We start from the raw sequence: 54,700 nt of genomic DNA on the forward strand, positions 1-54,700 counted from the left end.
GTACTACGGCGGCTCGCACATCCTGCGCGACGTGAGCTTCGACGCGCAGCTGGGCAAGGTCACCGTGCTGCTGGGCCGCAACGGCGTGGGCAAGACCACGCTGCTGAAATCGCTGATGGGCCTGGTGCCGATCAAGACCGGCGCCATCGAGTTCGACGGCAAGCCGATCCAGGGCCGCACACCCTACGACCGTGCGCGGGCCGGCATGGGCTACGTTCCCCAGGGCCGCGAGATCTTCGCGCGCCTGACGGTGGAGGAGAACCTGCGCATGGGCCTGGCCTACAAGAGCGGCAGCACGCCGATCCCGGCCGAGCTGTTCGAGCTGTTCCCGGTCCTGAAGCAGATGATCAACCGCCGCGGCGGCGACCTGTCGGGCGGGCAGCAGCAGCAGCTGGCCATTGCGCGCGCACTGGCGCCCAAGCCCAAGCTGTTGATCCTGGACGAGCCGACCGAAGGCATCCAGCCCAGCATCATCAAGGACATCGGCCGCGTGATCCGCATGCTGGCCGACCGGGGCGACATGGCCATCCTGCTGGTGGAGCAGTACTACGACTTCGCCGAGGAGCTGGCCGATGAATACCTGGTGATGGAGCGCGGCGTGTTCATCGCGCGCGGGCCGGGGAGCGAGATGCAGGAGAAGGGGATACGCCAGCTGGTGGCGATCTGAGCGGGGCCGGGGCGGCGCCGGCCCGGCTGCGCAAAAACGGTGCCGCCGTGGAGGGCGGCACCTGGACGCGCTTTACAGCGCTGCGTCCTTGAGCTTCTTCAGCGAACGCACCTTCACGCGCACGGTGGCGGGCTTGGCGGCGAACTCGCGCTCGACCTTGGTGAAGGGGTCGATGCCGCGGCGCTTTTTCTTCGCGGGGATCGCGACGGACGTGACCTTGAGCAGGCCGGGCAGCGTGAACTCGCCCAGGCCCTTCTTGTTCAGCGAGGCCACCATCGTGGCTTCGAGTGCGGTCAGCACGGCCTTGACCGCCTTCGGCTCGGCGCCCGACAGTTCGGCCAGGTGCGCTTGCAGGCTGGTCTTGTTGAACGCGGTCTTGATGGGCTTGAGGGGCGCTGCCGCGGCCTTGGCGGGAGCAGCGGCCTTCTTGGCCGGCGCGGCGGCCTTCTTGGCGGGCGCAGCCTTCTTGGCGGGAGCGGCCGCCTTGGCGGTGGCGGTCTTCTTCACGGGAGCGGTTTTCTTAGCAGTTGCCATGTTCGGGATACGTCTTTGGAGTTGGAAATACGCAATGTCGCGCGGCGCGATTCTAGGAAAGTCGCCATGGCGTCCTGAAACCAGTGCCCACGAGGGGCTGCTGCGTTAGCATCGCCGCCGGCCGGCCTTTGCACGCAGCGGGGTTGGCCACGTCGCTCGGACGGTTCCGGGCGCTTACGTGAAAGTCTTTCTATGTCCGCATCTTCTGCAGGCAAGCGCCGTTTCGCGCGCATCGACCGTCTGCCCCCCTACGTGTTCAACATCACGGCCGAGCGCAAGCTGGCAGCACGCCGCGCCGGTGTGGACGTGATCGACATGAGCATGGGCAACCCCGACGGGGCCACGCCGCCGCACATCGTGGCCAAGCTGGTGGAGGCCGCGCAGCGGCCCGACACGCACGGCTACTCGGCCAGCAAGGGCATCCCGCGGCTGCGCCGTGCGATCTGCCACTGGTACCAGGACCGCTACGGCGTGGCGTTCGACGCCGACACCGAGGCCATCGTGACCATCGGCTCCAAGGAGGGCCTGGCGCACCTGATGCTGGCCACGCTGGACCGCGGCGACACCGTGCTGGTGCCCGACCCGAGCTACCCCATCCACATCTACGGCGCGGTGATCGCGGGCGCCGACATCCGCTCGGTGCCGATGGCGCCCGACATCGACTTCTTCGGCGAGCTGGAGAAGGCGATCCGCGGCAGCTACCCCAAGCCCAAGATGATCGTGCTGGGGTTCCCGTCGAACCCCACGGCGCAGTGCGTGGAGCTGGACTTCTTCGAGCGCGTGGTGGCGCTGGCCAAGAAGCACGACATCTTCGTCGTGCACGACCTCGCCTATGCCGACATCGTGTTCGACGGGTGGAAGGCGCCTTCCATCATGCAGGTCAAGGGTGCGCGCGACATCGCGGTGGAGTTCTTCACGCTGTCCAAGAGCTACAACATGGCGGGCTGGCGCATCGGCTTCATGGTGGGCAATGCCGACCTGGTGGCGGCGCTCGCGCGCATCAAGAGCTACCACGACTACGGCACCTTCACGCCGCTGCAGGTGGCCGCCATCGCCGCGCTGGAAGGCGAGCAGCAATGCGTGAAGGACATCGCGCTGCAGTACCAGCGCCGGCGCGACGTGCTCTACAAGGGCCTGACCGAGGCCGGCTGGGCAGTGGAATGCCCCAAGGCCTCGATGTACATCTGGGCGCGCATTCCCGAGGCCTACCGCGCGATGGGTTCGCTGGAGTTCAGCAAGCAGTTGCTGGACAAGGCCCGCGTCAGCGTGTCGCCCGGCATCGGCTTCGGCGACCATGGCGACGAGCACGTGCGCTTCGCGTTGATCGAGAACGAGGCGCGCATCCGCCAGGCCGTGCGCGGCATCAAGACCATGTTCAAGGCCGACGGGCTGATGTGACCGGCCGGTGCCGATAGTGATCATGCGTTATCATTAAAGCCTTGCGAGGGCACCCGCCCTCGCTTTGCTTTTCGAACACTCGCGCATTGCCATGGATCTGCTCGGCATCCTGATCGCCACCCTGGTCGCCGGCGTCGGCAGCGTCTGGCTCGCGGCGCTGCTGCTGCGGCTGGCCGCACGCCAGCGCCGGCTCATCGCCGACCGCCGCTACCTGCTGAGCTTCGCGGCTGGCGCCTTGCTGGCCACGGCCTTCGTGCACCTGCTGCCCGAGGCCTTCGAGAGCGGCATGAACCCGGCCCTGCTGTTCGGCGTGCTGCTGGCCGGGCTGGTGGTGTTCTTCCTGCTCGACAAGGTGGAGCTGTGGCACCACGGGCACGAGCACGCGGACCATGGCCACGGCCATGCGCATGGGCACGAAGGGCATGCGCACCACCATGGCCACCACCACGGCGGCAAGGGCGGCGGCTGGGCCGTGCTGGCCGGCGACAGCGTGCACTGCTTCGGCGATGGCATCGTGATCGCCTCGGCCTTCACGGTCAGTCCGGCTCTGGGCGCGGTGGCGGCGCTGGCGGTGCTGGCGCACGAGGTGCCGCACCACATCGGCGACCTGGTGGTGCTCGATGGCGGCGCCGGTGCGCCGCGTGCGGCGGTGTTCAAGCTCACGCTGGCCGGCATGGTCACGGCCCTGGGCGGCCTCGTCGGCTGGTGGCTGCTGGAGCGGCTGCAGCCCTGGCTGCCGTACTTTCTCGTGGTGGCCGGCAGCAGCTTCGTCTATGTGGCCCTGGCCGACCTGATCCCGCAACTGCAGACACGGCTGACCAAGCGCCAGACGGCGGCCCAGGTCAGCTGGCTGGTGGCCGGCATCCTGCTGGTCGGTGTGGTGGGGACCTTGGCCCACCGCGGGCACGACCATGGCCACGAACTCGGCCACGAACGCGGCCATGACGGTGTCACGCAGTCCCACGACCATGAGGGCGAGCACGCCCACGGGCATGCGCCTGCGGCGCCGGCCGCCTTCAAGTAGGGAACTTCCAGGCCGCTGCGGCGGTCCGCTTGGCTACAACACGACAAGGCAGCATGTCCATTTCCTCTCCCACCCTGATCTGCCGCCTGCTCGCGGCGGCCGGCCTGGCGCTGGCCCTCGGCGCGCCGGCCCTGGCACAACATGACCACAAGGCCCATGCGCACGGCCGCATCGAACTCGACGTGGCCGTGGACGCCCAGCGCATCAGCCTGCGCATGGAGTCGCCGCTGCACGACCTGCTGGGCTTCGAGCGCGCGCCGCGTTCGGTGGCCGAGCGGGGCCGCGTGACGGCGCTGGCCGAACGGCTGCGCGCGGCCGACAAGCTGTTCGTCGTCGATGCCGCGGGCGAATGCCAGCTGGCCGACGCCACGGTCGAGGCGCCCGTGCTCGGCCTGGGCGCGGCTGCGCCGGCCGCTTCCGCCGCGTCCACGCCCGCTGCGGCACCCGAGGCCGAGGCGCATGCCGATCTCGTGCTGACGGCCAACTTCGACTGCCGCAAGGCCGCGGCCGCGCAGCACATCGATGTGCGCCTGTTCGACGCCTTCCCGGGTGTGCGCACCGTGGCCGCGCAGGTGGCCGGCCCCAAGGGCCAAAGCCTGACGCTGCTGCGCAAGGCCGCGGCGCGCCTGCCGCTCGCGGGCAAGTGACCACCCCCGTGCTGCAGGTCGACGGCCTGCGCTTCGCCTGGCCCGGCAGCCAGGCCGACTGCCTGGACATCCCGGCGTTCACGGTCGCTGCCGGCGACACCGTCTTCGTGCATGGTCCCAGCGGCTGCGGCAAGAGCAGCCTGCTGGCGCTGGCGGCCGGCGTGCTGCTGCCCCAGCATGGCCGCGTGGCGCTGTGTGGGCGCGATTGGCAGGGCCAGGGCCGCGCCGCGCGCGACCGCTGGCGCGTGGACCACGTGGGCATCGTGTTCCAGCAGTTCAACCTGCTGCCCTACCTGAGCGTGCTCGACAACGTGCTGCTGCCGTGCCGCTTCTCGGCGCAGCGCCAGCGCGCGGCCGCGCAGCAGGGCGGCTCGGCGCGCGCGCAGGCCGGCCATTGGCTCGCGGCCATGGGCCTGGACGAGGCGCTGTGGACGCGCCAGCCCGGCCAGCTGTCGGTCGGGCAGCAGCAGCGCGTGGCGGCGGCGCGCGCGCTGGTCGGCATGCCGGCCCTGGTGATCGCCGACGAGCCGACCTCGGCGCTGGACGAAGACCGGCGCGATGCCTTCGTCGACCTGCTGCTGGCGGCCTGCGCGGGCGCCGGCAGCGCGCTGCTGTTCGTGAGCCACGACCGGCGGCTCGCGCCGCGCTTCGGCCGCCAGGTGGCCTTGCCCGAACTCAACCGCGCTGCGGACGGGAAGGTGGCGGCATGAAGCCCTTCCTGGCCGTGCTGGCGCTGCGCAGCGCCTGGAACCGCCGCTTCACGCTGGCGCTGACGATGGCGTCGATCGCGCTGTCCACCTTCATGCTGCTGGGCGTGGAACGCATCCGCAGCGATCTGCGCGACAGCTTCGCCTCGGCCGTGTCGGGCACCGACCTCATCGTCGGCCCGCGCACGGGCTCGGTGCAGCTGCTGCTGTATTCGGTGTTCCACGTCGGCGGCGCGCGCAACAACATCGGCTGGAACACGGTGCAGGCGCTCAAGGCGCAGCCGGCCGTGGCCTGGGTGGTGCCGCTGTCGCTGGGCGATGCGCACCGCGGCTTCCCTGTCGTGGGCGCCAGCGGCGAGATCTTCGAGCGCTTTCGCCATGGCGAGGGCCAGCCGCTGCGCCTGGCGCAGGGCCGGGCCTTCACGCAGCTGTTCGACGCCGTGATCGGCGCCGAGGTGGCCGAGCGCCTGGGCTACGGCCTGGGCCAGCGCATCACCTTGGCGCACGGCGGCGGCGAGCTGGAGCAGGACAGCCATGCCGACAAGCCCTTCGGCGTGGTCGGCGTGCTGGCGCGCACGGGCACCCCGATGGACCGCAGCGTGCTGGTGAGCCTGGAGGCGATGGAGGCACTGCACGCCGACTGGATCGGCGGCATGCGGCTGCCCGGCCGTGCGGGCGCGGCGCTGCCGGCCGACCTCACGCCCAAGTCCGTGACGGCCGCGCTGGTGGGCCTCAAGAGCCGGGCGCAGGTGTTCTCGGTGCAGCGCTGGGTCAACAACTATGGCGGCGAGCCCGTCATGGCGATCCTGCCGGGCGTGGCCATGGACGAGCTGTGGGACGTGATCGGCCCGGGCGAGCAGGCCCTGCTGGCCATGTCGGGCCTGGTCGCGCTGGTGAGCATGGCCGGCCTGGTGGCCGTGGTGCTGGCCGGCCTGAACGAGCGCCGGCGCGAGCTGGCCGTGCTGCGCGCCGTGGGGGCCGGCCCCGTGCAGGTGATGGGCCTGCTGGCGCTGGAAGGCCTGTGGGTCACGCTGGCCGGGCTGCTGCTGGGCCTGGTGGCGCAGTGGGCCGTGATCGCCGCGGCCGGGCCCTGGCTGCAGGCGCAGTTCGGCCTCGGCCTGCAGCTGGCGTTGCCCAGCGCAGCACAATGGACCCTGCTGGCCGCCTTGCTCGCGGCCGGATTGCTGGCCAGCCTGGTGCCGGGCTGGCGCGCCTACCGTTTGTCCCTGGCCGACGGCCTGACCCCGAGGATTTGAGATGTTCCAAGACCATGACCGCATGCCGACGCGCCGGTTTGCCCTGGCCGCCTGTGTTGCCACCGCACTGGCGCCGCTCGCCGCGCAGGCCGCCCAGTTCCGCGAGATCACCTGGACCGAGCTCGTGCCGGCCGGTTGGGATCCGGCCAAGGACCTGCAGGGCCTGAGCGGTGGCGCAGGCGGCCTGCAGGACACCGACCCGCGCGCCAAGGAGCTCATGGACAAGCTGCGCGAGATCTGGGACAACGCGCCCACGGTGCCCGCCATGAGCGGCATCGACGTCAAGCTGCCCGGCTACCTGGTGCCGCTGGAGGAGGGCAAGCAGGGCATCCGCGAATTCCTGCTGGTGCCGTACTTCGGCGCCTGCATCCACACGCCGCCGCCGCCGTCCAACCAGATCCTGCTGGGCCGCGCGGAAAAGCCGTTCACCGGCCTGCGCACCATGGATGCGATCTGGGTCTATGGCCGCCTGGAGATCGAGCGCGCGCCCTCGGCGATGGGCGTGGCCGGCTACACCATGCGCGTGGCCAAGGTCGAGAAGTACAGAGAGAAGTAGGCGTGGAGCGCACGTCACGCCAGCGCGACGCGATCCGCCAGGCCCTGGTGCAGGCCGGCCGTCCGCTGCTGCCCACCGAGATCCTGGCCGCGGCGCAGGCCGAGGTTCCTGCGCTGGGCATCGCCACCGTCTACCGCAACCTCAAGCAGCTGGCCGAGGCCGGGGAGGTGCAAAGCGTGGAGCTTCCGGGCGAAGCGCCGCGCTTCGAGCCGGGCGGCCACCACCATCACCACCACTTCAGCTGCACGGTCTGCCACCGGGTGTTCGACGTGCACGCCTGCCCCGGCGACATGCAGAAGCTGGCGCCGCCCGGCTTCTCTGTGGAGCGCCACGAACTCACGTTGTACGGCCGCTGCGACGAGTGCGCGGCGCCCAAGGCAGGCCGGCGCGGCACAGCCGCACGGCGTGGCTGAGAAAAGCGCCTGCCGACGGGCTTTTGTCCCACAATGGTCCGGCGGGCCGATGGCGAGAATGCGCTCGTTGGGCGCGCTGGCCCGACCACAGGAGGACGTATGGACAGCTTGCGAACGCGTGCGGTGTTTGCCGTCGGTCTGCTGGCGTGCGCCGGGGCTCTGGCGCAGGGCAGCGCCAACCCTGCACCTGCCGGCTCCCCTGGTTCCACCGGCTCCAGCTACGAATTGCGCCCGAGCGGCTGGCTGCCGGGTGGTGGCTACGCCGGGCTGAACCTGGGCCGTCCGAGTTACCGCCTCGACTGCGGCATCGGCGGCTGCGACCAGCCCAGCCTGTCGGGCAACGCCTATGTCGGTGCCATGTTCCACCCCAACTTCGGTGCCGAGGTGGGCGTGCTGGGCATGGGCGAGGTCGAGCGCGCAGGCGGTGATGCCCGGGCCGAGGGCGTGAACTTCAGCCTGGTCGGCCGTGCGAATGTCGGTGCCGGCTTCGGCGTGTTCGGCCGCATCGGCACGACCTGGGGCCGCACGCGCATCGATGCTGCGCCGGGCGCCGGCATTGCCACCGGCCGCGCCAGCGGCTGGGGGCCGGCCTATGGCGTGGGCGTGGACTGGGCCTTCAGCAACAACTGGTCTGCCGTACTGGATTGGCAGCGCCACCGGTTCGACTTCGCTGGCGACGACAATGCCTGGGTCCGGTCGACGAGCATCGGGCTCAAATACCGCTTCTAGAAACTGCCCCATGCCCCAGACCCGCATCCTGTACGTCGAAGACAACGAAGACCTGCGCGATTCCATCGCGATGGTGCTGGAAGAAGAGCCCGATTACGCCGTGACGGTCTGCACCACGGGCGAGCAGGGCCTGGCGCTGCTGGAGCAGGGCGACTGCGACATCCTGATCACCGATGTGGGCTTGCCCGGACTGTCGGGCGTGGAACTGGCGCAGCGCGTGCTTGCGCGCAAGCCGGCGCAGCAGGTGCTGCTGTGCTCGGGCTACGACATGGGCGGCGAACTCGCCGCGCTGGGCCCGCATGTGCATGCACTGACCAAGCCGTTCGAACTCGACGAGCTGGAGGCCTTGCTGAAGAAGATGGCGGCCTCGCTGCGCGGAGCAGCCTGAATCCATTGCCGAGTCACCTTTGGCGCCGCCGCAATGGCGCGCGCCGGGCACGCGGTGTCAATTCAGTCGCGGCGCTCCATCCATCCGACGGCCTGGTCGCGCAATTGCACGATGCGCGACCAGCTCATGCACATGCGCGCGTAGGCGCGCAGCACATCGGTGCTCACGGGCGCGTCCATGCCGTCCAGTGCAGCAGGTTCCAGGCGGCTGCGCGCCACGGTCTCGAACTCGCTGCTCGCCTGCATCCACTGGTCGGCCAGGTCGCCGTAACCGGAGTTGCGCAGCGTCAAGCGTGCGTCGTCCGGCCTGTGTTCCTCGATCAATGCCAAGGCCTGTGCCTGTTGCAATTCCATGTCGCGCTCCCCGTCTGCTGCGCTACTGCGCCGCTGCTTCCTTTGGTACGCGGCGATCTTCAGCGGCGGCTGCCGTGCCGTTTGTAGGCGGTTGGCGCATCCGCATGTGCGCCGTCTCCGTGCCGCACCCGAGGGGCCGGGGCACGGATGGCAGGCTGCCGATCGGCCCACGCGAGTTCTCAGGACCACGGATGGCGCGGCCGGGGAGAACGGCGCACGCGGTTCGGTGGCTCCGGCCTACAGCGCATGCAGCAAGGGTGGCTGAGCATCGCGCTGCACGATGGGCGTGCGCTCAGGATGGAGGATCCAATGAAGAAGTTTGTGTTTGCAATCGCTGCTGCCTTGACCGTTGCCACCGCCTCTGCGCAGATCGGCAAGGCCGCGTCCGAGGCCACCGATGCGGCCAAGCACAAGATCGACCAGAAGCGGGCCGAGAGCGAGGCCGAGAAGAGCGGCCCGGTCGGCAAGGCGGTCAACAACGTGAAGTCGGGCTACCACAAGAAGCAGTCCGAACGCTCCGCCGACAAGGCCAAGAAGGCGATCAAGAACGCCGGCTGAACGGCGCTGGCGCAGGCCTTCAGGCTTCGGCCCAGGCCAGCGCCTGCAGGTGCGCCATGTTGACCTGCCGGCTCGACAGGGCCAGCGCATTGGCGACGCGCGCGAACACCACGTCGTCGCCACTCTCGCAGGCTTCCGTCAATTCGAGGAAGGGTGCATACAGGCCGCGGCGGTGCAACAGCGCATCGACCACCGGCTCGGGCAGCGCCACCGATTCCAGCGCCTTGGCCATGGGCACACCCAGCATGTTGTCGAGCAGCGAGAACACACCGACGGTGAAGGCGTTGTCGCAGTCTTCCGGCGACAGCAGCTCGGCCGTCAACAGTTCCATGAGGCGGCCGCGCACCACGGCCGTCTGGCCCACCGCGGGCGGCGGCCCACCGCTGCGCGAGGTGCTCATCAGCAGCGCGGCCCAGCGGAACAGCTTGTGCAGCCCCAGGATCATGACCGCATGCCGGAACGAGGTGATCTCGCAGTTCAGGCCGAAGCCCGAGGCGTTGATGAAGCGCAGCAGGTTGAACGACAGCGTGGGGTCGCGCTTGAGCAGTTCCTCCAGCTCGGGCGCACCGGCCTGGCTGCGCACCAGGTTGATGAGCCGCAGGATGGTGGCCTGCGACGGGCGGATCGTCAGCGCCTTGACCATGGCCGGCTTGGCGAACCAGTAGCCCTGGAACAGCTTGACGCCGTAGCCCGCCAGTTGTTTGTGCTGCTCGCCCGTCTCCACCTTCTCGGCGATCAGCTGCGCACTGGTGTTGCTGCGCGCGAACTGCACGAAGGCTTCGATCTTGTCGCTGGACAGGGCCATCAGGTCCAGCTTGACGTAGGTCGCCAGCGGGCGCCATGGCGCATAGCCGCGCGTCAGCACAGTGTGGTTGAAGGCGAAGTGGAAGCCTTCCTTGTGCAGCTTCTGCATCACCTCGGCCATCTTCGCGATGACGGCGGGGTCGTGGCCCGGGATCGGCGGCACTTCCAGCACCACCTTGTCGGGATGGATCAGCTCCAGGTGGCCGCCGGCCAGGCTCTCGTGCGTGCAGTTGATGAACACGAGCTTGTTGCCGACCAGGGTCTCGGTGTCGGCGAACGACAGCGCGTTGAACAGCAGCGCGGCGTCGCTGTCGGCGGTGTGCTGGCTCGGCGAGGTCGAACGGTCGAACAGCTCGTAGCCCAGCACCGTGCGGGTGTCGTCCACGATGGCCTGCCGCGCGATCACGACCTGGTTGTCGGCGTCGCCCCCGGTGGGGGGCTTCATGGGTGTCAGCTCGTCGGAGATGGTGGACATGGTGCGGGCTCCGTGCGGCAGGGCGGGTGGCGTCGGGCGGCCAGGGTCAGTCGACCAGCGCGTCGGCCCAGGCCAGCGCATCGAGGTGCGCCAGGCTGATCTGGCGTTCGGTCAGGTGCAGCGCCGCGGTGGCTTGGCGGAACACCTCGGCGTCGCCGGTTTCGCAGGCCCGGGCTAGCGCCAGCAGGTCGGCATAGGGGCCGTTGCCATGCAGCAGCGCATCGACCAGCGGGGGCTGCAGCGTCAGCAGGCCGACGGCCTGCTCCAGGGGCATGCCCAGCATGGTGTCCAGCAGCGAGAACACGCCCACCACGAAGGCGGCGTCGCACTCCTCGGGCGACATGGACTCGGCCGCCAGCAACTCCATGAGCCTGCCGCGCACCACCGCGGTGCTGCCCACCACCGGAGGCGCCCCGCCGCCGGCGGCCGTGGTCAGCAGCAGCGCGGCCCAGCGGAACAGCTTCTTCAGGCCCAGCAGCATCACCGCCTGGCGGAACGAGGTGATCTCGCGCGTGAGCCCGAAGCCCGAGGAGTTGATCAGGCGCATCAGGTTGAAGCCCAGCATCGCGTCCTTCTTGAGCACCTGTTCGATTTCGTCGGTGCTGGCCTGGTTGCGCACCAGGTTGATGAGCTGGATCACGTTGGCCTGCGAGGGCGCCAGCAGACGCGTCTTGATCAGGTCGGGCTTGGCGAACCAGTAGCCCTGGAACAGGTCCACGCCGTAGCCGGCCAGCTGCTCGTACTGCGCGGCGGTCTCGGTCTTCTCGGCGATGAGCCGTGCGCCGGTGCGCGTCTGCGCCATCTGGATCAGCTTGGGCAGCTGCATGGGGTCGATGGCACCCAGGTCCAGCTTGATGAAATCGGCCAGTGCCTGCCAGCTGGCGTAGGCCGGATCGAGCACGCGCTGGCCGAACGCCAGCCGGAAGCCGCGCTTGCGCAGTCCCAGCAGCGCATGCGAGCGTCCCTCGATCTCGGCGGGGTCGTCGCTCTCGACGTTTTCGATCTCCAGCACCAGCCGTTCGGGCTGCACCAGGTCCAGGTGGCCGCCGGCCAGACTGTTGTGCGTGCTGTTGACGAAGATCGCGAACTGGCCGACCAGTGCCTCGCTGCCGGTGTGCGCCAGCGCGCTGAACACCAGCGCCACGTCGTGCGCCGGCGCGTGCGCATCCGTGGGGTTGGAGCGGTCGAACAGCTCGTAGCCGAACACCGCCCGGCGGCCGTCCACGATGGGCTGGCGGGCGATCAGCATGGACGCGGTGTCGGCAACGGTCATGGGGGGGTGGGCTTGGCAGTTCAACCAGAATGGAGTCTCGGCGAATTCTAGGGCGCCGGCTTCCATTCGCGCGCCATGTCACTCCAATAGACTCGCTCACTTGAACCGATCTTCGAACGTTGAAGCGGGCCTGCGCCCCGCTGCGCTGGCCGCCCTGTGCGAAAGCGTGCCCACGCGCAAGGCCACGCTGGCCCGCGCCCTGGCCGACACCCTGCCGCTGGACCCGCAGCAGCGCCTGCGGCCGCCGGCCGCGGTGCCGGGCCGGCCGGTGCAGCCCATGCTGGTGCCGCACCAGCAGCTCAAGCCGCGCCCGGTGCACACGCCGGCGGGCCGCGCCGTGCTGCTGCATGCGTTGGCGCACATCGAGTTCAATGCCATCGACCTGGCCTGCGACATCCTGTGGCGCTTCGACGGCCTGCCCGAGGCCTTCTACCGCGACTGGGCCCGTGTGGCGCGCGAGGAGGCCCTGCACTTCCAGCTGCTGGCCGCGCACCTGGCCGATGGGGGCCATGCCTATGGCGACTTCCCGGCCCACAACGGCCTGTGGGACATGGCCGAGAAGACCCGGGACGACCTGCTCGCGCGCCTGGCGCTGGTGCCGCGCACGCTGGAGGCGCGCGGCCTGGACGCCGCGCCGCCGATCCGCGCCAAGCTGGTGGCCGCGGGCGACCTGCGCGCCGGCGAGATCCTGGACGTGATCCTGGCCGACGAGGTGGGCCACGTGGCCATCGGCAACCGCTGGTACGGCTGGCTGTGCCGCGGCCGCGGGCTGGAGCCCGTGGCCACCTACGCGGAACTGGCCCGGCGCTACGGTGCCCCGCGGCTCAAGGGGCCGTTCAACCTGGACGCCCGGCGCGCGGCCGGCTTCAGCGAGGCCGAACTCGTGGCCCTGCAGCAGCCGGATGCCTCCCTACAATGACCGAAGACACCACCACGAGGACGCAACATGGCCCTGTACGCATTGGATGAACGCACGCCCCAGGTGGCCGAGACGGCCTGGGTGGCCGACAGCGCCCAGGTCATCGGCGGCGTGGCGCTGGCGCCGGACGCCAGCGTCTGGCCCGGCGTGGTGATCCGCGGCGACAGCGGGCCGATTTCCGTGGGGGAGGGCAGCAACATCCAGGACAACAGCGTGCTGCACGCCGACGAAGGCGTTCCGCTGACCATCGGCAAGCACGTCACGGTGGGCCACCAGGTCATGCTGCACGGCTGCACGGTGGGCGACGAGTCGCTGATCGGCATCGGCGCCATCGTGCTCAACCACGCGAAGATCGGCCGCAACTGCCTGGTCGGTGCGGGTGCGCTCGTGACCGAGGGCAAGGAGTTTCCGGACGGCTCGATGATCGTCGGCAGCCCCGCCAAGGTGGTGCGCCAGCTGACGCCCGAGCAGATCGAGGGCCTGCGCCGCAGCGCACGGCACTACGTGGACAACGCGCGGCGCTACCGCGCGGGCCTGAAGAAGATCGGCTGATGCGCGCCGCGCCGGGCCGCCCCAAGCAAGCTGGTTTCCCCTTGGGGAACAGGCCGCAGGCCGAAGGGGGCACCAATGAGTGAACTTCGCAAATTCCTGTTCGACGGCCTGCCCGTGCGCGGCGCCGTCGTGCGCCTCACCGACGCCTGGCAGGAGGTGCTGCGCCGGCGTGCCTCCAACACCACGGCCGGTGCCTATCCCGTGCCCGTGCAGTCGCTGCTGGGCGAGATGACGGCCGCGGCCGTGCTGATGCAGTCCGGCATCCAGTTCGATGGCGCGCTGGTGCTGCAGATCTTCGGCGATGGCCCGCTCAAGCTGGCGGTGGTCGAGGTGCAGTCCGACCTGCGCGTTCGCGCCACGGCCTCGCTGACCGGCCCCGTCGAGAGCGGTGCCCTGCTTGCCGAGCTCATCGACCAGAATGGCCAGGGCCGCTGCGCGATCACGCTGGATCCGGCGCGCAAGCAGCCCGGCCAGCAACCCTACCAGGGCGTGGTGGCACTGAGCGATGGCGAGGGCCAGAGCTTCGGCCGCATGGCCGAGGTGCTGCAGCACTACATGCGGCACAGCGAGCAGCTGGACACCGTGCTGGTGCTGGCGGCCGACGCGCAGGTGGCGGCCGGCCTGCTGATCCAGCGCCTGCCGGTCAAGGGCGAGGCCAACCTGGCAGGCCAGGGCAGCGAAGGCGAGGACACCGAGCAGGCCGACACCCAGGGCCATAACGAGGACTTCAACCGCATCGCGCACCTGGCCAGCACGCTCAAGCGCGAAGAGCTGCTGACCCTGGACATCGACACCGTGCTGCGCCGCCTGTTCTGGGAGGAGGGCGTGCTGACCTTCGCGCCGCTGACCGGCGAGAGCGGCCCGCGCTTCGCCTGCACCTGCAGCCGCGAGCGCGTGGCGCAGATGATCCGCGGCCTGGGCGTGGCCGAGGCCGAGTCCATCCTGTCCGAGCGCGAGAACATCGAGGTCGGCTGCGAGTTCTGCGGCCAGCAGTACCGCTTCGATGCGGTGGATGCGGCGCAGATCTTCGCGCCGCCGGGCTCGCTGCCGCCGGGCAGCCAGTCGGTCCAGTAGGGGCTTGTGCAAGCCGGGCCGCTCAGCGCGCGGCCAGGCGCTGGAACAGCCGGTGCTCGCAGGCGGCGTCGCTGTCGCAGGCGCAGGTCCAACGCACCGGGCCCGGCGGTTCCGCCAGCGGCGCCAAGCGTGCGGCGAGCGCCGGCAACTGGTGCAGCGCCCGTTCTGCGCGGGCCAGCCGTGCCGGGCCGTTGCCGTAGACCACCTGGTAGGGCAGGCCCGCACCCTGGAGCGCGGCGCGCACCAACGCGTCCACGGGCGCCTGCACGTGCGGGCCATCACGCTGCAGGCCGTCGGCCACCCAGGGCAGGTCCAGGCCCATCAGCAGGGTCAGCGCATAGCCGCCCTGGTGGGCGAGCGCGAAGGGGTAGAGCGAGCGGTCGCCGAACAGCAGGTCGCTGTAGACGGCGACCATCAGCGGCGTGGTGTCGGCGATGAGCAGGTCGGGCGCCCTGGCGCCGGCCGCGTCGATGGCGCTGGCGTGCGCGCGCGCGATGCCGTCCTGCTCGTCCTGGCGCGGCGTGCGGCCGGCGTCCATGCACCATTGGCGCAGCAGCTCGGGCACCAGTTCCACCGCCAGGCCGCGCCCGGCCAGCGACTGCGCCAACGCCTGCGACAACGCGGTCTTGCCGCTGCTCTCCGCGCCCAGCAGCGCAACGCGCGGCGCCGTCACGGCATCGCGGGCGCGCCCGCCACGAGCCGGCGCTTCCAGGCCTGCCAGCCCAGCCAGCTCAGGCCGATGAATGCGGTGTAGAGCAGTGTGGTGAGCCACAGGCCCTTGTAGGCGAACAGGCCGACGCTGACGGTGTTGACCACCAGCCAGACCAGCCAGTTCTCGATGTACTTGCGGCCCAGCAGGTACTGCCCGACCAGGCTCACGGCCGTGGGGAAGGCGTCCCACCAGGGCACGTCGGTGTCGGTGAAGCGGATGAGGAACAGCGCCACCAAAGGCCACAGCACGGCGCAGGCCGCGACCACCGCCCAGCAGCCCCGCGCCGACAGGCGCGCCACGCGCAGCGCCGAGCCGTCGGGCCGGTGGCCGCGCAGCCAGTTGAACCAGCCCCAGAAGGCCACGCCGGCGAAGAAGATCTGCAGCGCCGCGTCGCCATACAGCTTGCTGCGCGAGAACAGGCCGAAATACAGCAGGGAGCTCACGATGGCCAGCGGCCAGCCCCAGTGCCGTTCGCGGATGTTGAAGCCGACCATGGCGAGCGCCAGCAGCACGGCCACGATCTCCAGCCAGCTGCTGGCCACGCCCCACAGCGTGAAGGCGGGCTGCAGCAGCCACTGCCAGGCGGCAACCAGCGGATCGGGCATTCAGCGCGTGAGCTGCACGAACAATTCGTTGGGCTTGACCATGCCCAGCTCGCCGCGCGCCTTCTCCTCGACCATCTCCAGGCCTTCCTTGAGGTCGCTGACCTCGGCCGTCAGGCGGTCGTTGACGGCTTGCGCCTTGGCGTTGGCGGCCTGCTGGTCGAACAGCCGCTCCTGCAGCTCGGCCACGTTGGAGATGCTGCCGCGGCCGAACCACAGCTGCGCATGGACGACGGCCAGCAGCACCAGCAGCACGGCCGGAACGAAGCGCGAACCCATGGCGTGGACGGCTGCGGCAGCGGTTTAGAGCGGGACGCTCAACGCAGCACGTTGAACGCGCGGCGGCCGGGGTAACGCGCGACTTCGCCGAGGTCTTCCTCGATGCGCAGCAGCTGGTTGTACTTGGCCATGCGGTCCGAGCGCGACAGCGAACCGGTCTTGATCTGGCCGGCGTTGGTGCCCACTGCGATGTCGGCGATGGTGGAGTCTTCGGTTTCGCCCGAGCGGTGGCTGATCACCGAGGTGTAGCCCGAGGTCTTGGCCAGCTCGATGGCGGCGAAGGTCTCGGTCAGCGTGCCGATCTGGTTGATCTTGATCAGGATGGAGTTGGCCACGCCACGCTCGATGCCCTGCTGCAGGATCTTGGTGTTGGTCACGAAGAGGTCGTCGCCGACCAGCTGCACGCGCTTGCCCAGCACGTCGGTCTGGTGCTTCCAGCCATCCCAGTCGCCTTCGGCCATGCCGTCCTCGATGCTGATGATGGGGTACTTGTCGCACCAGCTGGCCAGCATGCCCGTCCACTCCTCGCTGGAGAGCGACAGGCCTTCGCCTTCGAGCACGTACTTGCCGTCCTTGTAGAACTCCGAGGCGGCGCAGTCCAGGCCCAGGGCGATCTGCTCGCCGGGCTTGTAGCCGGCCTGCTCGATAGCCTGCAGGATCATCTGGATGGCGGCCTCATGGCTGGCCACGCTGGGGGCGAAACCGCCCTCATCGCCGACGGCCGTGCTGATGCCCTGGTCGTTCAGGATCTTCTTGAGCGCATGGAAGGTCTCGGTGCCGTAGCGCAGCGCTTCGCGGAAGCTGGGTGCGCCGACCGGGATGATCATGAACTCCTGCAGGTCCAGCGAGTTGTTGGCGTGGGCGCCGCCGTTGATGACGTTCATCATTGGCACCGGCAGCGAGATGCCGCCCATGCCGCCGAAGTAGCGGTACAGCGGCAGGCCCGATTCCTCGGCCGCCGCGCGGGCCACGGCCATGGACACGGCCAGCATGGCGTTGGCGCCCAGGCGCGACTTGTTGTCGGTGCCGTCCAGGTCGATCAGGGTCTTGTCCAGGAAGGCCTGCTCGGAGGCGTCCAGGCCCAGCACGGCTTCGCTGATCTCGGTGTTGACATGCTCGACGGCCTTCAGCACGCCCTTGCCCAGGTAACGGCTCTTGTCGCCGTCGCGCAGCTCGATGGCCTCGCGCGAACCGGTGGAGGCGCCCGAGGGCACGGCCGCGCGGCCCATGGTGCCGGATTCCAGCAACACGTCGCACTCGACGGTGGGGTTGCCGCGGCTGTCCAGGATCTCGCGACCCACGATGTCTACGATGGCACTCATTGATGCTTCTTTCTAAGAGCTAGGGAATCAATCGAACGGGCGGGTGGCGGCTCAGACGCCTTCCACGACCACCATGCGCATGATGGCCGCGCCCTGGCGTGCTGCGCGGGCCTTGCCGTATTCGGGCGAAGCGTCGAAGGCCCGGGCGGCCTCGACGCTGGGGAACTTCAGCAGCACCAGCCGCGACGGGCTCCAGTCGCCTTCGAGCACCTCGACCTTGCCGCCGCGCACGCAGACCTCGGCGCCATGGGCCTGCATCGCGGCAGACGACCACTTCTTGTAGTCCTCGTACTGCTGCGGGTTGGTGACGGTCACGTCGGCAATGATGAAGGCGCTGGGCATGGTCTCGGGTTTCCTGGTGCGTGGGGCGTCAGGCCACTTCGGCGGCCTTGGCGGGCTGCGGCAGGCCTGCGCTCTGCTGGTCGAGCGCGGCCTTCACGAAGGCGTTGAACAGCGGGTGCCCGTCCCAGGGCGTGGACTTGAACTCGGGGTGGAACTGCACGCCCATGAACCAGGGGTGTTGGCTCTGCGGCAGCTCGACGATCTCGGTCAGTTGCTCGCGCTGGGTGAGCGCGGAGATCACCAGCCCGGACGCGCGCAGCTTGTCCAGGTACTTGACGTTGGCCTCGTAGCGGTGGCGGTGGCGCTCGGTCACCACGTCGCCATAGATCTGGTGCGCCAGCGTGCCCTTGGCGACGTCGGAACTCTGCGCGCCCAGGCGCATGGTGCCGCCCAGGTCGGAGTTCTCGTTGCGCGTCTTGATGCTGCCGTCGGCATCCTTCCACTCGGTGATCAGCGCGATCACCGGGTGCGGCGCGGTCGGTTCGAACTCGGTACTGTTGGCATGCGCGAGGCCGGCCACATGGCGTGCGAACTCGATGGTGGCGACCTGCATTCCGAGGCAGATGCCCAGGTAGGGCACGCGCTGCTCGCGGGCGTAGCGGGCCGCGCAGATCTTGCCCTCGATGCCGCGCTTGCCGAAGCCGCCGGGCACCAGGATGGCGTCGTACTGCGCCAGCTGCGCGACGTTGCCCGGCGTGATGGTTTCCGAGTCGAGGTAGCTGATCTTCACGCGCGCATGGTTGCGCATGCCGGCATGCCGCAGGGCCTCGTTGAGCGACTTGTAGCTGTCCGACAGGTCGACGTACTTGCCGACCATGGCGATGTTGACCTCGTGCTGCGGGTGCTCGGTCTCGTAGACCAGGTCGTCCCAGCGCTTGAGCTTGGCCGGCGGCGTGTTCAGGCGCAGCTTGTCGCAGATCAGGCCGTCCAGGCCCTGCTCGTGCAGCATGCGCGGCACCTTGTAGATGGTGTCCACGTCCCACATGGAGATCACGCCCCAGCGCGCCACGTTGGTGAACAGGGAGATCTTCTCGGCTTCCTCGTCGGGAATCCGGCGGTCGGCGCGGCACAGCAGCGCATCGGCCTGGATGCCGATCTCGCGCAGCTTCTGCACCGTGTGCTGCGTGGGCTTGGTCTTGAGCTCGCCGGCCGCGGCGATCCAGGGCACGTAGGTCAGGTGCACGAAGGCGGCCTGGTTCGGGCCCATGCGCAGGCTCATCTGGCGCACGGCTTCCAGGAAGGGCAGCGATTCGATGTCGCCCACCGTGCCGCCGATCTCGACGATGGCCACGTCCACCGCGTCCGGCGTGCCGACGCCGGCGCCGCGCTTGATGTACTCCTGGATCTCGTTGGTCACGTGCGGGATCACCTGGACCGTCTTGCCCAGGTAGTCGCCGCGGCGTTCCTTCTCCAGCACGGACTGGTAGATGCGGCCCGTGGTGAAGTTGTTGGTGCGACGCATGCGCGTCGTGATGAAGCGTTCGTAGTGGCCCAGGTCCAGGTCGGTCTCGGCGCCATCGTCGGTGACGAACACTTCGCCGTGCTGGAATGGCGACATCGTGCCGGGATCGACGTTGATGTACGGATCGAGCTTGATGAGGGTGACCTTCAGGCCACGCGATTCCAGGATCGCAGCAAGGGAGGCTGAGGCGATTCCCTTGCCGAGGGAGGACACCACACCGCCGGTGACGAAGACGAATTTGGTCATGTCAGGGTCGGGAAAACGTTCCCGGGGAGGTGGTAAAGCGAGATTATAGAAGGGCGCCCGGCCCCGTTCGGCCGCGGCCGTGGGCGCGCCTGCCTAGTCTGCTAAATTGCGCCCCCACGCTCAACCAGGGACACCCATGAACAACTCCGCCCAGCCTGGGCCGGGCGCGGCAGGCGACCTGGCCGGCCGCCACATCGTGCTGGGCCTGACCGGCGGCATCGCCTGCTTCAAGTCGGCCGAGCTGTGCCGGCTGCTCGTCAAGCAGGGGGCGACCGTGCAGGTGGTGATGACCGAGGCGGCCGAGCAGTTCATCACGGCCGTGACCATGCAGGCGCTGTCCAACCGGCCGGTCTATGGCTCGCAATGGGATGCGCGCGAGCCCAACAACATGCCGCACATCAACCTCTCGCGCGAGGCCGATGCGATCGTGCTGGCGCCGTGCAGCGCCGACTTCATCGCGCGCCTGGTGCAGGGCCGCTCCGACGAACTGCTGAGCCTGATGTGCCTGGCGCGCCCCCTGCAGCGCGTGCCGTTGCTGGTGGCGCCCGCGATGAACCGAGAGATGTGGCTGCACCCGGCGACCCAGCGCAACATGGCGCAACTGGCCTCCGATGGCGCCGTGCTGCTCGGCGTAGGCAACGGCCCGCAGGCCTGCGGCGAGACGGGCGACGGCCGAATGCTGGAGCCTGCCGAGATCGTCGAGGACCTGATCGCCCACCTGGCGCCCAAGCCGCTCGCGGGCCAGCATGTGCTGGTCACGGCCGGGCCGACCTTCGAGGCCATCGATCCGGTGCGCGGCATCACCAACCTGTCCAGCGGCAAGATGGGCTTTGCCATCGCGCGTGCCGCGCGCGAGGCTGGCGCCTGCGTCACGCTGGTGGCCGGGCCCGTGCACCTGGCCACGCCGCGCGGCGTGGCGCGCGTGGACGTGCGCTCGGCGCAGGACCTGCTGCTGGCCGTCGAACAGCATGTGGACGCCGCCTCGGTGTTCGTCGCCACGGCTGCGGTGGCCGACTGGAGGCCGGCGGTCGCGGCCGAGCAGAAGATCAAGAAGGACGGCTCGGGCCAGGTGCCGGCGCTGAGCTTCGTCGAGAACACCGACGTGCTGGCGCGTGTGGCGCAGTCTGCCCGCGCGCAAAGCGGCAAGCTGTATTGCGTGGGCTTTGCGGCCGAGAGCGAGGCCCTGCTGCAGAACGCCCAGGCCAAGCGCGTGCGCAAGGGCGTGCCGCTGCTGGTGGGCAACATCGGCCCGGCCACCTTCGGGCAGGACCACAACGCCCTGCTGCTGGTCGACGAAGCCGGTGTGCGCGAGCTGCCGCAGGCGCCCAAGCTGGCGCTGGCGCGCCAGCTCGTGGCCGAGATCGCCGCACGGCTGCGCTGATGGCCTCGCCCTACGACACACCGCCCGATGGCGACTTCGCGCGCTACATCGAGCAACTGAGCCGGTTGCCGCCGCCGCAGGCCGGTGCGCCGGCGCCTGCGCCGCGGCGGCCGCCGCGCAGGCCGTTGCCGCAGTCCGGCCCGGCGGCGGCCCGGGCGTTCGCGCCGCTGCGGCAGCTCGTGCAGGGTGCGTTGTTCCTGTATGTCGCGTGGCTGCTGCTGTCCGCGGCCGTGCCGCTACTGGCGCTCTGGGGCGGCCTGGTCGCGCTGGCCTACCTCGCTTTCGCCTTCCTGCGCCTGCGCCATCTGCCGTGGCGCGATCTGCTCAAGCCAAAACAATGAACATCGACGTCAAGATCCTCGACTCCCGCATGGCCGAGCAGTTGCCGGCCTATGCAACGCCGGGCAGTGCCGGCCTGGACCTGCGCGCCTGCCTGGACGCGCCGCTGCTGCTGGCGCCGGGCGCCTGGGAACTGGTGCCCACCGGCATCGCCATCCACCTGGCCGACCCCGGCCATTGCGCGTTGATCCTGCCGCGCTCGGGCCTGGGCCACAAGCACGGCATCGTGCTGGGCAACCTGGTCGGGTTGATCGACAGCGACTACCAGGGCCAGCTCATGGTCAGCGCCTGGAACCGCAGCAGCACGGCCTACACCGTGCAGCCCATGGAACGCATCGCGCAACTCGTGGTGGTGCCCGTGGTGCAGGCGAAGTTCAACATCGTGCAGGACTTCGAAGCGTCTGCCCGCGGCGCGGGCGGCTACGGCTCGACCGGGACGGCCTGAGCCGCTGTCCGGCGGCTCAGTGCAGGGTGTCGTTGCCGGCCACCGGCACCTGCACCTTGAAGAAGCCGGTGCCGGCGGTGCCGCGGCCGATCTCGTCCTCGGAGGCCTCGCGCACGGCGTTCACCGTGAGCGACAGGCGCAGCGCGATGCCGGCCAACGGGTGGTTGCCGTCGAGCACCACGTGCTCGGGATAGATCTCCGTCACGGTGTACATGCGGTTGCGCGGGATCTCTGCCGACAGCCCCTGGGGCAGGGCCGTGCCCTCGAAGCTCATGCCTTCCTCGAGCACATGGGGGAACAGCGCGCGCGGCTCGAGGAAGATCAGCTCTTCGTCGAAGTCGCCGAAGGCGTCCTCGGGCTCCAGGTGCAGGTGCAGCGTGTCGCCGGCCACATGGCCTTGCAGGGCTTCTTCGACCTTGGCCAGCAGGTCGTCGCCACCGACCAGGAACTCCACGGGGTCGCTGAGCACGTCCAGGTCTTCGCCCAGCGTGTCCTTGAGGGTCCAGGTCAGCGCCACGACGCATTGGGGGATGATTTCCATGGAAGAATTGTCGCAGCTTCGCCCCGCCGACTTCCGTGCGGGGCGATGGCGTTTTTGCACAGGACCCGATGGACACCACCCAACCCCTGCCGCTGCTGGGCGGACTCACGCCCGAGCGCTTCATGCAGAAGTACTGGCAGAAAAAGCCGCTGCTGGTGCGCGGCGCCATCCCCGGCTTCGGTCCGGTGCTCGAGCGCAACGCGCTGTTCGCGTTGGCCGAACAGGAAGGCGTGGAGTCGCGCCTGGTGCAGCAGGGCGCCAAGGGCTGGACGCTCAGGAACGGCCCGTTCGCGCGGCGCGCCCTGCCGCCCTTGAGCCGGCGGCAGTGGTCGTTGCTGGTGCAGGGCGTGGACCTGCACAGCGACGCCGCCCATGCGCTGCTGCAGGCCTTCCGCTTCGTGCCGGATGCGCGGCTGGACGACCTCATGGTCAGCTACGCCAGCGATGGCGGCGGCGTCGGCCCGCACTTCGACAGCTACGACGTGTTCCTGCTGCAGGCGCATGGCCAGCGCCGCTGGCGCATCGGCCGCCAGCGCGATTTCCAGCTGCAGGAAGGCGTTCCGCTCAAGATCCTGGCCGCGTTCGAGCCCGAGGAGGAGTACGTGCTGGAGCCCGGCGACATGCTCTACCTGCCGCCGCGCTACGCGCACGACGGCGTGGCCATCGGCGAGTGCATGACTTATTCCATCGGCTTTCGCGCGCCCGGCCGCGGCGGCATCGCGCGCGAACTGCTGCAGCGCCTGGCCGACACCGCCGAGGACGCACTGGGCCCGGCGCTGTACCGCGACCCCCGGCAGCCGGCCACGGCGCAGCCGGCCGCGGTGCCGGCCGACGTGCGGGCCTTCGCGGCCGAGGCCTTGCGCGCATTGCTGGACGACCCGGCCGCACTCGACTGCGCGCTCGGCGAGATCCTGAGCGAGCCCAAGGCCCAGGTCTGGTTCGGCGAAGGCCACGACCTGCCCGCCGGCCACGGCGTGGCGCTGGACCGGCGCAGCCGCATGCTCTATGACGCAGGCCATGTCTACCTGAACGGCGAGAGCTGGCGCGCCGGTGGCCGCGATGCCCGCCTGATGCAGCGCCTGGCGGACCTGCGCCGCCTGTCGGCGCGCGAGGTCGCCAGTGCCAGTGCCGGCGCGCGCGAACTGCTGGCGCAGTGGTGCGAGGACGGCTGGCTGCAGGCCGACCCGCATGGCTGACGGTGCGCCGGCACTGCCGCAAGGCCGCTTCGAGGGCCGCGAGCAGTTCCAGCAATGGCTGCTCGAAGGCCTTGGTGCTGCGGCGCGGCAGGGCTGGGTCGAACTGACGCTGGCCGACGCGGACTTCGCCGACTGGCCGCTGGGCGAGCGCGCCGTGGTTGCGGCGTTGCAGGCCTGGGCGCGGCCCGGCCGCCGCTTCGTGATGCTGGCGGCCGGCTACGACGAGGTGCGGCGAAGGCATGCCCGCTTCGTGCAGTGGCGCATGCAATGGGACCACTTGGTCACCTGCCGCGCCTGCAAGGGCGTGGACCGGCAGGACTTCCCGAGCGCGCTGTCGAGCCCGCACTGGAGCCTGCGCCGGCTCGACACCCTGCGTTGCAGCGGGTGGGCCGGTCCGGAGGCCGCACGCCGGGTGCAGACGCAGGAGCTGCTGGCCGAACCCCTTCGGCGCAGCACGCCGGCGTTCGCGGCGTCAGTGCTGGGCTTGTAACGCTCTAGGGTTTACACCTTATTTACAAAGGCCGCTGCCTATAATCGCGGGCTGGGCTGAAGGCGACCTTGCGCTTTCAACTCGGCTGCTGCAGGCCCTCATTCTTCTCGCGGGACTGCATCTCTTCAGGACTGTTTTCCAGAGAACACAAAGGATCCAAGCAATGAACAAGAAGCTCGTACTCGCCGCCTTGATGGTCGCTGCTGCCCTGGCTGCCTGTGGCAAGAAGGAAGAGCCGGCGCCCGCACCCGCTCCGGCCGTCGAAGCCCCGGCTCCCGCACCCGCCGCCGCGCCTGCCGAAGCTGCTGCTTCCGCCGCAGCCGACGCCGCCAGCGCCGCTGCTTCGGCCGCCGACTCCGCCGCCTCGGCCGTCGGTTCCGCCACCGAAGCCGCCAAGGACTCCGCCGCTGCTGCCGTGAGCAACGCCACCGAAGCCGCCAAGGACGCAGCCGCTGCTGCATCGGACGCCGCCAAGGCAGCCGCCGAAGCCGCCAAGGGCGCTGCCAAGCAATAAGCTGGCGCACACCCCTTGAAAGAGCCACCGCAAGGTGGCTCTTTGCGTTTCAGACGTCGATCCAGTCCGTGCCCGTGACTGGATCGGCCACGCCCAGCGCCAGGCCGCCGCAACCTTCTGCGCCGGACAGCGCGGCGAGCGCCAGCTCGGGCCGGTTGTTCTGCCGGCTCAGGTGGGCCGCCACGATCTGCTGCAGGCCTTGCGCGGCCAGCGCCGTGGCGATGCCGGCCGCCAATGGGTTGGCCAGGTGGCCGAGCGCACCGCCGACCCGCCGTTTCAGGAAGTAGGGATAGGGCGAGGCGGCCAGCAGATCCGGGTCGTGGTTGCACTCCAGCAGCATGGCGCGGCAACCGGCCAACTGCTGCAGCACATGCGGCGTGGCGTGCCCCAGGTCGGTCAGCACGCCCAGGCAGGCAGCGCCGTCGGACAGGCGCAGCTGCAGCGGTTCGCGTGCATCGTGCGGGACCGTGAAGGGCCTGAACTGCAGCGCGCCCAGGTCGACGGGCTGGCCGTCGCGCGCGATGTGGAGCAGGTCGCCCAGGTCGGGTGCGCCGATGGCCTGGTGCGTGCCATGGCTCATCCACAGCGGGATGCGGTGGCGCAGCGCGATCTTGCAGGCGCTGCCGATGTGGTCGCTGTGCTCGTGGGTGACGAAGATGGCGTCGATGTCGGCCATGTCCAGCCCGGCAAGGCCGAGCCGGGTGGCCAGGGTGCGCGGGCCCAGACCGCAGTCGATCAGCAGGCGGCTGGGCCGGCCGCCGTCACGCGCTTCCACCACCGTGGCATTGCCCGTGCTGCCGCTGCCCAGGTTCTTGAAGCGCAGCACCTGCGCCTGTCTCCCAGCGCCCTCAGCGCAGGTCGTCGGCGATGACCTTGACGATGTTCTGCGCGTCGGCCTGCTTGGCCGGGCCGCCGTCTGCACCCATCACCGCCACCGTGCTCGACTCGCCCTGGCTGCGCACCGTGATGCGGTACTTGAGCGGCGCCTCGGCCTTGGCGCCACCGCCGAACAGCTTGCCGAAGAAGCCGGGCTCGGCCTTGTTCGGGTTGGGTGCCACGTAGCGCACGAAGTAGGTGCCCTGGCTGCGGTCGCGGTCTTCCACGGTAAAGCCGGTGCGGTCCAGCGCCAGGCCGACACGGCGCCAGGCGCGGTCGAAGCCATCGTCCATCTGCACGACGGGCTGGTTGTCGACGGTGGCGATGCGCGTGGTCGCGCGCACCGTGGTCTCGGACGCGGCGGCGGCCTTGACCTGCTCGTCACGCGTGCCCAGCTTGACCATCAGGCGGCGCAGGAACTCGGCCTCCAGCTCGGGGTCGACGGCGCGCGGCTGCCAGACCGTGCGGTCGCGCGTCTGGTTGTCGGGGTAGACCTCGATCATGCCGCGGTGGCTGATGAAGATTTCCGAGCCGTTCGCGGTGCGCTCGATGCGGGTGCGGAAGCGGTCGCGCTCGCCGGTGGAGTAAAGCGAATCCAGCACCTTGCCCAGCGTGTTGCGGATGAAGTCCTGCGGCAACTTGGCGCGGTTCTCGGCCCAGTCGGTCTCCATGATGCCCAGGTTGCGCTGGTCGATCGTCAGCAGGAAGCCGTTCTCCTGCCAGAAGTCGCGCACCTGTTCCCACATCTTCTCGTCCGGCGCGCGGTTCAGCACCAGCCAGCGCGTGTTGCCGTCGCGCTCGATGCGCACGTCGCCGATCTGGCTGGCCGCCACGGGCACGCCGGCCTGCTGCTGCGGCATCGTGGTCTGGTAGGCGTTGGCCGAGACGCTGGTGCCCGGCACCACGTAGCGGCTGTCGCGGCTCAGTTGCGTGAGGTCGGGTGGGACCTCCAGCGTGGGCGCCTTGCCGGCGCTCTTGTAATCGATCTTGCTGCCTTCGAGCACCGAGCAGGCGCCGAGCGCCAGGGACAGCGCGAGCAGCGCCAGTCGAGCGGGAAATTTCACGGACGGGATTCCTGTAGAGAGACCGGGGCGCTGGCGGCTCAGAGCAGGCCGCTGGCGCGCAATGCCGCTTCGACGACGGCTTCGTTGTTCTGTGCCAGCGGCGTCATGGGCAGGCGCATGGTGCCGCCGCACAAGCCCATGCGGGCCATGGCCCACTTGAGCGGGATGGGATTGGCTTCGACGAAGAGATGCTTGTGCACGGGCAGCAGCTTGCGCTGGATCTCCATGGCGCCGCGGGCGTCGCCAGCGATGGCGGCCACGCACAGCGCGTGCATGAGGCGCGGCGCGATGTTGGCCGTGACGCTCACGTTGCCCTGGCCGCCGCACAGCATCAGCGCCACGGCGGTCGGGTCGTCGCCCGAGTACACGGCGAAGCCCTTGGGCACGTCGCGGATCAGCCATTGCGCGCGTTCGATGTTGCCGGTGGCTTCCTTGATGCCGACGATGCCGCTCACCTGGGCCAGGCGCAGCACGGTGTCGTGCGCCATGTCCGCCACGGTGCGGCCGGGCACGTTGTACAGCACGGTCGGCAGGTCGCCGACGGCTTCGGCGATGGCCTTGAAGTGCTGGTACTGGCCTTCCTGGGTGGGCTTGTTGTAGTAGGGCACCACTTGCAGCTGGCAGTCGGCGCCCACCTTCTTGGCGAAGCGCGCCAGTTCGATGGCCTCGGAGGTGGAATTGGCGCCGCAGCCGGCCATGATGGGCACCCGCCCCTTGGCCTGCTCGACCGACACGCGGATGATCTCGCAGTGTTCCTCGACGTTCACGGTGGGCGACTCGCCCGTCGTGCCGACCACGCCGATGCAGTCTGTGCCCTCGGCGATGTGCCAGTCGATCAGCTTGCGCAGCGCCGCATAGTCCACGCTGCCATCCTCGTGCATGGGGGTGACGAGGGCGACAATGCTTCCAGTGATGGTGCCGGTGGCGCTGGCGGTGTTGAGGGTCATGTCCGCGGTGTGGAACGCAAAAGCGCGCATTCTACCCAGCCGGTCGGGCTGGAAAGGGCTCAGAGCCGGTGCCGCGCCGGGAGTTCCGTGGCCACCGAGCGCACCGCCGCGATGCGCTGCACGAAGCGCTCGGGGTTTTCCAGGAAGCCGTCTTCATAGGCCACCACGCGCAGCCCGGCGGCGGCCTGCAGCAGCTCGCCGGGGCGCAGCAGGAACTCGGGCCGCGCCGGCCGGCCCACCGTCTCGTTGCCCTGGGCGAAGGTCTCGTACAGCAGCACGCCGCCGGGCGCCAGCGCGGCGACCGTGTCGGCCAGGCGTGGCCGCCAGAGGTAGTTGGTGACCACGACGGCATCGAACGCGCGACCGGCCAGTGGCCACGGCCCGTCTTCGAGTTCGGCCTGCAGCACCTCGGCGCCGGCGGCGGCCAGCGGCGCCAGGCTGGCCAGCGCCGCGGCCGAGCGGTCGACCGCCGTGACGGCATGGCCCCGCGCGTGCAGCCAGTAGGCGTGGCGCCCCGGCCCGCAGGCCAGGTCCAGCACGCGGCCGCCGGCACGGAACAGGTGCGCCCAGCGCTGCACCCAGGCCGAAGGCGGATGCAATGGGGCGGGTGGCTGCACGGCGCTCAAAAGCAGGCCCAGACCTGGTTGGCGAGCCCCACCACGAATTCGGGCTGCAGGTACAGCATGAACACGCCGCCCAGCACTGCCAGTGCGGCGGTCCAGCCCAGGAGCCGGAGCTTGCCCATGTTCATGTGGCTTTCAGTGCCGAGCCGCGCTGGATCGCGGCTTCCTTGACGGGCAGGTTCACGAGGCCCGCGAACACACCCAGCGCGATGGTGATCATCCAGACCACGTCGTAGCTGCCGGTGCGGTCGTACAGGTAGCCGCCCAGCCAGACGCCCAGGAACGAGCCGATCTGGTGCGAGAAGAACACGAAGCCGCCCAGCATCGACAAATGCTGGATGCCGAAGATCGAGGCCACGGCCGCCGTGGTCGGCGGCACCGTGGACAGCCACAGCAGGCCCATGGTGGCGGCGAACAGGTACACGCTCGTCGGCGTGAGCGGCGCCACCACGAAGGCCGTGATGACCACCGCGCGCGCGAAGTAGATGAACGACAGGATGTTCTTCTTGGGCATGCGCTGGCCCAGCGTGCCCGCGATGTAGGTGCCGAACACGTTGAACAGGCCGACCAGCGCCAGCGCGTAACTGGCCACCTGCGGCGACAGGCCGTGGTCCTTGAGGTAGCTGGGCAGGTGCACGCCGATGAAGACGACCTGGAAGCCGCAGACGAAATAGCCGGCCATCAGCAACTGGAAGCTCGGGTACTTGAAGGCTTCCGCCAATGCCTGGCCGATGCTCTGCTCGCGCTTGGCCGGCGCAGTGCCCGAGAAGCCCGGCTCGCGCAGCGCGAAGGCCAGCGGCACGATCAGCAGCGCGGCGGCGCCCAGGATCACCAATGCCTCCTGCCAGCCGAAGCGCGCGATCAGGAAGCCCTCGACCGGCACCATCAGGAACTGGCCGAACGAACCCGCGGCCGCGGCGATGCCCATGGCCCAGGAGCGGCGCTCGGCCGACACATTGCGCCCGATCACCCCGAAGATCACCGCGTAGGTGGTGCCGGCCTGGGCCATGCCCAGCAGCACGCCGGTGGACAGCGAGAACATCAGCGGCGTGGTGGCATGCGCCATGCCGAAGAGGCCCAGCGCATAGAGGGCCGCGCAGACCAGCAGCACGCGGAACGCGCCGAAGCGGTCGGCCGCCATGCCCGCGAAGATGCCGGCGATCCCCCAGGAGATGTTCTGCACCGCGATGGCCAGCGCGAACGCCTCGCGCGTCCAGCCGTTGGCCTGCGTGATCGGCTGCAGCCACAGGCCGAAGCCGTGGCGGATGCCCATCGACAGCGTCACGATCAGGCCGCCGCACATCAGGATGCGCGCCAACGGCAGGGTGGTCTTCGTTGTACTTGTCATGGGCGCGCACTGTAGTGAATTTGCGAGACCCTTGCCGTCGCCCAGGCGCTCGGTCTGTATTTGCATCCAGTGGCGGCGGTGGACGACCCTACAATCCCGCGCCATGGCAACCCAACCCTCCCCGAAGGCACAGCCGCAGTACGGCGAAGCCTCCATCCGAGTTCTGAAAGGCCTGGAGCCCGTCAAGCAGCGGCCCGGCATGTACACGCGTACCGACAACCCGCTGCACGTGGTCCAGGAAGTGCTGGACAACGCGGCCGACGAGGCACTGGCCGGCCACGGCAAGCGGATCCGCGTGACGCTGTTCGCCGACGGCTCCGTCGGCATCGACGACGACGGCCGCGGCATCCCGTTCGGCATGCACCCCGAAGAGAAAGCGCCCGTCATCGAGCTGGTGTTCACCCGGCTGCACGCCGGCGGCAAGTTCGACAAGGGCAAGGGCGGCGCCTACAGCTTCTCCGGCGGCCTGCACGGCGTGGGCGTGTCCGTCACCAACGCGCTGGCCAGGCGGCTGGAGGTCACGAGCCACCGCGAAGGCCAGGTGGCGCGGCTCGTGTTCGCCGATGGCGACGTGGCCGAGCCGCTCGTCGTGCGCAAGGCCGGCGAGGGCGACCGCCGCACCGGCACCTCGGTGCGCGTGTGGCCCGACGCCAAGTACTTCGACAGCGAAACCCTGCCCATGCAGGAGCTGGCCCACCTGCTGCGCAGCAAGGCGGTGCTGATGCCCGGCGTCACCGTCTCGCTGACCGTGGAGAAGACCCGCGACAGCCAGACCTGGCAGTACAAGGGCGGCCTCACCGACTACCTCTCGCAGACGCTCACGGCCGACCCCGTGATCCCGCTGTTCGAGGGCGAGGGCTATGCCGACAGCAACGAGACCTTCGCCGAGGGCGAGGGCGCGCAGTGGTCGGTGGCCTTCACCGAGGACGGCCACGTCGTGCGCGAGAGCTACGTCAACCTGATCCCCACCAGCGCCGGCGGCACGCACGAGGCCGGCCTGCGCGAAGGCCTGTTCACGGCCGTCAAGAGCTTCATCGAGCTGCACTCGCTGCTGCCCAAGGGCGTCAAGCTGCTGCCCGAGGACGTGTTCGCGCGCGCCAGCTACGTGCTGTCGGCCAAGGTGCTGGACCCGCAGTTCCAGGGCCAGATCAAGGAGCGGCTGAACTCGCGCGACGCCGTGCGCCTGGTGGCCAGCTTCGTGCGCCCGGCGCTCGAGCTGTGGCTCAACCAGCATGTGGACTACGGCAAGAAGCTGGCCGAACTGGCCATCCGCGCCGCGCAGACGCGCCAGCGCGCCGGCCAGAAGGTCGAGAAGCGCAAGGGCTCGGGCGTGGCCGTGCTGCCCGGCAAGCTGACCGACTGCGAGAGCCGCGACACCTCGCACAACGAGGTGTTCCTGGTCGAGGGCGACTCGGCCGGCGGCAGCGCCAAGATGGGCCGCGACAAGGAATGCCAGGCCGTGCTGCCGCTGCGCGGCAAGGTGCTCAACACCTGGGAGGTCGAGCGCGACCGGCTGTTCGCCAACACCGAGATCCACGACATCTCGGTCGCGGTGGGCGTCGATCCGCATGGCCCCAACGACAGCCCCGACCTGTCGGGCCTGCGCTACGGCAAGATCTGCATCCTGGCCGATGCCGACGTCGACGGCTCGCACATCCAGGTGCTGCTGCTCACGCTGTTCTTCCGCCACTTTCCCAAGCTCATCGAGACCGGCCACGTGTTCGTGGCGCGCCCGCCGCTGTTCCGCGTCGATGCGCCGGCGCGCGGCAAGAAGCCGGCCTCCAAGGCCTATGCGCTGGACGCTGGCGAACTGACGGCCACTCTCGATAAACTCCGCAAGGAAGGCGTTCGCGAGGGCAGCTGGACCATCAGCCGGTTCAAGGGCCTGGGCGAGATGAGCGCGGAGCAGCTGTGGGACACCACGCTCAACCCCGACACGCGGCGCCTGCTGCCGGTGCAGCTCGGTGCGGTGGATTTCGCCGGCACCGAGCAACTGATCACCAAGCTCATGGGCAAGGGCGAAGCCGCATCCCGTCGCGAACTGATGGAATTGCACGGCGACGCAGTCGAGGTGGACATCTGATGGCACGCGCACGACGGAACACGACGGCTCTGCTGGCGACACTGACCCTGGCGGCTGCGCTGTGGCCGGCCACGTCGCGCGCCGATGTCTGGGGTTTCATCGATGCGCGCGGGGTGGCCCATTTCGCCAGCAACCAGGTGGACGAGCGCTACACCCTGTTCTACAAGGGCGACGACAGCTTCGACACCAGGAGCGGCATCGGCGCCTTCAACCCGCCGGCCGAGGAACGGCCCGCCCTGCCGCTCAAGCTGCAGAACTTCTTCGAGGTCTCGCCCACCTACAAGCAGGTCTTGCCGCATCTGCGCGAGGCCGCGGCCCGCCACGGCATCGAGATCGCGCTGCTGCAGGCGCTGATCGTGGCCGAGTCTGGCTTCGACCGCGCGGCCGTCTCGCCCAAGGGCGCGGTCGGCCTCATGCAGATCATGCCGGCCACGGCCGAGCGTTACGGCCTGGTGGGCGACGCCAAGGTGCCCATCGAGGCCAAGCTCACCGACCCCAAGACCAACATCGGCATCGGCACGCGCTACCTGCGCTTCCTGCTCGACCTGTTCCCGGGCCAGCTCGAGCTGGCGCTGGCCTCCTACAACGCCGGCGAAGGTGCGGTGCAAAAGGCTGGCAACCGGATCCCGAACTACAAGGAAACGCAGGACTACGTGCGCACCGTCACGCGGCTGTACCAGGGCCTGAAGCCCCCACCCGAAAGCCGCCGGCTGCAAGTGCCGGCGCAGCGTGTGCGCATGGAACTGCGTGGCCGCCTGCCCGTGGGCGACGCCACCACGCAGCTCGCGCAGCAGCCTTGATGTCCTGATGCCGGCACGCGCCGGCGCCTCCTGCGGCAGCTGGCCTGCCGCATGCCCCATTCGTTTCGCAACATGACAGATTCTTCGATCCTGGACGATTCCAACCTGCCGCCGCAGGGCCCCGGTGCCGGCGGCCCTGGCGACGGCGAGAGCGACGACGCGCTCGACCTGGGCCGCTATGCCCAGCGCGCCTACCTCGAATACGCGATGAGCGTGGTCAAGGGCCGCGCGCTGCCCGACGTCTGCGACGGCCAGAAGCCCGTGCAGCGGCGCATCCTGTACTCCATGGCGCGCATGGGCCTGGGCTTCGGCGGTGCCAATGGCACGGTCGGCGCCAAGCCCGTCAAGAGCGCGCGCGTGGTCGGCGACGTGCTGGGCCGCTTCCACCCGCACGGCGACCAGGCCGCCTACGACGCGCTGGTGCGCATGGCGCAGGACTTCAGCCAGCGCTACCCGCTGATCGACGGCCAGGGCAACTTCGGCAGCCGCGATGGCGACGGCGCCGCGGCCATGCGCTACACCGAAGCACGGTTGGCGCGCATCACGCGGCTGCTGCTCGACGAGATCGACGAGGGAACCGTCGACTTCATCCCCAACTACGACGGCTCGACCGAGGAGCCGCGCCAGCTGCCGGCGCGGCTGCCGTTCACGCTGCTCAACGGGGCCAGCGGCATCGCGGTGGGCCTGGCCACCGAGATCCCCAGCCACAACCTGCGCGAGGTGGCCGACGCCTGCGTGGCGCTGATCAAGACCCCCAAGCTCAGCGACGAGGAACTGCTGCAGATCCTGCCCGGCCCCGACTACGCGGGCGGCGGCCAGATCATCAGCACGGCCGCCGACATCGCGGACGCCTACCGCACGGGCCGCGGCTCGCTCAAGGTGCGTGCGCGCTGGAAGATCGAGGAACTCGCGCGCGGCCAGTGGCAGATGGTGGTGACCGAGCTGCCGCCCGGCGTCAGCAGCCAGCGCGTGCTGGAGGAGATCGAAGCGCTGACCAACCCGCAGGTCAAGGCCGGCAAGAAGACGCTGAGCCAGGAGCAGCAGCAGCTCAAGGCCAGCATGCTGGCGGTGCTGGACGTGGTGCGCGACGAGTCGAGCAAGGACGCCGCCGTGCGCCTGGTGTTCGAGCCCAAGACCAGCCGCATCGCCCAGCCCGAGCTCATCGGCGCGCTGCTGGCCCACACGAGCCTGGAGACCAGCGCCCCGATCAACCTGACCGGCGTGGGCCTGGACGGCCGGCCCGTGCAGAAGTCGCTGCGCCAGATGCTGGAGGAGTGGATCGCCTTTCGCCAGACCACGGTGCAGCGCCGCTCGCGCTTCCGGCTGGACAAGGTGCTGGACCGCATCCACATCCTCGAAGGCCGGCAGCTCGTGCTGCTCAACATCGACGAGGTCATCGCCATCATCCGCCAGTCGGACGAGCCCAAGGCCGCGCTGATCGCGCGCTTCAACCTCTCCGACCGGCAGGCCGAGGACATCCTGGAGATCCGGCTGCGCCAGCTGGCGCGGCTGGAAGCCATCAAGATCGAGCAGGAGTTGAAGGAACTGCGCGAGGAGCAGGGCCGGCTGGAGGACATCCTGGCCAACCCGGCCTCGCTGCGCCGCCTGATGGTCCGGGAGATCGAGGCCGACGCCAAGACCTTCGCCGATGCGCGCCGCACGCTGATCCAGGCCGAGAAGCGTGCCGTGGTCGAGGTGCGCGTGGTCGACGAGCCCGTCACGGTGGTCGTCTCGCAAAAGGGCTGGGTGCGGGCGCAGAAGGGCTGGGCCAAGGACCGGGCCACGCCCGCCGAGTACAGCTTCAAGTCCGGCGACACGCTGTACGCGGCGTTCGAGTGCCGCAGCGTGGACCATCTGCTGGTGTTCGGCAGCAATGGCCGCGTCTACACCGTGGCGGTGTCGGCGCTGCCGGGTGCGCGCGGCGACGGCCAGCCGGTCAGCTCGCTGATCGAACTGGAGAGCGGCACGCAGGTGGCGCACTTCTTCGCGGGGCCGGCCAGCGCCCAGTTGCTGCTGTCGGGTTCGGGCGGCTACGGCTTCCTGGCGACGGTGGAGAACATGCTGTCGCGCCAGCGCGCCGGCAAGGCGTTCGTCAGCGTGGGCGAGGGCGAGGTGCTGTGCCGGCCCTCGCATGCCGCGGGCGTGGCCCAGGGCCTGGTGCTGGCGCCTGCCACGCACGTGGCCTGCGCATCGACCGGCGGCCGCATCCTGACCTTCGAGATCGCCGAACTCAAGGCCATGGAGAAGGGCGGCCGCGGCCTCATGCTGATGGACCTGGAGCCCAAGGACGCGCTGGCCGGCGCGGCTGCCTACACGCGCAGCGTGCGCATCGAGGGCGTGGGCCGCGGCGGCAAGGCGCGCGAGGAGCAGCTGGAGATCCGCTCGCTCAACAACGCGCGCGCACTGCGCGGCCGCAAGGGCAAGAGCACGGACCTGGGCTTCAAGCCCACCAGCATCGCGCGCGTCGAGTAAGTAAGGCCGCGCGGGGGCCTTGCTCAGGCCCCGATCACCCCGCCGTCCACGCGCCGGATCACCACCGTGGCCGAGCGTGGGCGGTTGCTGCCCTTGTCCGGCCAGTTCGACAGGCGCGTGGGCGCGGCCGGGTCGCTGCGCTCGCTCGGGCTCTCGCCCGGGTGCTGGATGTTGATGAACATGGTGCGCCCGTCCGGCGTGCCGGTGGCGCCCGTGATCTCGCAGCCGGCGGGGCCGGTCAGGAAGCGGCGGATCTCGCCCGTGGCCGGGTCGGCGGCCAGCATGGCGTTGTGCGCGAGGCCTGCGAGTTCGCCCTTGCCCATGGCAGAGGTCGACATGTCGGTCTGGATCCACAGCACGCCGCGCGCGTCCACCCACAGACCGTCGGGGCAGGCGAACGCATCGCCCTTGACGTTGCCCTTGGCCTCGGCGCGCTCGTTGAGCGGGTCGCCGGCCAGCACGAAGTGGTTCCACTGGAACGCCAGGCCGTCGTGGTCGCTGTCTTCCTTCCAGCGGATGATGTGGCCCATGCCGTTGTTGGCGCGCGGGTTGGCCGCGTCCACGCCCAGCTGGTCCTTTGCGCCGCGGTTGCTGTTGTTGGTCAGCGTGCAGTAGACCCAGCCCTGCTTGTCCACGGCGATCCACTCGGGCCGGTCCATCCTGGTCGCGCCCAGGCGGTCGCTGGCCTGGCGGCTCTTGATGACCACCTCGCCCTGGTCGGCAAAGCCGTTCGCTGCGGTCAGCGGGCCTTCGCCGTGCGCCAGCGCGATCCAGCGGCCGCGGCCGTCGGCGTCGAAGCGGGCCACGTACAGCGTGCCGCTGTCCAGCAGCGTGGCGTTGGCGGCTGCGCCACCGCTCTGGATGCGGCCGGCGCTCACGAACTTGTAGATGTACTCGAAGCGCGCGTCCTCGCCCATGTAGACCACCGCGCGGCCGTCGCGCGTCACGGCCACGGTCGCGCCCTCGTGCGCGGCGCGGCCCAGCGCCGTGCGCTTGACCGGTGTGCTGCTCGGGTTGTTGGGGTCGATCTCCACCACCCAGCCGTGGCGGTTCAGCTCGTTGGGGTGCTTGCCGGCGTCGAAGCGCTCGTCGTGCTCGTGCCAGCGGTAGCCGGCCGGGTCGCCCTTGCGCAGGCCCCAGCGTGCCTGGTGCGCGTCGGGCTGGTCCGGGCCCTTGAAGTAGTTGACGAAGTTCTCTTCGCAGGTGAGGTAGGTGCCCCAGGGCGTGACGCCGCTGCCGCAGTTGTTGAAGGTCCCCAGCACGCGCCGGCCGCTGGCGTCGGCCGCGGTCTTCATCAGGGCGTGGCCGGCGGCGGGGCCGGAGACGGCCATCGGGGTGCGCGCCGTGATGCGGCGGGCCCAGGGCGAGGGCCGCACCACGTCCCAGCGGCCGTCCTTGAACGCCACCTCGCAGACGCTGACGCCGTGCGCGGCCTGGGCCTTGCGCACCTTCTCGGCCGTCCAGCCCGCCATGCCGCCCGCGTGCAGCAGGCCGTCGTCGCTGTACTCGTGGTTCATGACCAGGAGGCCCGAGGTGGCGCCCTGCGCGTAGAAGTGGATGCCGTCGTGGTGCATGCCGAACTGCGCCTCCTGCTCGGCCGCGCTGTTGGTGGCGTCGGCCCGGTAGGCAGGCAACTCGCCCGACAGGCCGACCGGGTCGCCCCAGGGTGCGATGACCTGGGCCGTGTAGCCCTCGGGCACGGTCACGGTGTCGGCGTTGGAGATCGGCACGGCCTTGAAGCCCAGTGCCGTGCCCTTGGTCCCGGTGCCTGCCCCGGTCGTGGCGCAGCCCGCCAGGCCCAGGCCGGCCAGCGGCGCGAGGAAGGCCGAGGCGGCCGCGCCGCGCAGCAGCGTGCGGCGCGAGGGCTGGCTGAGTTCGTGGATGCTGGGGGTGGGACAGCGGTTGCTGTCCTCCATCGTCGAGAAGTCCTTGGGCATGGTGTTCTGGGTTTCGTGGGAACCCCGGAACACTGCCCGGTCACCGTGACACGGGCGTGACGGTCACACGGCGTGCGCGAAGCGCCTGCTCCGCGCGGCGCTCATTCGAGCTCGGCGATCAGTTCGATCTCGACGCAGGCACCCATCGGGATCTGTGCCACGCCGAAGGCGCTGCGCGCGTGCGCGCCCGCCGGGCCGAACAGTTCGCCCAGCAACTCGCTGCAGCCGTTGGTGACCAGGTGCTGCTCGGTGAAGTCGGGCGTGGAGTTCACGAGGCTCATGAGCTTGACGATGCGCTTGACCTTGGACAGGTCGCCGCTGGCCGCCTGCAGCGTTCCCAGCAGGTCGATGGCGACGGCGCGCGCGGCCTCCTTGCCTTGCGCGGTCGTGACGTCCTTGCCGAGCTGGCCGACCCAGACCTTGCCGTCCTTCTTGGCGAGGTGGCCGGACAGGAACACCAGCTTGCCGGTCTGCACGAAGGGCACGTAGGCGGCAGCCGGCGTGGCCACGGGGGGCAGTTCGATGCCCAGTTGTTTCAGCTTGTCGTGGATGCGCATGGATTCACTCCTGATGTTGGCTTTGGCTTTGGCTTTGGCTCTGGCTCTGGCTCTGGCTCTGGCTCTGGCTGTGGCCGCCGCGTTCTTCCGGGTCGAGGTCCGGCAGGGGCGCCACCGTCACGCCGACGTGCAGGATGTGGCGGGCGCCCCCGTGGATGACGCCGCGCATGGGCGAGACGTCGGAGAAGTCGCGGCCCACGGCCAGCGTCACATAGTCCTCGCCGGGCGCGCGGTCGTTGGTCGGGTCGAAGTCGTACCAGCCGTCGTGCCCGGGCACATCGGGCACGTAGACCGACACCCAGGCGTGCGAGGCGTCGGCACCCACCAGGCGTGGCTGGCCCGGTGGCGGCTGCGTGAGCAGGTAGCCCGACACGTAGCGTGCCGGCAGGCCCAGCATGCGCAGGCCGGCCACCATGATGTGGGCGAAGTCCTGGCACACGCCCTTGCGCTGCGCCAGGGCTTCAACGGCAGGGGTGTTGATCTCGGTGCTGTCGGAGGCGTAGTCGAAGTCGCGGTAGATGCGCCGCATCAGGTCCTCGGTGGCCGCCAGCAGGGGCGTGCCCGGTCCGAAGCTGGGCCGCACGTAATCCAGGAAGTCGGCATGGCGCGGCACGTAGGGCGAGGGGAACAGGTATTCGGACGCGGCGTCGTAGCCACCACCTGCGCGGTAGCGGAAGCGGTCGCGCACCTGCTCCCAGCCCAGCGGGCTGGGCGGTCGCCTGGGCACCTGCGTTTCGACCACGCTGTCGGCCACCACGCACAGTTCCTCGTGGCCGCTCTGCAGCGCGAAGAAGCTGCGGGTGTTGCCGAACACGTCGCGGCCCGTGCGCAGCTCGTCGGGCTCGGGCGTGACCACCAGCCGGTGCCGCAGCAGCCGCTGGCTGGGCGTGTCGCGCGGGCGCAGGTGCGCCACATGCTGGGCCGTTTCCACGGCGGGCGTGTAGTCGTAGCGCGTCTCGTGGGTGACTTGCAGTCGCATGCGGTCCGCCTCGGCCGGTCAGGCCCCGACGCTGGTCTTGGCGTCGCGTGAATGCGTGAAGTAGATGGCGCCGACCGCGTCCGAGATGTCGTAGGCCGACTGCACGCAGCTTTCCAGCCGCTTGAGCAGCTCGGCGTGGTCGCCGTCCGCGTCCAGCGCGCAGATCTCGTCGAGCGACCAGCGCGCCGGTTGCAGCACCTCGCGCGCCAGCGGCGTGTCCTGCACCTTGGCCTCGCCTGCCAGCTTGGCCAGCCGGCCGGCCAGGGTGTGGGCCACCCAGCCCAGCGACCGCGGGTTGTCGCGGTCCAGCACCAGCAGGTCGAGCAGGGCGGGCAGCTCGCGGCCCTGCTGGTACTGCGAGTGGAAGGTGATGCTGCTGTCGAACAGCGACAGCACGGCCTCGAACCCGCCCGTGGTGGCCACCGCGCCGCTGGACAGCGCGCGCGCCAGCGCCGAGGACAGGAAGCTCAGGCGCTCCACATGCCGGCCGATGGACAGCAGCCGCCAGCCGTCGTCGCGCGTCATGCGGTCGGTCTGCGCGCCGGTCATGGCTGCCGTGGCGGTGCTGGTGGTCTCCAGCAGGCGCATCGCCTCCAGCGCCGAGAAGTCGCCGCTGCGGGTGGCTTCGGCGCAGCGCGCCAGCAGGTCTTCCTCGGCCTGCACGATCACGTTCCAGTGTTCCTGCGACAGCCGCTCGCGCACGGCCGACGCCGCAAAGCGCGTGGAGCGCAGGTTGTAGCCCACGCTCTGCACCTTCTCGGTGTCGCCCAGGCCGGCGATCAGCGAACGCTCGAACACGCGCCGCGCCTGTGTGGGCGAGGGCACGGCCGGCAGCACCAGGGCGAAGCTCTTGCACATGTCGTAGAGCCACGCCAGCAGCGGCGCCAGCGACTGGTCTTCGCCGTTGAGCGCGGCCAGCGTCACGCGCGCCAGCCGCAGCGTGTTCTCCGAGCGTTCGGCGTAGCGGCCCAGCCAGAACAGGTTCTCCGCGGCCCGGCTGGTGACCAGGCGGCGCCGGCGCACCACGGCCGCGGTGGATTGCGCCTGGGGCAGCAGCGTGGTGCGGTCGACCTCGCCATCGGTGCGCACCCACACGTCGGCGCTGCTGCCGCCACGCTGCATCGAGGCGATGCTGTGGTGTGCGCTGACCATGCGGGCCAGGCCGCCCGGCAGCACGCGCCACGAACGCGGGCCGTCGGACACCGCGAACACGCGCAGCATCACCGAGCGCGGCGAGATGCGCGGCGGGTAGCCATTGCCGCTGGTCCAAGTCGGCATCTGCGACAGCGGCATGTAGGTCTGCACGGTGTGCTCGTCGCCCTGGCGCACGATGCGGCCGGCCCATTCGTCGAGCTGGCGGCGCGACAGCGCGTTGCCGAGCACGGCGTCGAACGGGGCGAGGCCGCCGCTGTCGCCGTAGGTGGGCTTGATCACGCAGCGCGACAGTTCGGGCAGGGCCGCCTCCAGGGCGGCGCGCTCGCCGCACCACCAGGTCGGCACGGCGGGCAGCTGCAGTTCCTCGCCGAGCAGGTGGCGCGCCAGCGCCGGCAGGAAACCCAGCAGCGCGGGCGATTCCAGGAAGGCCGAGCCGGGCGCATTGGCCACCAGCACGTTGCCGGCGCGGATCGCCTGCAGCAGGCCCGGCACGCCCAGGCGCGAATCGGGGCGCAGCTCGAGCGGGTCGAGGTACTGGTCGTCGAGCCGCTTGATCAGGCCATGCACGGGCTCCAGGCCCTTGAGCGTCTTGAGGTACAGGCGCTGGTCGCGCACCGTGAGGTCGCTGCCCTCGACCAGCGTGATGCCCAGGTAGCGCGCCAGGTAGGCCTGCTCGAAGTAGGTCTCGTTGTAGGGGCCGGGCGTCAGCAGCGCGATGTGGGCATCGGCACCGGCCGGGCTCATGCGCTTGATGCCTTCGACCATGGCGCTGTAGGTGGCGGCCAGGCGCTGCACGTGCAGCGCGTCGAAGGCCTGCGGGAACAGCCGCGAGATGGCCAGCCGGTTCTCCAGCAGGTAGCCCAGGCCGGATGGGGCCTGCGTGCGCTGCGAGACCACCCACCAGTTGCCGTCGGCGCCGTGGGCCAGGTCGTAGGCGGTGATGTGCAGGTGCGTGCCGGCCAGCGGCTCGCAACCGTGCATGGCGCGCAGGTAGCCCGGGTGGCCTTGCACCAGCCCGGGCGGCAGCAGGCCCTTGGCCAGCAGGCGCTGGGGGCCGTAGACGTCGGCCATCACGCTGTCGAGCACGCGCACGCGCTGCAGCACGCCGGCCTCGATCTGGCGCCAGCTGTCGGGCGAGACGATCAGCGGGAACAGGTCGAGCGACCAGGGCCGCTGCGGGTTGCTGGCGTCGGCATAGACGTTGTAGGTGACGCCGTTGTCGCGCAGCTGGCGGCGCATCAGCGCGGTGCGGCGCTCCAGGTCGCCGAAGCCGTCGCGGCCCAGCAGTTCGAAGAAGGCGGCCCAGTCCGCGGTCAGCGGCGCCCGCGCGGCATTGCTGCGTGCAGGGGCATCCCCGGCAGGCCGGGCCATGCCGCGCAGCTCGTCGTAGTGGCCGGGCATGGCCGGCCGGGCCAGCGCCGAGGCCAGCCCTGCCGGGCTTTCCTGGCCTTGCCCGTCGAAGAGATTGTTGTTTGCTTGATCCACGTCGAGGGCATTGTCACATCCCGGTCAACGCCGGGATGCTGCACACACGCCACAGCCGTCGATTCTCCGGCGCTCAGCGGCGCAGATCGAGCGTGAACGGGAACTCGCGGCTGCCCGGCACGTTGATGGTGGCGGGGGGCACCACCATCGTGCCCGGCGTGTGGCCGATGCGGAAGAAGCGCGCCAGGCGCCGGCTCTCGGCCTCGTACGAGTTGACGGGGAAGGTGTCGTAGTTGCGGCCACCGGGGTGGGCCACGTGGTACTGGCAACCACCCAGCGAGCGCTTCATCCAGGTGTCGACGATGTCGAACACCAGCGGCGTGTGCACGCCGATCGTGGGATGCAGCGCCGACGGCGGGTTCCAGGCCCGGTAGCGCACGCCGGAGACGTACTCGCCCTTCACGCCAGTAGGCTGCATGGCCAGCGCGCGCCCGTTGCAGGTGACGACGTAGCGGCTCTCGTTGAGGCCGGTCACGCGCACCTCGATGCGTTCCAGCGAGGAATCGACATAGCGTGCGGTGCCGCCGGGTGCGCCTTCCTCGCCCATCACGTGCCAGGGCTCCAGCGCATTGCGCAGCGTCAGCTCGATGCTGTTGGTCTGCACCTGGCCGACGATGGGGAAGCGGAACTCCAGGTGCGGCGCGAACCAGGCGCTGTCGAAGGCGTAGCCGGCCTCGCGCATCTCGCGGATCACGTCGTCGAAGTCCATCCGGACGAAGGTCGGCAGCAGGAAGCGGTCGTGCAGTTCGGTGCCCCAGCGCGTGGCCGGCGCGTGGTAGGGCGCGTTCCAGAAACGGGCCACCAGCGCGCGCAGCAGCAGCTGCTGGGCGATGCTCATGCGCGCATGCGGCGGCATCTCGAAGGCGCGCAGCTCCAGCAGGCCGAGCCGGCCGGTGCTGCTGTCGGGCGAGTACATCTTGTCGATGCAGAACTCGCTGCGGTGGGTGTTGCCGGTCACGTCGATCAGCACGTTGCGCAGCGTGCGGTCCACGAGCCAGGGCGGCATGTCCTGGCCGTAGACCTCGCGGTTGCGCGTGATCTCGCGCAGCGCGATCTCCAGCTCGTACAGCTGGTCGTTGCGGGCCTCGTCCACGCGCGGCGCCTGGCTGGTCGGGCCGATGAACATGCCCGAGAACAGGTAGGACAGCGAGGGATGGTTGTGCCAGTACAGGATCAGGCTGGCCAGCAGCTCGGGCTTGCGCAGGAACGGGCTGTCCGCCGGCGTGGCGCCGCCCAGCACGAAGTGGTTGCCGCCGCCGGTGCCGGTGTGGCGGCCGTCGGTCATGAACTTCTCGGCCGACAGGCGCGTCTCGAACGCGGCCTGGTACAGGAACTCGGTGTGCTGCACCAGGTCGCCCCAGTTGTGCGCCGGGTGGATGTTGACCTCGATCACGCCGGGATCGGGCGTGACCTGCAGCACCTTCAGGCGGGGGTCGCGCGGCGGCGGATAGCCTTCCAGCACGATCTTCACGCCCAGTTCCTCGGCCGTGGCCTCGACCGCGGCCAGCAGGTCCAGGTAGTCCTCCAGCCGCGCCAGCGGCGGCATGAACACGTAGAGGTGGCCAGACTTGGTGCCCACGCGCTCGGCCTTCGGGCCGTTGGCGCGGCGCGGGTCGCGCGCTTCCACGCACAGGGCGGTGCGGGTGATCCAGTGCGCCGATTCGAAGCGGCCCGGGCTGCGCAGGAAGTTGCCGGGCTCGGACTGCAGCGCGTCTGCAGAGGCGGCCTCGCCCAGGCGGCGGTCCTGCAGCCTGCGGGCCGCTTCGCCGGGGCGGTCGGCCGTGCTGACGAAGCGGGCCGGGTCGCTGCTGGCGGCGGCGGTGCCGGCCGTGTGGGCCGTGCCGGCGCCGCCGTGGCCCTGCGCACCCAGGGCCGCGGCATAGCTGGCGCGCAGCGCGTCGCCGGCCGGCAGCGGGCCGCGCGGGTCCATCGGGTCGCGCTCGTGGAAATAGGGGTACTCGCCCTTGCTGACCCAGGGCAGCGAATCCAGCGGGAGGCGGTAGCCCATGGGCGAGTCGCCCGGCATCAGGTACATGCGCTCGTCGCGGAAGAACCAGGGGCCGGTGGTCCAGCGGTTGCCGGCCACGCTGGGGCCTTCGCCCACCTGCAGCGGCAGCACGTAGCCGATGACGGCGTCGAGCTTCTGCTCGAACACGCGGCGCAGCCGGGCGCGCTCGAGTTCGTCGTCCAGCCGCGTGTCGAACGGGTCGACGTTGACGGGCAGCCGGCGCTCGCGCCACAGGTAGTAGAAGACGTCCTCGTAGCCGGGCTCGATGAAGCTGTCGGACAGGTTCAGCTTGGAGGCCAGCAGCGACGTGAAGCGGCGCGCATCCTCGCTGCTGTAGCTGGCGGCGTCGCGCTCGTCGGCGAACAGCGCCGGGTTGGACCAGCTCGGCTGCCCGTCGGCACGCCAGAAGATCGACAGCGCCCAGCGCGGCAGCTGCTCGCCCGGGTACCACTTGCCCTGGCCGAAGTGCAGGAAACCGCCCCGGCCGTATTCGTCGCGCAGCTTGTGCACGAGTTCGGTGGCGTAGCCGCGCTTGGTCGGGCCCAGTGCGTCGGTGTTCCACTCGGCGGCGTCGCGGTCGCTGGTGGCCACGAAGGTCGGTTCGCCGCCCATGGTCAGGCGCACGTCGCCGGCCACCAGGTCGGCATCGACCTGCTCGCCCAGGGCCAGCACCTGCGCCCATTGCTCCTCGGTGTAGGGCTTGGTCACGCGCGGCGATTCGTAGATGCGCGAGATGCCCATGTGGTGCTCGAAGGTCACCTCGGCCTCGTCGACCAGACCCTCGATGGGCGCGGCGCCCGAGGGCTGCGGCGTGCAGGCCAGCGGGATGTGGCCTTCGCCGGCCAAGAGGCCCGAGGTCGCGTCCAGGCCGATCCAGCCGGCGCCGGGCAGGTACACCTCGCACCAGGCGTGCAGGTCGGTGAAGTCGTGGTCGGTGCCGCTCGGGCCGTCGAGCGCCTTCACGTCGGGCGTGAGCTGGATCAGGTAGCCCGAGACGAAGCGCGCGGCCAGGCCGCAGCGGCGCAGCAGCTGCACCAGCAGCCAGCCCGAGTCGCGGCAGGAGCCGCTGGCGGCGGTCAGCGTCTCTTCGGGCGTCTGCACGCCGGGCTCCATGCGGATCAGGTAGCGGATGTCGCTGGCGACCTGCTGGTTGATCCTGACCAGGAAGTCGATGGTGCGCTGCTCGCTGCGGTCGATCTTGGTCAGGTACTGCGCGACCAGCGGCGTGACCGGCTCGACCGCGAGATAGGGCGCGAGTTCTTCCTTCACTTCAGGGCTGTAGGCGAACGGGAAGTTCTCGGCCGCAGGTTCCAGGAAGAAGTCGAACGGGTTGTAGACGGCCATCTCGACGACGAGGTCGACCGTGATCTTGAATTCCTGCGTCTTCTCGGGAAACACCAGGCGCGCCTGGTAGTTGGCGAAAGGGTCCTGCTGCCAGTTGACGAAGTGCTGGGCGGGTTCGACCTTGAGCGAATACGAAATGATGTTGCTGCGGCAATGCGGCGCGGGCCGCAGACGGATCACCTGGGGCCCCAGTTGCACGGGGCGGTCATAGCGGTAGTGGGAAACGTGGTTCAGCGCTGCGTGTGTGGACATCTGTGTCTCTTGGTCTGGATGTAACAACCATGGCACTTGCCACCGGTGCCGGATACTAGCAAGAGGCGAGCCAAAGGCTGGCGCTGTGCAGTGTAGTGGGGGCATATGACCCAGCAAGCATGACCGAGGAGGCGGTGTCGTCGTCGCGTGCCGGGCCCTGGCTGGCCTGCTGCATCGGCTTCGTGCTGGGCACGGCCGTGCAACTGCAGCAGGCCGCCCTGTGGCCGGCCTGGCCCTATGCCTTGCTGTGCGCGGCTGGCGCTGCCTTGGCATGGCACGGCTGGCGCCGCAGGCGGGCCGCAGGGCGTGCCGCATGGCACGCCCTTGCCGCGCTGGGCGTGGCGGCCCTGGCCTTCGGCTCGGTCGGCCTGCGGGCGCTGGTGTTCGATGCGCAGGCGCTGGCGCCGGCCCTGGAGGGGCGCGACCTCTTGCTCACGGGCCGTGTGGCGGCCATGCCGCAGCCGGGCGACCTGGCCGTGCGCCTGCTGCTGGACGTGGATGCGGCGCAGATGGATGGCGCGGCGGTGCGGGTGCCGCCACGCGTCGAGCTGTCCTGGTACCGCGGCAGCCTGGATGGCGTGCCGCAACGGCCCGCCGACGTGCTGGCCGGCGACCGCTGGGCCGTGCAGGTGCGGCTGCGCGCGCCGCATGGGCAGCGCAATCCGCACGGCTTCGACTACGAGCTCTGGCAATGGGAGCGTGGCGTGCAGGCCACCGGCTATGTGCGCGCCGGTCCGAGGGATGCACCGCCGCGCCTGCTCGAGCGCGGCTGGCGGCATCCGGTGGAGCGGGCGCGGCAGGCCGTGCGCGAAGCGATCTTCGCGCGCATCGCCGAGCCGGCGCGCGCTGGTGTGGTGGCCGCGCTGGCCATGGGCGACCAGGGCGCGGTGGAGCGGGCCGACTGGGACCTGTTCCGCGCCACCGGCGTCAGCCACCTGCTCAGCGTGTCGGGCCTGCACGTGACGATGTTCGCCTGGCTCGCCACCGCGCTGGTCGGTTGGGGCTGGAGGCGGCTGGACCGGCTCGGCTGGCGTGCCAGCCTGTGGTGCCCCGCACCGCATGCGGGCCTGGTCGGCGGCGTGGTGCTGGCGGCGGCCTATGCCTTGTTCAGCGGCTGGGGCGTGCCGGCGCAACGCACGCTCGTGATGCTGGCCGTGGTCGCGCTGCTGCGCCTGGCCGGGCGGCAATGGCCGTGGCCGCTGGTGTGGGCGCTGGCCGGCCTCGCGGTGCTGGCGCTCGATCCATGGGCGCTGCTGCAGGCGGGCTTCTGGCTCAGCTTCGTCGCCGTGGGCGTGCTGTTCGCCAGCGATGCGGGGCGCGTGGCGCAGGGTGCCGTGGCGCGCGTGCAGCGCCTGTTGCGTGAACAGGCCATCGTCACGGTGGCGCTGGCGCCGCTGTCGCTGATGCTGTTCCAGCAGGTCTCGCTCGTGGGGCTGGTGGCCAACCTGCTCGCCATCCCGTGGGTGACGCTGGTGTTGACGCCGCTGGCCCTGCTGGGCGTGGTGTTCGCGCCGCTGTGGGACCTGGCGGCGGCGGCCACCAGCGCGATGCTGGCCGTGCTGGCCTGGCTCGCGCAATGGCCGCTGGCCAGCCTGTCGCATGCGGCCGTGCCCCTGCCCCTGGGGACCGCGGCCTTGCTGGGTGCGGTGCTGCTGGTGCTGCGGCTGCCGCTGGGCGTGCGCCTGCTGGGCCTGCCGCTGCTGCTGCCCGCTCTGCTGTGGCAGCCGGCGCGCCCGGCGCCCGGGCAGTTCGACCTGCTGGCGGCCGACATCGGCCAGGGCAACGCGGTGCTGGTGCGCACGGCAGGCCACAGCCTGCTGTACGACACCGGCCCGCGCCACGGGCAGGACAGCGATGCCGGACACCGCGTGCTGGTGCCGCTCTTGCGTGCGCTGGGCGAGCGGCTGGACCGCGTGGTCGTGAGCCATGCCGACAGCGACCACAGCGGCGGCGCCGGCACGGTGCTCGCGGCGCAGCCGCAGGCCGCGCTGCTGGCGTCCTTGCCCGATGGCCATGTGCTGGCCGTGCGCTACCCCGTGACGCGGTGCGCGGCCGGGCAGCGCTGGGAGTGGGATGGCGTGCGCTTCGAGGTGCTGCACCCGCCCGACGACGCCGCGCGCGATGCCAAGCCCAACACGCTCAGCTGCGTGCTGCGCGTGGTGGCGCAAGGCCGCGCCGTGCTGCTGGCCGGCGACATCGAGCAGGCGCAGGAGCAACAGCTGGCGGCCAGCGGCGCCGACCTGCACGCGGACCTGCTGCTGGTGCCGCACCACGGCAGCAAGACCTCGTCGAGCACCGCGTTGCTGCGCGCGGTGGCGCCGCGCTTCGCTTTGGTGCAGGCCGGTTACCGCAACCGCTTCGGCCATCCCGCACCCGAGGTCGTGCAGCGGCTGCAGGCGCACGGCGCCACCGTCGTGGGTTCGCCCGCGTGCGGGGCAGCGCAATGGCGCAGCGATGCGCCCGACCGTGTGGACTGTGCGCGCGTGCAGCAGCCGCGTTACTGGTGGCACCGCCTTCCGTGAGCGTCTTTTTTTCGCACGCCGCGTGCACGGCCATCCGTCTCTGGCTTGCAACTTGCTATTCTCGGTACAGGAGATGGGTCCATGCTGAAATTTGATGAGATGTATACCAAGCTTCCCTACGAGTTCTTCTCGAAGGGCGAGCAGATCCGGGATCACTACAAGATCTACGATGCCTGGCTGGCGCGCCAACCCGGCGACATGATGGCCAAGCGCCGGGCCGAGGCCGAGATGATCTTCCGCCGTGTCGGCATCACCTTCGCGGTGTATGGCGCCAAGGACGAGGACGGCTCGGGCACCGAGCGCCTGATCCCGTTCGACCTGATCCCGCGCATCATCCCCGCGGCCGAATGGGCGGCGATGGAAAAGGGCCTGGTGCAGCGCGTGACCGCGCTGAACCGCTTCATCCACGACGTCTACCACGACCAGGAGATCATCAAGGCCGGCTTGATCCCCAAGGAGCAGGTCGTCAACAACGCGCAGTTCCGCCCCGAGATGGTGGGTGTCGACGTGCCCAACAACGTCTACTCGCACATCGCCGGCGTCGACATCGTGCGTGCGCCCGATGCCCAGGGCAAGGGCGAGTACTACGTGCTCGAGGACAACCTGCGCGTGCCCAGCGGTGTCAGCTACATGCTGGAGAACCGCAAGATGATGATGCGGCTCTTCCCCGACCTGTTCAGCCACCACCACGTGGCGCCGGTCGCGCACTATCCCGACCTGCTGCTCGAGACCCTGCGTGCCTCGGCGCCACCGGCCACGGCGGAGCCCACGGTCGTGGTGCTCACGCCCGGCATGTACAACAGCGCCTACTTCGAGCATGCCTTCCTGGCGCAGCAGATGGGCATCGAACTCGTCGAGGGCCAGGACCTGCTGGTCAAGGACAACTTCGTCTACATGCGCACCACGCGCGGCCCCAAGCGCGTGGACGTGATCTACCGCCGCGTGGACGACGACTTCCTCGACCCCAACGTGTTCCGTCCCACCTCCACGCTGGGCTGCGCCGGCCTGATGGAGGCCTACAAGGCGGGCAACGTGGTGATCTGCAATGCCGTGGGCACGGGCGTGGCCGACGACAAGTCGATCTACCCCTACGTGCCCAAGATGATCGAGTTCTACCTGGGCGAAAAGCCCATCCTGAACAACGTGCCCACTTACATGTGCCGTCAGGCCGACGACCTCAAGTACGTGCTCGACAACCTCAAGGACCTCGTCGTCAAGGAGGTGCACGGTGCCGGCGGCTACGGCATGCTGGTCGGCCCGGCCGCCACCAAGGCCGAGATCGAGGACTTCCGCAAGGCGGTGGTCGCCAACCCCAGCGGCTACATCGCCCAGCCCACGCTCTCGCTGTCGAGTTGCCCGACCTTCGTGGAGAGCGGCATCGCGCCGCGCCACATCGACCTGCGGCCCTTCGTGCTGTCGGGCAAGGAGGTGCAGATGGTGCCGGGCGGGCTGACCCGCGTGGCGCTCAAGGACGGCTCGCTCGTCGTCAATTCCTCGCAGGGCGGCGGCACCAAGGACACCTGGATCCTGGAAGACGCGGACATCCCGTTTGCCGCCTCGACGGCACCCAGCCAACAACAAGCACAGACCTCGGGGGAATGATCCAATGCTGAGCCGCACCGCCGACCACCTGTTCTGGATGTCGCGCTACACCGAGCGCGCAGAGAACACCGCCCGCATGCTGGACGTGAACTACCAGTCCTCGTTGCTGCCGCAGTCCGCCGCCGTGGCCCAGTTGGGCTGGCAGGGCCTGCTGTCGATCAGCGAGCTCGGCGGGCTGTACAGCAGCAAGCACGACAAGGTCAGTTCGCGCAACGTCATGGAGTTCATGGTCAAGGACGAGAGCAACCCGTCGTCCATCGTGTCCTGCCTGCGCGCTGCGCGCGAGAACGCGCGGGCCGTGCGCGGCAGCCTGACCACCGAGGTCTGGGAGACCGCCAACACCACCTGGCTCGACCTGAACCGCATGCTCAAGTCCGGTGAGTTCGAGGCCGATCCGGCGCAGTTCTTCGAGTGGGTCAAGTTCCGCTCGCACCTGTCGCGCGGCGTCACGCTCGGCACCATGCTGCAGGACGACGCGTTCTACTTCCTGCGCCTTGGAACCTTCCTCGAGCGGGCCGACAACACGGCGCGGCTGGTCGACGTCAAGTTCCATGCGGTCGAGAGCGATTTCTACGGTGCCGCCAGCGAGAAGGACCAGGAGTACGACTTCTACCACTGGAGCGCGATCCTGCGTTCGGTCTCCGCCTTCGAGGTCTACCGCAAGGTCTACCGCGACGTGATCACACCCGAGCGCGTGGCCGAGCTGCTGATCCTGCGGGCCGACATGCCGCGCTCGCTGCACGCCAGCCTGAACGAGGTGCTGGCCAACCTGGAGATGGTGGCTGGCAACCCGGCCAGCGAGACGCTGCGCCGCGCCGGCAAGCTGCGCGCCGATCTCAAGTTCGGCCGCATCGACGAGATCCTGGCCACCGGCCTGCACGCCTTCCTCACGCAGTTCCTGGACCGCGTGAACGAACTGGGTGGCCACGTCAGCCGCGAGTTCCTCGTCCCCGTCCATGCTTGAGGGGCTGGAGCCCCTGCGCCGCCTGCTGCCCCCCGGGGCGCGCAGACCCTTGCACCGATGAACCCGCTGCGCGGGTTCACGCGCTGGCTGGGCCGCCTGAGCGTCGGGCGCAAGCTCACGCTGATCTACCTGCTGGACCTGTCGGCGGTCATCTACGTCTCCAGCATCCTGATCCACGAGAAGTTCCAGTCGATCGACTTCACGCGCAAGGAGATTGTCGGCCTCGAGTACAGCGTCACGGTGCGCGACATGCTGCTCGCCCCGTTCGAATCGGCGCCGCCCGCAGCGCCGCAACGCGCGCAGCTGCAGGAGACGCTTGCGCGCCAGCGTACTGCGCACGACGAGGCGCTCAGGACCGGCCCGGCCGCCGATGCCTTCGTGGAGGCGCTCGCGCGCGTGGACGCGGCACCGGAAAGCCCCGAGGCGACCCGGCGCCTGCTGCGCAATGCGCGCGAGCTGCTGACCACCGTCGGCAACCAGTCCAACCTGATCCTGGATCCGGACCTGGACAGCTACTACGCCATGTCGCTCGTGGTGCTGCGCTTTCCCGAGCTGCTGGAGGTGTTGCACGACACAGTGCGCACCCTGCCCAGCGAGCGCGCCGTGGCGGCCGGCTCGGTCGACCGGCGCACCGAGCTGCTGATCCTGGCCGGTCGGCTCGACGCGGTTGCGCTGGGCATCCGCTCGGACTACACCCAGGCCTTCGCCGCCGGCACCCCGGTGCAGCGCGCGGCGCTGGGCCAGAGCCGCCAGGCGCTGCTGGGCACGCTGCAGTCGCTGCTGTCCTCGGTGCAGCGCCTGGCCGACAGCCACATCGTGCAATCCGACCTGGTGCTGCTGCGCGCCGAGCATGCGGCCGTGCTGTCGGCACTGGGGGCGGCCTGGTCGGTCACGGCCCATGACCTGGAGCGGCTGCTGCGCGAACGGGTGGACCTGTTGTTCAGCCGCATGTGGCTGCACCTGGGCACGGCGCTGCTGCTGCTGGCGTGCATCCTGAGCCTGGTGTATGCGGTGGCGCAGCAGATCGCCCAGCCGCTGCGCCGGCTCGCCGACGTCGCCGATGCGGTGCGCCGCACGGGCGACCATGCGCTGCGGGCCAACTGGCACAGCCGCGACGAGATCGGCCAACTCGTCACGGCCTTCAACCAGATGCTCACCGACCTCGACGCGCAGCGCATCGTGCAGCAGGACGCGGCCGCCAGCGCCCGTGCGGCGCAGGCCCAGCAGCAGCTCGTGGAGGCGATCCCGATCGCGCTCGTGGTGACTTCGGTGCCGCACCACGAGGTGCTGCACGCCAACGCGGCGGCGCAGCCCTGGCTGGGCGGCCGCAGCACCGACCCCTGGCGCAGTGGCCTGGAGCCGGGCGTGCGCCAGCGCTTCTTCCAGCGCCTGGCCGACCGCGGCGTGGTCGACGAGTTCGAGGTGCGCTGGCTCGGCGGCGACGAGCCCTCCTGGGCCGTGCTGTCGGCGCGCCGCTTGCAGTTCCACGGCCGCGACGCGGTGGTGACGGCCTTCACGCCGATCAACGTGATCAAGCTCATGGAAAGCCGGCTGGAGCTGTGGGCCAAGGTGTTCGAGGCCTCCTCGGAAGGCATCGTCATCATGGACACGCAGCAGCGCATCCTGTCGGCCAACCGGGCCTTTTGCCGCAGCACCTCGTACGATTTCTACGAGGTCATCGGCGAGCAGCTGTCCATGCTGCTGGACGCGCACGGCGGCGAGCCGTTCGGCGAGCGCATCGCGCGGGCCGCCCAGGAGCGCGATGCCTGGCAGGGCGAGGTGCAGTTCCGCAAGCGCTCGGGCGAGACCTATCCGGCCTGGCTCATGATCTCGGCCGTGCGCGACGTGACACGCGGCGGCGCGGTCACGCAGTACATCGCCATTGCGGTGGACATCAGCGACCGCAAGCGCACCGAGGCGCGCGTGCAGTTCCTGGCCCACCACGACGTGCTGACCGAGCTGCCCAACCGCTCGCTGTGCGTCGAACGCCTGGGCGAAGCCATCGCGCATGCGGACGCGGCCGGCGAGCAGGTCGCCGTGCTGTTCATCGACCTGGACCGCTTCAAGACCGTCAACGACACGCTGGGCCACCACATCGGCGACGGCGTGCTGCGTTCGGTCGCGCAGCGGCTCACGCAGGCGGTGCGCGCCGGCGACACCGTGAGCCGCCTGGGCGGCGACGAGTACGTGGTCATCATGCGCAGCGTCAGCTCGGCCGACGAGGTGCGCCAGGCCGTGGAGCGCCGCGTGATCCCGCTGATACGCCAGCCCCACCATGTCGAGGGGCATGCGCTGCATGTCTCGTGCAGCGTGGGCGTGGCGCTGTACCCGCAGGACGGCCGCGAACTCGACGAGCTCATGCGCCGGGCCGATGCCGCCATGTACGAGGCCAAGGGTGCAGGCCGCGATGCCGCGCGCTTCTACGAGCCCGCCATCGAGCAGCTCGTGCAGCAGCGGCTGGTGCTCGAGCAGCAGCTGCGCCATGCGCTCCAGCGTGGCGAGCTGAGCCTGCACTACCAGCCGCGCGTGCGCGCCGACGGCCATGCCGTGGTGGGCGTGGAGGCCTTGCTGCGCTGGCACAACGCGGTGCTCGGCGAGGTGCCGCCAGGCGCTTTCATCCCGGTTGCCGAGGAGACCGGCCTGATCCGCCCGATCGGCGCCTGGGTCATCGAGCAGGCCTGCGCCCAGCTCGCGGCCTGGGCACGGCAGGGCCTGGCGGGTTTCGGCGTGTCGGTGAATCTGTCGTCGGTGCAGCTGTCCGAGCCCGGTCTCGTCGAGCACGTGCGCAGCTGCATCGATGCCAACGGCATCTCGGCACAGGCGCTGGAGATCGAGATCACCGAATCGCTGCTGATGGACAGCGCGCCGCTGGCCGACCAGCAGCTTGCTGCGCTCAAGGGCCTGGGCGTCGTGCTTGCCATCGACGACTTCGGCACCGGTTATTCCAGCCTGGCCTACCTCAAGCGCTTTTCGATCGACAAGCTCAAGATCGACCAGAGCTTCGTGCGCGACATGCTGACCGATCCGACCGACCTCGCCATCGTGCGCGCCATCGTCGCGCTGGCGCACACGCTGGGCCTGCAGGTGGTGGCCGAGGGGGTGGAGGGAAGCCAGCAGGGCTCGATGCTGGCCAGCATGGCGTGCGACGAACTGCAGGGCTACTGGTTCGCGCGCCCCATGCCAGCTGCGCAGCTGGAGCGCTGGCTGCGCAACAGGGGCGCGCAGCCGCAGCGCCGGTATGCCGAGGCCGAGGCTACTCGTCCATGACGGCGCCGGCCGCGTCGCCGTACTTCTCGACGAACCAGGCGTGGCTGGCCTGCGTGCCGGGCTCGTAGGGGCAGGCGTCCTGCAGGATCTGGCGCACCTCCTGTGCAGCGCGCCAGCGCGCCAGTGCCTGCGCGTTGGCGGACTCGGGGCCTACGGGGCGGCTCGACTGGATGAACTGCGCCAGGCGACGATCGACTTCCAGGATGACGGTGGGCTCGGCTCGCATACAGGCGCAAAAGCAATTCCCGGGCCGCACCGCGTGTATCAGGACCCTGGGTGATCCCTGAGGTCGTCCTCGGGCGGATGCTGCAAAAACGCCTGGATGACCTGCTTGGCCTCGTCCAGCCGTGCCGGCTGCGGCTCGGTCAGTGTCTGGTGCAGCAGATTGGTGAAGGCCTCCAGCACCATCTGCGTGCGCTCGCTCATGCCGTGCTGTTGCGTTGCCTCGCGGATGCCGGGTGCTGCACGCGCCAGCGCCTCGTGCAGCACTGTGCGCTGCGAGTGGGTTGCCGCCAGCGCGGTGGTCACGGCGGTCAATGCGGTGATCACGCCCAGCAACTCCTCGTTGCTGCGTTCGAGTTGCTCCAGCCGTTCTTCGATGTAGCGGGGCCCAGGTCGACCGGTGTCAGGCATGCAATGTGGAGTTCAGGGCGCGGCGCGCTCGATCAACGCCGTGATGGTGGTGAGGACACCGACCATCGCCAGCGCGTGGAGCACGAAAGACACGCGGGCGCTGCGCCAGGGCAGCAACAGCGTTGGCAGGAATGCAGGAACTAGGGTGGCTTTCACCAACGGCTTCTCGTGAGGGGCAGGGGAGGCGCTACGCATGGCTCGCGTTCTGATGGATGCCGGCAAGCATCAAGGATGCCAGAACAGTTTGTCATCCACCGAACACATGACGTAACAGCGGGCAAGAGTGTAGCTGTGGCTGGCGAGGCCCCCGGGATGGGTTCCGGCGGTGCCTTAGCATGCGGCGCATGGACACCAAAAAAATGCAATGGACCAGTGGCGTGGCTGTGCTGGCGCTGGCCGGTTGTGCGGGCCTGGGCGGGCCTGCCGGAGCACCCGGAACGTCGGCCACGCCCGCCACCTGCGATGCCGCGGCCGCGCAGTTCGCCATCGGCCAGTCGTTCGGCCCGGCACTGGAGCGCGACGTGCGCGCGCGTTCGGGCGCCAGCATCGTGCGCTGGCTCAGCCCCGGGCAGGCGGTGACGATGGAATTCAACCCCGCGCGGCTCAACCTGACGCTGGACGGCCGCAGCCGCATCACCAAGGTCGCCTGCGGCTGAGGGCTTATCCAAGGTCGCCTTGCGCCTTGGGCGTGGGCAGCTTGGTCGGGTCCTGCGGCACCTTGGTGTCGGGGCAGGCGGTCAGCAGGGCGAGGGCGGCGCAGGCGGCGAGGAGGGTGCGGTACATGGGTGCTTCCTTGGTTCAGCCGTCGACCGAGGCGCTCCAGCGCTCGCCCCAGCCATCGGTGGCCTGGTCGAGCACGCGGCGTTCGCGCTTGGTCGGCCGGCCATGTTCGAGCGCCATGGCGGGCTCGGGCGCCAGCCGATGCTGCTCGGCCTGCTGCGCGCGCGCCTGCTGGCTCTCGGCGGTTTCCGCATAGAGCGCCTGCGCCACCGGCGCCGGGCCCCGCATGCCGCTGACGCCAAGCACCACAACGGTGCGCAGCACCGGCCCCTGGCGCACGGAAACGGTGTCGCCGGGCTTGACCTCGCGCGAGGGCTTGACGTCGTGCCCGTTGACCTGCACGCGGCCGCGGTCGACCTCGTCCGCCGAGAGCGTGCGCGTCTTGTAAAAGCGTGCCGCCCACAGCCATTTGTCGATGCGAATTCTGTCCATCGCGGCGCATTTTGCTCCTGACGCGGCGCCGCCCTTGTAGGCCGACGGCGCACCGTCGCGGCGCGCCGGGCGGGTGGCTGCGCACCGTTACCATGCCCCGATGCCGCCCACCGAATCCGTGTTGCCGCCCGATGCCAGCAGCATGCTGGCGCTGGCCGCGCGCTCCATGTTCCACCTGTTCTCCAGCATGAGCCAGGGCATGTTCCTGGTCGACCGGGCCGGCACCATCGTCTGGGTCAACGAGGGCTACCGGCGCTTCCTGCCGGCGCTGGGCTTTTCCAGCATCGACGAGTTCCAGGGCCATCCGGTGGAAGAGGTCATCCCCAACACCCAGATGCGCCGCGTGCTGGAGACCGGCGAGCCGATCCTGGT

General features: G+C 70.0%; 56 protein-coding genes (2 of these 56 cut by a window edge). 29 read left to right on the forward strand and 27 right to left on the reverse strand.

What is annotated here, in order from left to right; translation table 11 throughout:
- Window positions 1-667, forward strand: the 3' portion of a protein-coding gene (urtE, locus tag ASF44_RS15600) for an urea ABC transporter ATP-binding subunit UrtE (RefSeq protein ID WP_056900309.1). The gene continues 26 nt to the left of window position 1, outside the view; 667 of the gene's 693 nt are visible here — the last part of the coding sequence; the start codon falls outside the window, past its left edge; its stop codon occupies window positions 665-667.
- 72 nt (window positions 668-739) lie between these two features.
- Here urtE and ASF44_RS15605 read toward each other — a convergent pair whose 3' ends face one another.
- A complete protein-coding gene (locus tag ASF44_RS15605) occupies window positions 740-1,201 on the reverse strand; it encodes an HU family DNA-binding protein (protein WP_056900137.1) in 462 nt (153 codons plus the stop codon).
- Between the two features lie 192 nt (window positions 1,202-1,393).
- Between ASF44_RS15605 and alaC the strand changes: the two genes are divergently transcribed.
- From alaC to ASF44_RS15650, 9 genes are all read left to right on the forward strand, one after another.
- Window positions 1,394-2,599 carry an alanine transaminase gene (gene alaC, locus ASF44_RS15610; RefSeq protein ID WP_056900138.1) on the forward strand — a complete coding sequence of 402 codons (1,206 nt, stop codon included), beginning with the start codon at window positions 1,394-1,396 and terminating at the stop codon, window positions 2,597-2,599.
- Window positions 2,600-2,690: 91 nt separating this feature from the next.
- Window positions 2,691-3,623, forward strand: a complete 933-nt coding sequence (locus ASF44_RS15615; RefSeq protein ID WP_082524817.1) for a ZIP family metal transporter — start codon at window positions 2,691-2,693, stop codon at window positions 3,621-3,623.
- Between the two features lie 53 nt (window positions 3,624-3,676).
- Complete coding sequence (locus ASF44_RS31825) at window positions 3,677-4,270, forward strand: DUF2796 domain-containing protein (protein WP_056900139.1); 594 nt, start codon at window positions 3,677-3,679, stop codon at window positions 4,268-4,270.
- The gene (locus tag ASF44_RS15625) at window positions 4,267-4,980 is read left to right on the forward strand and encodes an ATP-binding cassette domain-containing protein (protein ID WP_056900140.1); all 714 of its coding nucleotides are present in this window, start codon (window positions 4,267-4,269) and stop codon (window positions 4,978-4,980) included. The genes ASF44_RS31825 and ASF44_RS15625 overlap by 4 nt, the downstream gene beginning before the upstream one ends.
- A complete protein-coding gene (locus tag ASF44_RS15630; protein ID WP_056900141.1) occupies window positions 4,977-6,233 on the forward strand; it encodes an ABC transporter permease in 1,257 nt (418 codons plus the stop codon). The genes ASF44_RS15625 and ASF44_RS15630 overlap by 4 nt, the downstream gene beginning before the upstream one ends.
- A gap of 1 nt (window position 6,234) precedes the next feature.
- A complete protein-coding gene (locus ASF44_RS15635) occupies window positions 6,235-6,789 on the forward strand; it encodes a DUF3299 domain-containing protein (RefSeq protein ID WP_056900142.1) in 555 nt (184 codons plus the stop codon).
- A gap of 2 nt (window positions 6,790-6,791) precedes the next feature.
- Window positions 6,792-7,202, forward strand: a complete 411-nt coding sequence (locus ASF44_RS15640; protein ID WP_056900143.1) for a transcriptional repressor — start codon at window positions 6,792-6,794, stop codon at window positions 7,200-7,202.
- Between the two features lie 99 nt (window positions 7,203-7,301).
- On the forward strand, window positions 7,302-7,931 hold the full coding sequence (locus tag ASF44_RS15645) for an outer membrane beta-barrel protein (protein ID WP_056900144.1): 630 nt from the start codon (window positions 7,302-7,304) through the stop codon (window positions 7,929-7,931).
- A gap of 10 nt (window positions 7,932-7,941) precedes the next feature.
- Window positions 7,942-8,319, forward strand: a complete 378-nt coding sequence (locus ASF44_RS15650) for a response regulator (RefSeq protein WP_056900145.1) — start codon at window positions 7,942-7,944, stop codon at window positions 8,317-8,319.
- A 62-nt stretch (window positions 8,320-8,381) separates the two neighbouring features.
- Here ASF44_RS15650 and ASF44_RS15655 read toward each other — a convergent pair whose 3' ends face one another.
- Entirely contained in the window at window positions 8,382-8,672 is a 291-nt protein-coding gene (locus ASF44_RS15655) for a hypothetical protein (RefSeq protein WP_056900146.1), read from the reverse strand.
- 342 nt (window positions 8,673-9,014) lie between these two features.
- Here ASF44_RS15655 and ASF44_RS15660 point away from each other — a divergent pair, with 342 nt between their 5' ends.
- A complete protein-coding gene (locus ASF44_RS15660; RefSeq protein WP_235579231.1) occupies window positions 9,015-9,230 on the forward strand; it encodes a hypothetical protein in 216 nt (71 codons plus the stop codon).
- A 19-nt stretch (window positions 9,231-9,249) separates the two neighbouring features.
- On the opposite strand, the gene ASF44_RS15665 is transcribed toward ASF44_RS15660, so the two are convergent.
- Window positions 9,250-10,509, reverse strand: a complete 1,260-nt coding sequence (locus ASF44_RS15665; protein ID WP_056900148.1) for an EAL and HDOD domain-containing protein — start codon at window positions 10,507-10,509, stop codon at window positions 9,250-9,252.
- 46 nt (window positions 10,510-10,555) lie between these two features.
- Window positions 10,556-11,782 (reverse strand): EAL and HDOD domain-containing protein, encoded by a 1,227-nt coding sequence (locus tag ASF44_RS15670; RefSeq protein ID WP_156374518.1) that lies wholly within the window; start codon window positions 11,780-11,782, stop codon window positions 10,556-10,558.
- Between the two features lie 100 nt (window positions 11,783-11,882).
- On the opposite strand from ASF44_RS15670, the gene ASF44_RS15675 reads away from it, so the two are divergent.
- From ASF44_RS15675 to ASF44_RS15685, 3 genes are all read left to right on the forward strand, one after another.
- A complete protein-coding gene (locus tag ASF44_RS15675) occupies window positions 11,883-12,701 on the forward strand; it encodes a ferritin-like domain-containing protein (RefSeq protein WP_056900150.1) in 819 nt (272 codons plus the stop codon).
- Window positions 12,702-12,728: 27 nt separating this feature from the next.
- Window positions 12,729-13,253 carry a gamma carbonic anhydrase family protein gene (locus ASF44_RS15680; protein ID WP_056900151.1) on the forward strand — a complete coding sequence of 175 codons (525 nt, stop codon included), beginning with the start codon at window positions 12,729-12,731 and terminating at the stop codon, window positions 13,251-13,253.
- 75 nt (window positions 13,254-13,328) lie between these two features.
- On the forward strand, window positions 13,329-14,327 hold the full coding sequence (locus tag ASF44_RS15685) for an Hsp33 family molecular chaperone HslO (RefSeq protein ID WP_056900152.1): 999 nt from the start codon (window positions 13,329-13,331) through the stop codon (window positions 14,325-14,327).
- 22 nt (window positions 14,328-14,349) lie between these two features.
- Here the strand turns inward: ASF44_RS15685 and ASF44_RS15690 are convergent, their stop codons facing one another.
- From ASF44_RS15690 to ASF44_RS15715, 6 genes are read right to left on the reverse strand one after another with little or no spacing between them, the layout of a single operon-like run.
- Window positions 14,350-15,000, reverse strand: coding sequence for an AAA family ATPase (locus ASF44_RS15690; protein ID WP_056900153.1), 651 nt, complete (start codon window positions 14,998-15,000; stop codon window positions 14,350-14,352).
- Window positions 14,997-15,644: a nicotinamide riboside transporter PnuC gene (gene pnuC, locus ASF44_RS15695; protein ID WP_056900154.1), complete on the reverse strand. Its 648-nt coding sequence runs from the start codon at window positions 15,642-15,644 to the stop codon at window positions 14,997-14,999. Before pnuC ends, ASF44_RS15690 begins: the two co-directional genes overlap by 4 nt.
- The gene (locus ASF44_RS15700) at window positions 15,645-15,920 is read right to left on the reverse strand and encodes a septum formation initiator family protein (RefSeq protein ID WP_056900155.1); all 276 of its coding nucleotides are present in this window, start codon (window positions 15,918-15,920) and stop codon (window positions 15,645-15,647) included.
- A 38-nt stretch (window positions 15,921-15,958) separates the two neighbouring features.
- Window positions 15,959-17,242: a phosphopyruvate hydratase gene (eno, locus tag ASF44_RS15705; RefSeq protein ID WP_056900156.1), complete on the reverse strand. Its 1,284-nt coding sequence runs from the start codon at window positions 17,240-17,242 to the stop codon at window positions 15,959-15,961.
- Between the two features lie 51 nt (window positions 17,243-17,293).
- Complete coding sequence (locus ASF44_RS15710; RefSeq protein ID WP_056900157.1) at window positions 17,294-17,584, reverse strand: DUF1330 domain-containing protein; 291 nt, start codon at window positions 17,582-17,584, stop codon at window positions 17,294-17,296.
- Between the two features lie 28 nt (window positions 17,585-17,612).
- Window positions 17,613-19,292: a CTP synthase gene (locus ASF44_RS15715; protein ID WP_056900158.1), complete on the reverse strand. Its 1,680-nt coding sequence runs from the start codon at window positions 19,290-19,292 to the stop codon at window positions 17,613-17,615.
- A gap of 136 nt (window positions 19,293-19,428) precedes the next feature.
- Between ASF44_RS15715 and coaBC the strand changes: the two genes are divergently transcribed.
- The 3 genes from coaBC to dut are packed head-to-tail and all read left to right on the forward strand — an operon-like array spanning window position 19,429 to window position 21,457.
- Entirely contained in the window at window positions 19,429-20,673 is a 1,245-nt protein-coding gene (gene coaBC, locus ASF44_RS15720; protein WP_056900159.1) for a bifunctional phosphopantothenoylcysteine decarboxylase/phosphopantothenate--cysteine ligase CoaBC, read from the forward strand.
- On the forward strand, window positions 20,673-21,014 hold the full coding sequence (locus tag ASF44_RS15725; RefSeq protein ID WP_056900160.1) for a hypothetical protein: 342 nt from the start codon (window positions 20,673-20,675) through the stop codon (window positions 21,012-21,014). Before coaBC ends, ASF44_RS15725 begins: the two co-directional genes overlap by 1 nt.
- The gene (gene dut, locus ASF44_RS15730; RefSeq protein ID WP_056900161.1) at window positions 21,011-21,457 is read left to right on the forward strand and encodes a dUTP diphosphatase; all 447 of its coding nucleotides are present in this window, start codon (window positions 21,011-21,013) and stop codon (window positions 21,455-21,457) included. Before ASF44_RS15725 ends, dut begins: the two co-directional genes overlap by 4 nt.
- Before the next feature lie 16 nt (window positions 21,458-21,473).
- Here dut and ASF44_RS15735 read toward each other — a convergent pair whose 3' ends face one another.
- On the reverse strand, window positions 21,474-21,998 hold the full coding sequence (locus tag ASF44_RS15735; protein WP_056900162.1) for a peptidylprolyl isomerase: 525 nt from the start codon (window positions 21,996-21,998) through the stop codon (window positions 21,474-21,476).
- A 68-nt stretch (window positions 21,999-22,066) separates the two neighbouring features.
- On the opposite strand from ASF44_RS15735, the gene ASF44_RS15740 reads away from it, so the two are divergent.
- The 3 genes from ASF44_RS15740 to ASF44_RS15750 all read left to right on the forward strand — a co-directional run bounded on the left by ASF44_RS15740 (window position 22,067) and on the right by ASF44_RS15750 (window position 24,198).
- On the forward strand, window positions 22,067-23,194 hold the full coding sequence (locus ASF44_RS15740; protein WP_056900163.1) for a JmjC domain-containing protein: 1,128 nt from the start codon (window positions 22,067-22,069) through the stop codon (window positions 23,192-23,194).
- Complete coding sequence (locus tag ASF44_RS15745; RefSeq protein ID WP_056900164.1) at window positions 23,187-23,684, forward strand: hypothetical protein; 498 nt, start codon at window positions 23,187-23,189, stop codon at window positions 23,682-23,684. Before ASF44_RS15740 ends, ASF44_RS15745 begins: the two co-directional genes overlap by 8 nt.
- 163 nt (window positions 23,685-23,847) lie before the next feature.
- On the forward strand, window positions 23,848-24,198 hold the full coding sequence (locus ASF44_RS15750; RefSeq protein WP_056900165.1) for a hypothetical protein: 351 nt from the start codon (window positions 23,848-23,850) through the stop codon (window positions 24,196-24,198).
- Window positions 24,199-24,247: 49 nt separating this feature from the next.
- On the opposite strand, the gene ASF44_RS15755 is transcribed toward ASF44_RS15750, so the two are convergent.
- Genes ASF44_RS15755 through ASF44_RS15775 form a run of 6 tightly spaced genes read right to left on the reverse strand, consistent with a single transcriptional unit; the run spans window position 24,248 to window position 29,056 of the window.
- Complete coding sequence (locus tag ASF44_RS15755) at window positions 24,248-25,024, reverse strand: MBL fold metallo-hydrolase (RefSeq protein WP_056900166.1); 777 nt, start codon at window positions 25,022-25,024, stop codon at window positions 24,248-24,250.
- 22 nt (window positions 25,025-25,046) lie between these two features.
- Window positions 25,047-26,138 (reverse strand): outer membrane protein assembly factor BamC, encoded by a 1,092-nt coding sequence (gene bamC, locus ASF44_RS15760; protein WP_156374519.1) that lies wholly within the window; start codon window positions 26,136-26,138, stop codon window positions 25,047-25,049.
- 38 nt (window positions 26,139-26,176) lie between these two features.
- On the reverse strand, window positions 26,177-27,085 hold the full coding sequence (dapA, locus tag ASF44_RS15765; protein WP_056900167.1) for a 4-hydroxy-tetrahydrodipicolinate synthase: 909 nt from the start codon (window positions 27,083-27,085) through the stop codon (window positions 26,177-26,179).
- A gap of 59 nt (window positions 27,086-27,144) precedes the next feature.
- On the reverse strand, window positions 27,145-27,702 hold the full coding sequence (locus ASF44_RS15770) for a bifunctional 2-polyprenyl-6-hydroxyphenol methylase/3-demethylubiquinol 3-O-methyltransferase UbiG (RefSeq protein ID WP_056900168.1): 558 nt from the start codon (window positions 27,700-27,702) through the stop codon (window positions 27,145-27,147).
- A gap of 5 nt (window positions 27,703-27,707) precedes the next feature.
- A complete protein-coding gene (locus ASF44_RS33105; protein WP_255358203.1) occupies window positions 27,708-27,830 on the reverse strand; it encodes a hypothetical protein in 123 nt (40 codons plus the stop codon).
- Between the two features lie 2 nt (window positions 27,831-27,832).
- Window positions 27,833-29,056 (reverse strand): MFS transporter, encoded by a 1,224-nt coding sequence (locus tag ASF44_RS15775; protein ID WP_056900169.1) that lies wholly within the window; start codon window positions 29,054-29,056, stop codon window positions 27,833-27,835.
- 103 nt (window positions 29,057-29,159) lie between these two features.
- On the opposite strand from ASF44_RS15775, the gene ASF44_RS15780 reads away from it, so the two are divergent.
- The 3 genes from ASF44_RS15780 to parC all read left to right on the forward strand — a co-directional run bounded on the left by ASF44_RS15780 (window position 29,160) and on the right by parC (window position 34,411).
- Window positions 29,160-31,139, forward strand: coding sequence for a DNA topoisomerase IV subunit B (locus tag ASF44_RS15780; protein ID WP_056900170.1), 1,980 nt, complete (start codon window positions 29,160-29,162; stop codon window positions 31,137-31,139).
- Complete coding sequence (locus ASF44_RS15785; protein ID WP_082524797.1) at window positions 31,139-31,939, forward strand: lytic transglycosylase domain-containing protein; 801 nt, start codon at window positions 31,139-31,141, stop codon at window positions 31,937-31,939. Before ASF44_RS15780 ends, ASF44_RS15785 begins: the two co-directional genes overlap by 1 nt.
- Before the next feature lie 72 nt (window positions 31,940-32,011).
- Window positions 32,012-34,411, forward strand: coding sequence for a DNA topoisomerase IV subunit A (gene parC / locus ASF44_RS15790; RefSeq protein ID WP_082524798.1), 2,400 nt, complete (start codon window positions 32,012-32,014; stop codon window positions 34,409-34,411).
- Window positions 34,412-34,434: 23 nt separating this feature from the next.
- On the opposite strand, the gene ASF44_RS15795 is transcribed toward parC, so the two are convergent.
- From ASF44_RS15795 to ASF44_RS15815, 5 genes are all read right to left on the reverse strand, one after another.
- A complete protein-coding gene (locus tag ASF44_RS15795; RefSeq protein ID WP_056900171.1) occupies window positions 34,435-36,348 on the reverse strand; it encodes a PhoX family phosphatase in 1,914 nt (637 codons plus the stop codon).
- Window positions 36,349-36,449: 101 nt separating this feature from the next.
- Window positions 36,450-36,905, reverse strand: a complete 456-nt coding sequence (locus ASF44_RS15800; RefSeq protein WP_056900172.1) for a RidA family protein — start codon at window positions 36,903-36,905, stop codon at window positions 36,450-36,452.
- A gap of 4 nt (window positions 36,906-36,909) precedes the next feature.
- Window positions 36,910-37,884 carry a transglutaminase family protein gene (locus ASF44_RS15805; protein ID WP_056900173.1) on the reverse strand — a complete coding sequence of 325 codons (975 nt, stop codon included), beginning with the start codon at window positions 37,882-37,884 and terminating at the stop codon, window positions 36,910-36,912.
- 18 nt (window positions 37,885-37,902) lie between these two features.
- Entirely contained in the window at window positions 37,903-40,524 is a 2,622-nt protein-coding gene (locus tag ASF44_RS15810) for a circularly permuted type 2 ATP-grasp protein (protein ID WP_056900174.1), read from the reverse strand.
- A 73-nt stretch (window positions 40,525-40,597) separates the two neighbouring features.
- A complete protein-coding gene (locus tag ASF44_RS15815) occupies window positions 40,598-44,128 on the reverse strand; it encodes a DUF2126 domain-containing protein (protein ID WP_056900175.1) in 3,531 nt (1,176 codons plus the stop codon).
- Between the two features lie 119 nt (window positions 44,129-44,247).
- Here ASF44_RS15815 and ASF44_RS15820 point away from each other — a divergent pair, with 119 nt between their 5' ends.
- The 4 genes from ASF44_RS15820 to ASF44_RS15835 all read left to right on the forward strand — a co-directional run bounded on the left by ASF44_RS15820 (window position 44,248) and on the right by ASF44_RS15835 (window position 52,483).
- Entirely contained in the window at window positions 44,248-46,650 is a 2,403-nt protein-coding gene (locus tag ASF44_RS15820) for a DNA internalization-related competence protein ComEC/Rec2 (protein ID WP_056900176.1), read from the forward strand.
- A gap of 81 nt (window positions 46,651-46,731) precedes the next feature.
- Window positions 46,732-48,252, forward strand: coding sequence for a circularly permuted type 2 ATP-grasp protein (locus ASF44_RS15825; protein WP_056900177.1), 1,521 nt, complete (start codon window positions 46,732-46,734; stop codon window positions 48,250-48,252).
- A gap of 4 nt (window positions 48,253-48,256) precedes the next feature.
- The gene (locus ASF44_RS15830; protein WP_056900178.1) at window positions 48,257-49,216 is read left to right on the forward strand and encodes an alpha-E domain-containing protein; all 960 of its coding nucleotides are present in this window, start codon (window positions 48,257-48,259) and stop codon (window positions 49,214-49,216) included.
- A 57-nt stretch (window positions 49,217-49,273) separates the two neighbouring features.
- A complete protein-coding gene (locus ASF44_RS15835; RefSeq protein ID WP_056900179.1) occupies window positions 49,274-52,483 on the forward strand; it encodes an EAL domain-containing protein in 3,210 nt (1,069 codons plus the stop codon).
- On the opposite strand, the gene ASF44_RS15840 is transcribed toward ASF44_RS15835, so the two are convergent.
- From ASF44_RS15840 to ASF44_RS31830, 3 genes are read right to left on the reverse strand one after another with little or no spacing between them, the layout of a single operon-like run.
- Window positions 52,470-52,709, reverse strand: a complete 240-nt coding sequence (locus tag ASF44_RS15840; RefSeq protein WP_056900180.1) for a hypothetical protein — start codon at window positions 52,707-52,709, stop codon at window positions 52,470-52,472. The two genes, ASF44_RS15835 and ASF44_RS15840, sit on opposite strands and share 14 nt — an antisense overlap.
- Window positions 52,710-52,747: 38 nt before the next feature.
- Window positions 52,748-53,116, reverse strand: coding sequence for a hypothetical protein (locus ASF44_RS15845; RefSeq protein ID WP_056900181.1), 369 nt, complete (start codon window positions 53,114-53,116; stop codon window positions 52,748-52,750).
- Window positions 53,117-53,128: 12 nt separating this feature from the next.
- Entirely contained in the window at window positions 53,129-53,272 is a 144-nt protein-coding gene (locus ASF44_RS31830) for a hypothetical protein (protein ID WP_156374520.1), read from the reverse strand.
- Between the two features lie 188 nt (window positions 53,273-53,460).
- On the opposite strand from ASF44_RS31830, the gene ASF44_RS15850 reads away from it, so the two are divergent.
- Window positions 53,461-53,772: an I78 family peptidase inhibitor gene (locus ASF44_RS15850; RefSeq protein ID WP_082524799.1), complete on the forward strand. Its 312-nt coding sequence runs from the start codon at window positions 53,461-53,463 to the stop codon at window positions 53,770-53,772.
- Window positions 53,773-53,776: 4 nt separating this feature from the next.
- Here the strand turns inward: ASF44_RS15850 and ASF44_RS33110 are convergent, their stop codons facing one another.
- Window positions 53,777-53,899, reverse strand: coding sequence for a hypothetical protein (locus ASF44_RS33110; protein WP_255358201.1), 123 nt, complete (start codon window positions 53,897-53,899; stop codon window positions 53,777-53,779).
- A 15-nt stretch (window positions 53,900-53,914) separates the two neighbouring features.
- The gene (locus tag ASF44_RS15855) at window positions 53,915-54,328 is read right to left on the reverse strand and encodes an RNA-binding S4 domain-containing protein (protein ID WP_056900183.1); all 414 of its coding nucleotides are present in this window, start codon (window positions 54,326-54,328) and stop codon (window positions 53,915-53,917) included.
- A 100-nt stretch (window positions 54,329-54,428) separates the two neighbouring features.
- Between ASF44_RS15855 and ASF44_RS15860 the strand changes: the two genes are divergently transcribed.
- A protein-coding gene (locus ASF44_RS15860; RefSeq protein ID WP_056900184.1) for a sigma-54-dependent Fis family transcriptional regulator crosses the window boundary here: on the forward strand, window positions 54,429-54,700 show its start. 1,237 nt of this gene lie beyond the right edge of the window; the window shows 272 of its 1,509 coding nt (coding positions 1-272); its start codon is at window positions 54,429-54,431; the stop codon falls past the right edge of the window.

It is taken from the genome of Pseudorhodoferax sp. Leaf274 (assembly GCF_001422445.1).
Taxonomy (GTDB): Bacteria; Pseudomonadota; Gammaproteobacteria; order Burkholderiales; family Burkholderiaceae_C; genus Pseudorhodoferax.

What these genes read in the sequence shown, in the direction of transcription:
- ASF44_RS15850 (WP_082524799.1), top strand. Translation starts at nt 53,461, where the DNA reads ATGGACACCAAAAAAATGCAATGGACCAGTGGCGTGGCTGTGCTGGCG.
- ASF44_RS15615 (WP_082524817.1), top strand. Translation starts at nt 2,691, where the DNA reads ATGGATCTGCTCGGCATCCTGATCGCCACCCTGGTCGCCGGCGTCGGC.
- eno (WP_056900156.1), bottom strand. Translation starts at nt 17,242, where the DNA reads ATGAGTGCCATCGTAGACATCGTGGGTCGCGAGATCCTGGACAGCCGC.
- pnuC (WP_056900154.1), bottom strand. Translation starts at nt 15,644, where the DNA reads ATGCCCGATCCGCTGGTTGCCGCCTGGCAGTGGCTGCTGCAGCCCGCC.
- ASF44_RS15670 (WP_156374518.1), bottom strand. Translation starts at nt 11,782, where the DNA reads ATGACCGTTGCCGACACCGCGTCCATGCTGATCGCCCGCCAGCCCATC.
- dapA (WP_056900167.1), bottom strand. Translation starts at nt 27,085, where the DNA reads ATGACCCTCAACACCGCCAGCGCCACCGGCACCATCACTGGAAGCATT.
- ASF44_RS31825 (WP_056900139.1), top strand. Translation starts at nt 3,677, where the DNA reads ATGTCCATTTCCTCTCCCACCCTGATCTGCCGCCTGCTCGCGGCGGCC.
- ASF44_RS15825 (WP_056900177.1), top strand. Translation starts at nt 46,732, where the DNA reads ATGCTGAAATTTGATGAGATGTATACCAAGCTTCCCTACGAGTTCTTC.
- ASF44_RS15775 (WP_056900169.1), bottom strand. Translation starts at nt 29,056, where the DNA reads ATGACAAGTACAACGAAGACCACCCTGCCGTTGGCGCGCATCCTGATG.
- ASF44_RS15645 (WP_056900144.1), top strand. Translation starts at nt 7,302, where the DNA reads ATGGACAGCTTGCGAACGCGTGCGGTGTTTGCCGTCGGTCTGCTGGCG.
- ASF44_RS15650 (WP_056900145.1), top strand. Translation starts at nt 7,942, where the DNA reads ATGCCCCAGACCCGCATCCTGTACGTCGAAGACAACGAAGACCTGCGC.
- ASF44_RS15725 (WP_056900160.1), top strand. Translation starts at nt 20,673, where the DNA reads ATGGCCTCGCCCTACGACACACCGCCCGATGGCGACTTCGCGCGCTAC.
- ASF44_RS15855 (WP_056900183.1), bottom strand. Translation starts at nt 54,328, where the DNA reads ATGGACAGAATTCGCATCGACAAATGGCTGTGGGCGGCACGCTTTTAC.
- ASF44_RS15715 (WP_056900158.1), bottom strand. Translation starts at nt 19,292, where the DNA reads ATGACCAAATTCGTCTTCGTCACCGGCGGTGTGGTGTCCTCCCTCGGC.
- ASF44_RS15830 (WP_056900178.1), top strand. Translation starts at nt 48,257, where the DNA reads ATGCTGAGCCGCACCGCCGACCACCTGTTCTGGATGTCGCGCTACACC.
- ASF44_RS15845 (WP_056900181.1), bottom strand. Translation starts at nt 53,116, where the DNA reads ATGCCTGACACCGGTCGACCTGGGCCCCGCTACATCGAAGAACGGCTG.
- ASF44_RS33110 (WP_255358201.1), bottom strand. Translation starts at nt 53,899, where the DNA reads ATGTACCGCACCCTCCTCGCCGCCTGCGCCGCCCTCGCCCTGCTGACC.
- coaBC (WP_056900159.1), top strand. Translation starts at nt 19,429, where the DNA reads ATGAACAACTCCGCCCAGCCTGGGCCGGGCGCGGCAGGCGACCTGGCC.
- ASF44_RS15665 (WP_056900148.1), bottom strand. Translation starts at nt 10,509, where the DNA reads ATGTCCACCATCTCCGACGAGCTGACACCCATGAAGCCCCCCACCGGG.
- ASF44_RS15655 (WP_056900146.1), bottom strand. Translation starts at nt 8,672, where the DNA reads ATGGAATTGCAACAGGCACAGGCCTTGGCATTGATCGAGGAACACAGG.
- ASF44_RS15815 (WP_056900175.1), bottom strand. Translation starts at nt 44,128, where the DNA reads ATGTCCACACACGCAGCGCTGAACCACGTTTCCCACTACCGCTATGAC.
- ASF44_RS15630 (WP_056900141.1), top strand. Translation starts at nt 4,977, where the DNA reads ATGAAGCCCTTCCTGGCCGTGCTGGCGCTGCGCAGCGCCTGGAACCGC.
- ASF44_RS33105 (WP_255358203.1), bottom strand. Translation starts at nt 27,830, where the DNA reads ATGGGCAAGCTCCGGCTCCTGGGCTGGACCGCCGCACTGGCAGTGCTG.
- ASF44_RS15805 (WP_056900173.1), bottom strand. Translation starts at nt 37,884, where the DNA reads ATGCGACTGCAAGTCACCCACGAGACGCGCTACGACTACACGCCCGCC.
- ASF44_RS15680 (WP_056900151.1), top strand. Translation starts at nt 12,729, where the DNA reads ATGGCCCTGTACGCATTGGATGAACGCACGCCCCAGGTGGCCGAGACG.
- ASF44_RS15785 (WP_082524797.1), top strand. Translation starts at nt 31,139, where the DNA reads ATGGCACGCGCACGACGGAACACGACGGCTCTGCTGGCGACACTGACC.
- ASF44_RS15635 (WP_056900142.1), top strand. Translation starts at nt 6,235, where the DNA reads ATGTTCCAAGACCATGACCGCATGCCGACGCGCCGGTTTGCCCTGGCC.
- dut (WP_056900161.1), top strand. Translation starts at nt 21,011, where the DNA reads ATGAACATCGACGTCAAGATCCTCGACTCCCGCATGGCCGAGCAGTTG.
- ASF44_RS15745 (WP_056900164.1), top strand. Translation starts at nt 23,187, where the DNA reads ATGGCTGACGGTGCGCCGGCACTGCCGCAAGGCCGCTTCGAGGGCCGC.
- ASF44_RS15740 (WP_056900163.1), top strand. Translation starts at nt 22,067, where the DNA reads ATGGACACCACCCAACCCCTGCCGCTGCTGGGCGGACTCACGCCCGAG.
- ASF44_RS15835 (WP_056900179.1), top strand. Translation starts at nt 49,274, where the DNA reads ATGAACCCGCTGCGCGGGTTCACGCGCTGGCTGGGCCGCCTGAGCGTC.
- ASF44_RS15840 (WP_056900180.1), bottom strand. Translation starts at nt 52,709, where the DNA reads ATGCGAGCCGAGCCCACCGTCATCCTGGAAGTCGATCGTCGCCTGGCG.
- parC (WP_082524798.1), top strand. Translation starts at nt 32,012, where the DNA reads ATGACAGATTCTTCGATCCTGGACGATTCCAACCTGCCGCCGCAGGGC.
- ASF44_RS15710 (WP_056900157.1), bottom strand. Translation starts at nt 17,584, where the DNA reads ATGCCCAGCGCCTTCATCATTGCCGACGTGACCGTCACCAACCCGCAG.
- ASF44_RS15700 (WP_056900155.1), bottom strand. Translation starts at nt 15,920, where the DNA reads ATGGGTTCGCGCTTCGTTCCGGCCGTGCTGCTGGTGCTGCTGGCCGTC.
- ASF44_RS15800 (WP_056900172.1), bottom strand. Translation starts at nt 36,905, where the DNA reads ATGCGCATCCACGACAAGCTGAAACAACTGGGCATCGAACTGCCCCCC.
- ASF44_RS15750 (WP_056900165.1), top strand. Translation starts at nt 23,848, where the DNA reads ATGAACAAGAAGCTCGTACTCGCCGCCTTGATGGTCGCTGCTGCCCTG.
- ASF44_RS15685 (WP_056900152.1), top strand. Translation starts at nt 13,329, where the DNA reads ATGAGTGAACTTCGCAAATTCCTGTTCGACGGCCTGCCCGTGCGCGGC.
- ASF44_RS15605 (WP_056900137.1), bottom strand. Translation starts at nt 1,201, where the DNA reads ATGGCAACTGCTAAGAAAACCGCTCCCGTGAAGAAGACCGCCACCGCC.
- ASF44_RS15820 (WP_056900176.1), top strand. Translation starts at nt 44,248, where the DNA reads ATGACCGAGGAGGCGGTGTCGTCGTCGCGTGCCGGGCCCTGGCTGGCC.
- ASF44_RS15735 (WP_056900162.1), bottom strand. Translation starts at nt 21,998, where the DNA reads ATGGAAATCATCCCCCAATGCGTCGTGGCGCTGACCTGGACCCTCAAG.
- ASF44_RS15795 (WP_056900171.1), bottom strand. Translation starts at nt 36,348, where the DNA reads ATGCCCAAGGACTTCTCGACGATGGAGGACAGCAACCGCTGTCCCACC.
- alaC (WP_056900138.1), top strand. Translation starts at nt 1,394, where the DNA reads ATGTCCGCATCTTCTGCAGGCAAGCGCCGTTTCGCGCGCATCGACCGT.
- ASF44_RS15780 (WP_056900170.1), top strand. Translation starts at nt 29,160, where the DNA reads ATGGCAACCCAACCCTCCCCGAAGGCACAGCCGCAGTACGGCGAAGCC.